Below are 52617 nucleotides of genomic sequence, written 5' to 3' on the forward strand. Positions count from 1 at the left end.
TTCACGTAAGCATTAAAGCGTTCGCGCCCCTTTACCTGCACCGTTCCATAAAAGAGAGGGTGCTGACCGCAAACGGCAGGATCGACAACCCTTTTCCCCGTAAGAAACAGACCAAGATCAATTTGACTTGGAACTCGTTTTTTTTGCTCTTCTTGGGTGGACATTACCACTCTGTTCCTTCAGGTGCTCTTTGTTTGCCCCATGCTTGAGCATAGAGAGGAGGTCGTCCGGATTCTCGTCGTTTTCAGAGGCTCTGAACGCTGCGTCAACCAAGCCCGTGAGATGTTTGGAAAGGCTGGATGGCTTAGATTCTGCTATTTCGTCACGCAATCGCAGGAGGGTCGAAACCTGTGGCTTGGTGAGTGCTCCTGATGCTGCGCCAGCCGCTATCACTGATATCGCTAGCGCAACATCTCGGAGTTGGTCGCCATCTATCGAACGCTGTTCATTCGTTGAAGAATTTTCGCCAGGCCCCGTATCAGCCGGTACGGATGCAGCCAGCGACTTTATATCCGCTGCAAGTCGTTGACTGTATTCGGATACCGGTATTCCCGTAATCGCGTAGACCTTCGCTGCAATCTCGACGCTGAGAGGACGCTTTCCGTTCAGGTGGCCATTCAGGTTGCCTTGAGCCATGCCTAACTCGCCGGCAAGCCTCTCCTGCGTGAGGCGATCACTCTTTGGCAACGGGGCGTTATAGCGGGCAAGCGCAAGCTTGAGCGCCGCGCACTCATCCTTCTCCCAATCTTCCAGTTCGCGTCGGTCAGTAGTCATCTGGCCAATCCTATTGCCAATGGGGATAGTTTGCTATTTCCATTGGGCTTGATAAAAATATCCCATGGATATAATCTCCGCACATGTATGCCAACGGAGATATGGCCATGAGCCGAATCACTCTTAGTGAATTTGCCCTGAGCAAGGGCCAGACCAAGGCAGCTCAGCTGCTTGGAATGAGCCAGGGCGCCCTGAACAAAGCTTTGCGCGTGGGTCGTGACATCTACGTAACGGAGTCGTCTGACGGCGCCTTCGTGGCTGAGGAAGTGCGCCCGTTCCCGAGCCAGAGCCAGATTAAAAAATCCGCCGCTTAACCAATTCATCAGCCACCAAGGAGCCCATCAATGGCCTATGACGATCCATCCCACAAACGCAGTGAAGTAATCAAATCCCGGTTCAAGCCGGAAGACGTCCGCTATTTGCGGATGGAGGCAAAGCGCGCAGGCATGCAGCTCGCGACGTACGTGCATGAGCTCTCGATGGTTGCGCGCCGCCTCGGAGCGGCAGAGCTCATCCGGGAAATGAACCTTGGTTCCAATGATAAGACGGCCTAAAGGCCCTATGGAGGGCCAATGCCTGAAAGAACCTTCGACATGCTGGAGAAGGGGGCTCAGGACGAGGTTCGGCAGTTAAGTGCTGAGCTTGGATGGAGTCTCGAATACGCGACGCATGAATACCTGGAAGCAGGTCGTTCGCTCGCTTTCCAGACCCAGTTGAAGCAGATGAAGCGCAAAGCGCCGCTGCTTTCACTGGCGGAACACAAAAAGGGCCTCGATAGGGGCTGACCAAATTTTAGGCAATAAAAAGCCGGGGTAGTGACCCGGCCTTTTGAACAACGTGATAGGCGGATTATATGCAAATCGAATCACAAAGCAATACCGCTGGAATTAATGCGCCACGTTTTATGCAATCGCAAAACGTGGCGCGGACAATGTCGAGCATTGAACTGCGAGACGTGATCAACGAAGCGCGACTTTCAGCCGGAGAGCCAAAGGTGCGCAACGATCACTTCCTTGCCCGCATTGAGGATGAACTGGGCGATGAATTGGAGGGGGTGAAAAAATATTACACCCCCGTCCATGGCAACCAGGTAGCCACGTACAGCCTCACTCTTGACCAGTGCATGCTGGTTGGGATGCGTGAGTCGAAAGCTGTTCGCCGCTCTGTTCTGAAAAAGCTTAAGGCACTGGAAGCCCCTCGCGTAATCGCAACTCTTCCTGACTTTTCCAATCCAGCCGCTGCCGCCCGTGCCTGGGCAGAACAGTTTGAGCTCCAGCAGCAGGCCAATCATGCCCTGGCCATCGCCGCGCCCAAAGTCGAGTTCGTTGACAAGTACGTCGAGTCCACCGGGCTGAAGGGATTTCGCCAGACAGCCAAGCTGCTGGGAGCTAATGAGGCCCGCTTTCGTGAGTTCCTGCTCGACAAGAAGATCATGTACCGCATGGGCGGGGAGTGGCAGGCCTACAGCGGCCACATCGATGCTGGACGCTTCGACGTGAAGACTGGAACCAGCGATAGCGGGCACGCATTCAACCAAACCAAATTCACTCCGAAGGGCGTCACCTGGGTGGCCGGCCTGTGGGCTCAGTACAAACTGGAGGCCGAATGATGGCTGCGCTCCCTTACATGCAGTTCTACGTCGCCGACTACCTGGCCGACACCACTCACCTGACTGCTGAGGAGCACGGCGCCTACATGCTGCTGCTGTTCAGCTACTGGCAGACGGGAAAGCCTCTTCGAATTGATCGCCTGGCTACTGTTGCGCGAATTCCCAACGACCGCTGGCCTTCCGTTGCCGAGACGTTGAGCGAGTTCTTCCACGTCACCGAAACGCACTGGGTGCAGTTCCGTGTTGAAGCTGATTTGGAGGCGGTGAACAGCAAAGTGGTTACCGCTTCGAACGCTGGGAAGGCATCGGCGCGTGCAAAGGCCCTCAAAAAGCAACAGGAACTCAACGACCGTTCAACGAACGTTGACGATCCGTTGCAACTAAACGCCAACCATATAGATACAGATACATATACAGATAAGAACACTAAAAGCTCTTCGCCTACGGCTGACGATCTGTTCCCGAAGTTCTGGAAGCTGTACCCGAACAAGAAGGGCAAGGCAGCCGCCGAGAAGGCCTGGAAGAAACTCAAGGTCACTGACGACCTGTTCAACCAGATTGCCCAGGGCCTGGCCAAGCAGTGCGCCTCTCAAGCCTGGACGAAGGACGGCGGCCAATTCATCCCGCACCCTGCGACGTGGTTGAACGGCAAGCGCTGGGAGGACGAGGTGAAGTCCGCGAGCAACGTTCACCAGTTCCCACAATCGCGCCACACCGGTTTCGCTGACCGCGACTACACCGCAGGCCTGATTCAGCGTGAGGACGGTTCCTATGCGCTCTGAGAAGGTTATGGCGCTTCCAGAAGGCGCACCGCCGATCCGTACCCAGCCGGCGGAATGCGACAAGCACGGCGGTTTCGACCAGAAGGTCACTGTGCTGCTGGGTCGCGAGTTGAAGGGCGGTTGCCCCGAATGCATGCGCGCCATCGCAGAAGAGCGTGAAGCCAGCGAGAAGGCGAACAAGGCCTACGAGTTGAGGATTGCCCTGGCTCGCAAGCTGGGCGATGCGTTGATCCCGAAACGCTTCCTCACTCGCACGCTGGATAACTACCAGGTCGAGCATGACCAGCAGCGCAAGGCGTTGAGGTTCTGCCGCCACTACGTCGCCACGTTCGACCAGATCCGCGAAGTAGGGCGATGCATGGTGCTGATCGGCAAGCCTGGCACTGGCAAGACCCATCTTGGCGTGGCCATCGCGAACGAACTTCTGCACAAGACTTCTCGGTCGGCGGTGTATCGCACGGTTGGGGCAGTCCTGCAGGCCATCCGTGGCACGTACGACCGACACAGCGAGCGGACCGAAGGCGACATCCTGGCCAGCCTGATCAATCCCGACCTGCTGGTGCTGGACGAGATCGGCGTGAGTAAGGAGCAGCCGAGCGACTTCGAGCTGACCACCCTGTTCGCGATCATCAACGGCCGGTACGAGCGCGAGGCACCGACGGTGATCATTTCCAACCTGGAAGCGAGTGACCTGGGCCGAGCCATGGGCGACCGCTGCGTCGACCGGTTGCGGGAGGGCGGTCTGATCGTCGTTCCGTTCGAATGGGAATCGCAGCGCGGCAAGGAGGGGTTCTGACATGAGCGGACCAAACAGTTTTGAGCCTGACTTCGCGGCCGAAAGCGAGAAATTCCGCAAGGATGCCGCCAAAAAAGGGATGTGCTTAGAAACGCTTCCGGGTGGGTTCTACGTCGAGCAACGCACCCAGCATGCTTGGGCCGAATGGATCCGCAGGGTCGTCAGGGAGCAGCAATCATGAAGATATCCAAGGCCCTTCAGCGCTTCGCCTACTGCGCGCTCCTTGCCCTTCTCTCATCCGTTCTCATCGGCCTGGTTCTGGCGGTGTGGGTGGCGATCTATGCGGGGGTTACGCGATGACCAGCCTCCAGATCCGCAACGAATCAGACCGCGTCAAGGCCATGGGTTACATCGCTGGCTTGAACCTGGAAAAGCCCAAGAAGCTGGCCATCACCGAAGTGGACCGCAGCGGGGAGCAGAACAAGGCCCTGCACGCGGCCCTGGCCGACATCGCCGCCCAGGTGGAGCACGCCGGGAAGAAGTGGGATGTCTTGATCTGGAAGCGCCTGCTGACCGCCGCCTGGCTGCGTGAGTCGGGCGATCAACCACAGATGATCCCAGCGGTAGACGGGAACGGCTTCGACGTCATCTATGAACGCACAAGCAAGCTCACCGTGAAGCAGTGCGGCGAGTTGATCGAGTGGGTTCATTGCTTCGGCGCCGAGCACCAGGTGCGCTGGACGCAAAAAGATCACTGGGGTGGCCGCTATGACTAACAACTTCAAGCCGGGCGATATGGCTCTTGTCATCTCGGGCGGGTATTTGGGCGAGACCGCAGAACTGGTGCGATTCGTAATGCCTGGCGACCTGATCGTGTCGCCCACCACGGGCAAGGTTTACGAGTTCAGGCCGGCTGCCGGGGTTGGCGGATGGCTGTGCAAGTTCAGATACATGCACGCGGTAAAGCACGAAAAGAACCTGATGCCCTTGCGCGGAGACTTCACCCATGAGCAGCACAAAGCCAAGGAGGCTGTATGACCATCGAACGGAAGCCGGCCAAGCCGAAGAAATGCCGCATTGCTACGTGTGGGGCCTCATTCGTGCCTTCGCGGATGGGCCAGGCGGTGTGCAGTCCAGCGTGCGCCCTGATCGATGGGCCGCGTCATGCGCCGAAAGCCCGCAAGGCCCTGGCCGACATCGAGCGCAAGGACATCAAGGTCCGAAAGGAGAAGCTGAAGAGTAGGGCGGATCATGCCAAGGACACTCAGCAGGCCTTCAACGAATGGGTGCGCCTACGTGACGCCGATCTGCCTTGCGTGAGCTGTGGTCGCCACCATGACGGCCAATATCACGCTGGGCACTATCGGACTGTTGCGGCAAACCCAGCCATAAGATTCGAGCCGCTGAATGTCCACAAGCAATGCGCTCCATGCAACAACCACAAGTCGGGCGACATCGTGAATTACCGCATTGAGCTGGTGAAGCGTATCGGCGCCGAGGCTGTCGAGTGGCTGGAAGGGCCGCACGAACCCAAGAAATACACCGTCGAGCAATTGAAGGCGATGACCGCCGAATACCGGGCAAAGACCAGAGAACTCAAGAAGGGGCAGGCAGCATGAAGATCAACTCAGCGCGCCAGGCTTGGCATGACTGCAAGTACAACCCGGCCCCCGGCCAGACATCAGACGTAGTGCAATTGGGCGTGGTGGTGCAGAACACCGAACGTGGGCCTACGGCGAGCCACGCTGTGCATAGCACCCTGGCTGGTCAGATCCAGTCAGCGATAGCCCGACTTCACTATCAGCTCCGCGCCTTCGGAAATGCCATGTACGCCGCAGAGCCGACTGATGACGATCGTGATGAAGCAGAGGAGGCCGTCTTCAATCTGGCTTGCTCGCGAGTCGAGCGTATGACCACCAGCAAGCGCTACCGAGCCATGTACGTGGCCAAGGGTGTATTCCGGCGCTACCGCTACATGCATCAGGGTGGGCAGTCCTCGAATCCTGATCCTCTCGTCAAGCCTGAAGTGTTCCGCGCCTGGATGGTTGCCGAGTATGGCGTCAAGCTTCCATCCGCTGCCTGGGGGCGCGATTGGGAGCCTTTCGTTCAGCTCTGTTTTGACGCCTGCTACGACATTGACGCCAAGGCTTTAAGTCCAATTGGAGGGGTAATTTACAAGATGCAGGAGGCCGCTTGACTTCCCGCACGGCTGAGGGCATCATTTCGCCATAGTTAGTATTTTGCCTTCGGCAACTTACTCTTGATCCAAGGAAACCCGGCCACCGCGCCGGGTTTTTTATTGCCTAAGTTTCCCAAAGCCCTCAGAGCCTCTGACTTTTCACGCTGATGAGGGACCTATTCAGGGCCTCTGCACATGCAGGGGTTTTTTCTTCTTCGGCTCCACCACACCCATTGCTCCGAGCTGGGAGTGCTGTGTGAGCCGATTCAATTCCCAAACATGCCCCACGGAGTAGAGCGCATGGAGTATCTACAGCGCCTGCTCGACAAGATCGACAGGTTCGAATTGTTGATTGCGGGCCTGATTGGGGCTGTTGTTGCGAGCTGGTGGCACAAGGACGACTTGTCCGACTGGCGTGCCTGGATGGTGTTCTTGGTCACTGGGGTGGCCTGCTCTCTGTACCTGACGAGCATGGTCAGCGCCTACCTGAATGTCACCGATCCGAAGATCGTCGCGGGGATTGGTTTTCTCCTGGGCACGTTCGGCGGCTCGCTTCTGGCAGCAATCAACCGAGCCATCAAAGCCGCTGACCTCTGGGCGCTTATTCGCCAGCGGTTCGGGGGAGGCAGTTAACCATGAATCTTGAACTGATCAACTCCATCGCCTGCGGCCTGGTAGCACTGTGGGCCACCTGGTGCGTACTGAGCGGGAAGGTGAGGGACGGCATCCTGGGTAAGCTGATCTATTCGGCCATCGCCATCAGCGGGTTCGTCGTGATGACGCGCAGCCAGAACATTTTCTTCGGTCCGACCACTGCCGGCCTGACATTTCACGTTGCTCTCTGCATGGCTGGGGTGCGTCACATGTTCATGGTTATGTACTGGCAGCCGGTTAAAGCATGGCTGTGCCGAACGCTGAGCTGTGAGCACTGCATGGGATGCCCGAAGGCACCGGAAGGCATCGATCGCCGGAAGCAGTAATCCGCGCCACGTTTTCGAATGCGCCAAATCGTGGCGCGAGGCAGGTCACATGAAAGTAATCGTAACCAAGCTCCTGGGATCGGCTGAAGTCGAGTTCCTGCGTGAAGGTGTGGTCGTTCATCGTGAGCGATTCACCGGAAAGACCAACTCCCGGTACGAGCGCACCATTGCTACCCGGGAAGAGTTCGACGCTCACCGATGCCGGTTTGTGACGGCCATGCCTGCTGATCGGGCGTTCCAGTATGAGGTTTCACCGTGACTCCAACCAGATGCGTCGCTTGCACTCGGTGCGGCGTGTCGCTGATCACGGATCAACGCATTCCAATGTGCGGTGGGTGCCAGGCGGTTAAGCCTCCCGAGCCACCTCCCATGCGCCAACCAATGGCATCGATGGCCCCAAGCATTGGCTCGCTGCTGGTCGTTCTGGTGTTCGTCGCCGGTATGGCGGTAGGGGCCAAGATGGTCGGCGGGTGGTAAGGCCAAACCCAATTGAATGATCATTGAATGACGTTCGAATGCATTGAATGAATCGTTCTGCGAAAACCAACCCCATGAATGAGGCTGACTATGGCCCTATGCGGCGCATCCAAGCGCGGCAACGGGGAACCATGCAAGCGTCACGCGATACCGGGTTCCTCTCGCTGCAAGCTACACGGCGGCAAGAGTTCAGGCCCCAAGGAACAGAGGGGCAACAAGAACGCTGCAAAGCCCGGCTCGATCTACAGCCGATTCCTGACTGACGAAGAGAACGACATGCTTGCCAGCATAGAGCTGGGGCGCGTGGATGATGAGTTGCGGCTGACTCGAGTGCGATTAATGCGTGCGCTGGCCAGGGAGAGCGAATTCGGCAACACCCTTGAGGTGGAGTCGGAGAAGGAAGAGCCGATCCTTGTCAGCGGCAAGGAGACCTCACTCACCTCGATCACGACTACGAGCAAGGTTCGCGACTACTCCAGCCTGATCGACCGGCTTACTGCTCGTGTCGAGAGCCTGGAGCGGACAAAGGAAGACCTGGAAACGCGCCGCCTTACCAACGAGAAACTGCGCCGCGAACTGGAAGACCCGAATAAGGGCCTGCCCGAGCCCAAGCAAGTAATCATCGGGGTGGAAGATGCAAGCTGTCCTGATGCTGAATAAGCCACAGTTCGAGTTCATCAAAAGCCACAAGAAGTTCATGGCGTTCGTTGGTGGGTACCGGAGTGGCAAGACATTTGTAGGTTGCGTGCGCATGTGCGTAAACGCGCTGGAGTTTCCAGGCATACCCCAGGGTTACTTCGCGCCGACCTACCCGCAGATCGCCGACATCTTCTACGACACTATGCCGGTGGTTGCTGAGGCTTTCGGCCTGTTCGCTGACATCGTGCCGAGCAAGAAGCGCGTGTACCTGCGTGACAACCGCGGCCGCTGCCTATCGACGATCGTCTGCAAGAGCATGGAGCACCCGCACCGCATTGTCGGCTTCAACATTGCCCATGCACTGGTCGATGAGATCGACTGTATGCCAATCAAGAAGGCCGACAGTGCCTGGAAGAAGATCATTGCGCGGATGTCCACGGTGTGGCCTGGCCGCGACATGAACACCATCGACGTCACCACGACGCCGGAGGGCTTCAACTGGGTGTATCGCAAGTTCGTCAAGGAGCTGGCATCAAACCCGAGCCAGCGCCCGCTGTACGGCATCGTGCACGCCTCTACGCGCCAGAACGCCAAGAACCTTCCGAAGGACTACATCAAGTCGCTGCGCGAGTCCTACCCGGCGAACCTGGTGGATGCTTATATCGACGGCCTGTTCGTCAACCTGACCTCTGGCAGCGTCTACCCAAACTTCTGCCGCAAGCAGAACCACACCGATGCAACAATTCGCCCGGGCGAGCAGTTGCACGTCGGCATGGACTTCAACATCAGCCGGATGGCCGCGACGGTGCATGTCATTCGTGACGGTCTCCCGCTGCTACTCGAGGAAGCCACGCACCTTTTCGACACGCCGGCGATGATCGTCGAGCTGAAGCGCCGCTTCCCTGGGCACAGCATCACGGTCTATCCGGACGCCAGCGGCAAGAACCGCAAGAGCGTGAACGGCAGCGAGTCAGATCACAGTCTGCTTCGTGCTGCCGGCTTCATGGTGATGGTGAACCCGTCGAACCCAGCGGTTAGGGACCGGGTACTGGCCGTGAACGCCATGTTCCTGAATATCGACCATAAGCGCCGCTACCTGGTGAACACCGACAACTGTCCAGTAACCACCCAGGTGCTGGAGCAGCAGGCATACACCGAAAACGGCGAACCCAACAAGGACGGCACTGAAGACCCGGTCGACGCACTCGGTTACTTCATTGTCCAGCGCTTCCCGATTGCGGGCAGCTACACACTCGCAAACGTGAGCAACTCATGAGCGCATTCAGCTACCTGAAAGACAGCCTGCAGAACCTGGTCGCAGGACTGGGTACTGCACGCGACAAGGCATCTCACTCGCACTATGCCATCCCGGAGATGGACGACCAGCAGCTGCTGAACGCCTTCCGTGGTTCGTGGACGGCGCAGAAGGGCGTGACCATCCCCGCGGTGGACGCGTGCCGTAACTGGCGCAGCTGGCAGGCCGACAAGGGCCAGATCGAACTGATCGAGGCCGAAGAAGACCGCCTGAACGTCAAGGGCAAGGTGCTTGAGGCCCTATTGAAGGCCCGTCTGTTTGGTGGTGCTGCTGTATTCATCGGCACCGGTGAGCGTGATACGGCATCCGAGTTGAACCCTGAGCGCGTCAAGCAGGGAGGCGTGAAGTACCTCACTGTCATGACCCGCCGGCAACTCAGCGCGACCGAGATTGAACAAGACCCGCAGAGCCCGCGCTTTGGCAAGCCCAAGGCTTACCGGTTGCCGGGCAGCCAGGTTGAGATCCACCCGTCGCGACTGGTGATCTTCATTGGCACGCCACACCCTGACCCTGAGCTTGCTGTCGGTTGCGGCTTCGGCTGGGGTGACTCGGTGCTGCTGGCAGCCATGCCGGCTGTACGTCACTACGACGAGACGGTCGCCAACGTGGTGAGCCTCGTCTACGAGGCCAAGATCGACGTCATCAACATCCCCAACCTGATGTCGAGCATGCAGGACAAGAACTACGAGCGCCTGCTGCTGGAGCGCTTGCGTCTTGCCGCCACGGCAAAGGGTATCAACGGAACGCTGATCCTCGACGGACAGGAGACGCACAGCTCCAAATCGGCGAGCTTCGGCAACCTGCCTGAAGTGATCGCCAAGACCGAGCAGGGCGTCGCCGGCGCGTTCGATATCCCCGGCACCCGCATGTTCGGACAGTCCTCGACGGGGCTCGGCGCCAATGGCGAAGAGAACACTCGCAACTACTACGACAACGTCGCGTCACGCCAGAAGCTGGAGATCAAGCCAGCCATGAGCGTGCTGGATGAGGGTTTGATCCGCTCCGCTCTCGGCAGTCGCCCGAAAGAGGTGCACTACACCTGGGCGCCACTCTGGCAGGCCACGGCGAAAGAGCGGGCCGATATCGGCAAGACCACAGCGGACACCATCAAGGCGCTGAAAGACTCCGGACTGTTCCCTGAGGATGCGCTCTCGACCGCTGCGGTGAACCTCCTGGTCGAGCTGAGCGTTATGCCAGGGCTGGAAGCGGCGATCGAGAAGTTCGGCGCCGAACTGCCCGATGACGATGATGACGACTCTGACCTCCCGGGTACCGCCGCGGATCAGCCGGCGAAGAAATCGATCACTGACGCCGCGCCTCGCTCGCTGTATGTGTCCCGCAAGGTCATCAACGGCGCCGAGATCATTGCGTGGGCCAAGTCGCAGGGCTTCGAATCAACCGTCCCGGCTGCTGATTTGCACGTCACCGTCGCCTACAGCCGTAACCCGGTGGATTGGATGAAGGTCGGCGAGTCGTGGTCGGGCGATGGCAAGGGCCAGCTCAAGATTGCACCAGGTGGCGCACGGCTGATCGACAAGTTCGGCGAGGGCGCGGTGGTGCTGCTTTTCAACAGCTCCGAACTGGCTTGGCGGCACGTCTCCATCGTTGAGGCTGGCGCCTCATGGGATTGGCCGGAGTACCAGCCACATATCACCTTCACCTATGAGCCCGGCAGCGTTGACCTGAGCAAGGTCGAGCCATACCGGGGCGCCATCGAGTTTGGCCCGGAGATATTCGAAGAGGTCAACAACGAGTGGAAATCCACTATTCAGGAGGTATGACATGGAAACCTTTACTCAGCCAAAAATCACGGGTTATCGCCAGCTCAGCGAGGAAGACGCTGCGCTCATGAACGAGATCAAGGCGCACGGCGTAGAGCTGGGCAAGCTGGTCGACAAGCTCAGTTCTCTGTCCCATCTGAACCAGCGTTGGCTGGATATCGGTACAACCGATCTGCAGACGGGACTCATGGCCCTTACCCGCGCCGTCGCCAAGCCAACGAGTTTCTGACCGAGCCCATACATGATGAGCGACGACGAAAGGAAAGTCCTCGATGCGCTTATTGCCGCTTGGAACCTGTTCACGGCTCTTCCCGTCGAGCACGCCGACGACAGCAGCGACTTCAGACACCACCTACACATCCTTCAGCGGCAAATCATGAGCCGCCCGTCCCGGCGCGAACTCAACGGCACCCAGCCGAGGTAACAAATGATCCTTCACGACTCTGTAACTGTCTCGGGCGTTCGGCGCACCGAGGACGGCTATCTGGTGGCAGAGGCCTTCGTCGCACGCACCGGTATTCAGGATTACCTCGGCTCCGAGATTGACCCGAACAACGAGCACGGCCTGCGGGATGTTCCCATCGTCAAGGTGTACCGGCCAGAGAGCTCGGTGTTCCACAAGGACGCGATGAACTCCTATGCCTATCGGCCCATGACCAACGACCACCCGGGCGGCGACGGTGTCAACTCCCAGAACTGGAAGGACGTGGCTGTCGGTAACACGGGCGGCGAGGTTATCCGTGATGGTCAGCGGGTGAAGGTGCCCCTGGTCCTCATGGATGCCACCGCCATCTCGGACTTCGAAGCAGGAAAACGACAACTTTCCATGGGCTATGGCGCTGAGATCATCTTCCAAGATGGCGTAACGCCAGAGGGCGATCCTTATCACGTCAGTCTTGGCCCAATGAAAATGAATCACCTCAGCCTGGTGCACAGCGCGCGGGCTGGCGAAGAGTTTCGTATCGGTGATAGCAAACCAAATACCCCAACAGGAGGCCATGACATGGCTGATGCACTGCGAAAACTCCTTGTCGATGGCATCTCCATTGATGTCACCGAGCAAGGCGCCCAGGCCATCGAGAAGCTGAATACCAAGCTTGCCGATGCTGCCACTGCCACCAAGACCCTGACTGACGCGCATGCTACTGCAATCGCGCTGAAGGACGGCGAACTGGCCAAGAAAGACGCCGAGATCGACGGCCTGAAAGCCAAGCTGCTGAGCGATGCCGACATCGACAAGCGCGTCACTGCCCGTGCCGACCTGCTCACCAAGGCCAAAACCATCGCCGACGCCGACTACACCGGCAAGACCGACGCCGAGATCCGCAAGGCCGTGGTCATCGCCAAGCTGGGTGATGCGGCCGTAACGGGCAAGGCTGACGCCTACATCGATGCCCGCTTCGAGATCCTGGTGGAAGACGCTGCCAAGAACCCGGCCAATGACCCATTCCGTCAGCACATGATCCACCAGGACAGCGCTGCCGGTGGTGATGATTCGGAAAAAGCACGACTGAAGATGATTTCGGACATGCAAACCGCCCACCTGCCGAAAGCATAAGGAGCACACCATGGCTACTTACCAAACCACGTACACCAACGCTCCAGCCAAGGGCGTGCCCGGCCTGGTCGCCAACGAAGAAAAGTGCAACAAGATCAGTCGCACCGTCTCGAACGCAGAGGGCATTGTCTTCGGCGCGCCTGGCTTCCGTGTGGCTGGTGCTGGCAACGATCACAAGATCGCAGCCACTGGCACCCTGTTCCTGGGCCTGGCTGTGCTGAGCGCAGCCGTACCGCCTGTGGCGACCGGTTCCACTCTGATCGACGGATACCCGCGAGACTTCACCGGCGCATTCATGACCGATGGCCAGATGTATGTAACCGCCGGCGCAGCTGTAGTGCCTGGTGATGACGTGTACTACGTCGCCGCGACCAATCGCTACGTCACGACCGCCGCTGAAGGCGCGGTGTTGATCCCTGGCGCCTTCTTCGACACCACTGGTGCGAACGGCGACATCGTCGAAATCTCCCTCAAACATCGGAGCGCTTAACATGCCTCAAGCTTTCGAAGACGCTCAGTCGGCGTTCCCGTTCGTTCTGGCCCAGGGCCGGAACATCGAAACGCGCATCTACACCCGCCGCTACCCGACGTTTAACTACGCCGCGAGCATTCCAGTGGTTACTGAAGGCGCTCCATGGGCCATCGGCACCACGTTCTTCACCGTCGATACCGCTGGTGAGGCCAAGTTCTTGTCGGGCTCGGGCACTGACATGCCGTTCAACTCGGCAACGCACGACCAGGCATCGCACGACTTCGCCATGATCGGCTCCGGCTGGGAATGGAACCTGGAAGAAGTGAACCAGGCTCAGCTGTACGGCATCAACCTGAGCGGCACCAAGGCTGATTCGGCCGCCGATAAGGTTGAGCGCCTGCTTAACAGCATTGCCTTCACCGGCAGTGTTGAAAAGCGCTGGACCGGCCTGTTGAACGACAGCAACGTTTCGCGTGTTGACGCCGCTGCGTCCGGCACTGCTGGTTCGACCTATTGGTCCGCAAAGGACGTAGACCTGATCATGGCCGACGTTAACGGCCTGTTGGGTGGCATTCGCACCAACTCCGGCGAAGTCGAGTGGGCAGATACCCTGCGCATGCCGCCTGACGCATTCCGCGCCGTGGCAACCAAGCGCATGGGCGCTGGCGATGGCTTCATGACGGTGCTGGAATACATGCGCCGCAACAACATCTACACCGCCGAAACCGGGCTGCCGCTGGACATCGCGCCACTGCGCGAAGCCCGTAACGCTTCGCAGGATGGTGGTGGTCGCCTGGTTGCGTACCGCAAGGATCCGGAAGTGGTTCGCTTCCACCTGCCAATGCCGCGCCGCGTCCTGGCCCCGCGCCAGAAGTCCATCATGGGCTTCGAAACCGGGATCATCGCCCGCACCGGCGGTACCGAGATTCGTCTGCCGGGCGCCGTAGCGTACCTCGACGAAATCACCCCGCCAGTATCCTGATAGGAGGTCGACATGAAAGTGACCAATAACTCGAAGGCGCTGCAGGGCGTGCATACCACTGACGGTGTCGTCTATGTCCTGCCTGGCGAAACCAAGGAAGTCGATCTGACGCCAGAAGGCCATAAGGGCGCGTCTCGCCTTGCTTTTCTGAGCGTGGAAGGCAAAGCGCCTGCCGGTGATGGCGACGAGCGCACCGAGCTCTTCGCCAAGCTGAAAGTTCTGGGCATCGATGCCGCCGGCAACAGCAGGACCGAAACCCTGCAGAAGAAGCTGGACGAAGCCCTGGCCGCTGCTGAAAAGCAGAAGGTCATCGACGAGCTGACCGCGCTGAATGTCGAGTTCGACAAGGAAGCGAACCTGGAAGCCCTGCTGGCCGCACTCGCTGCCGCCAAGGCGTAACACCCTGCAAAACCCGGAGCGCAAGGCGCTCCACCTATTCGAGATATCCCGATGCCAGACTTTTACGGAACCGTCGCAGCTGCCGACGCCTATCACGCTGCGCGCGCGACTACCGCCTGGGCCGGCGATGAATTGGCGAAGCAGGCCGCGCTGATCCGGGCATCGGTCTACATCGACGGCCGCTACCGGAAGCTGCTGGCCTCTGGCGCGTGGCAGTCATTGTTCCCCGGCGTGAAGACCGAGGGTAGAGGGCAAGCCAGGGAATGGCCGCGGACCGGTGCCTATGACTATGAGGGAAACCCGATTCCCACTGACCAGGTGCCCGTCGAGGTTGAGCAGGCAACGTACGAAGCGGCATGGCGTGAGATCGTCGAGCCTGGAAGCCTCAGCCCTGACTTCGTGTCCGCCTCCATGGTGAAGCGCGAGAAGGTCGGCCCGCTGGAAACTGAGTTCGCCGTATCGGTGGGTGCAGACGCTGCCGGATCTGTCCGTCCAGTGATCAGCATCATCGACGAGATGATTGCCCCGGTGCTGGTGGCTCGCTACACGCTGCCTGCGGTTTTTACGGTATGACCCCGGCGCAGATCATCCAGGCCATCGAGGGAATGGAGCCTGCGATGCAGCAGGCCTATCTGAAGCAGGTCAAGACGGTGGTCGGCTCGGCAACGGTTGCAGAAGTTGAGCGCCTGATCGCTGAAGAGGATGAGGATGGCTTGGTTGCGCTGCTCAGCCTGGGCGCACTGTCCGTGTTCCTTGAGTTGGCCAGGTCGGTATTTATCGCCGGCGCCAAGTTCGAAGTGAAGGCGATCGTGATTCCTCGCGACATCGGGCGCTTCGAGTTCGATGCCCGCGCGCCAGTCGCAGAAAAGTGGGTTTCTGCCAAGGCTGAAGAGATCCGAGCGAACTCAGCTATTGACGTGCGAGCAGCTATTCGCGAAGTGATGGGCAGTCGCCGCCGCATTGTAGGCTGGCCAAGTGCACAGCCTGCTGCTTTACAGGTCGAAGTCAGCGCTACGCCGATGGTGAGCACCCCTCGCCAAGCAGCGCTGGACCTGATCGGCCGCAAGAGCGCACAGACCGGGGCGCGCTCTGGTGGCGTTATCGGTCTTCCCGGCAACTATGCGCAGTTTGTGCTGAATGCCCGCTCGCAGCTGCTTGGCGGCAACCCAGATGAGATGCGCAAGTATTTGCAGCGCACGCGCAGAGATCGCCGTTTCGACGGGATCGTGAACAGAGCAATCAAGGCCGGCACGCCAGTCGCCCAGGCTGACGTGGACAAGATCGCTGGACGCTATGCCGATCGCCTCATGAAGACCTATGCCGAGATGCTGGCCAAGGCAGAGGCGCTTGAGTCGTTCGGCGCCGGCCGTGACCAAGTGTATGAGCAGTTGATCGCTCAGGGCCTGGATCGAGATTCGGTTACCAAGACCTGGCGCGACCGAGGCGACAAGAAGGTCCGCCACACGCATTCGGTTATGGGCGGCCAAGAGGTGCAGAAGGATCAGCCATTTCAGAGTCCCACCGGTGCGCTGCTTCGATATCCGGGCGATACCAGCCTGGGGGCGGGGTGGAGTGAGCGCGCCAACTGCCGATGTACGGCCATCTACAAAATAAGGCGCAAGTGATGCCAGATATCTATGACCGCGCCAAGGCCCTGTCCACCCGGATGCTTGCGCCGCGCAGCAAAGGCGGGAAGGGACTGGAATTGGTCCTGCGCCGCGAGACCCTGGGCGAATACGACCCGGATGCGCCGCCGGCGCCCGGCGAACTGGTCGTGAACGGCTCCGGCTTCCGCGAGGAATACGACAACAAGTACATCGATGGCACGCTGATCGTGCGAGGCGACGTCAAGCTGCTGGTATCACCGGTGCAGCTTACTGGGGCAGATATGCCGACCCCGTTGAGCAATGACCGTATCCAGTTCGACGGCACCACCTACACCGTGATTGCCGTCGGGCCTTGGAACTACGCCGGCCTGGCGGTTGGCTTCGAACTTCAGGTGCGCAAGTAATGGCCAACCACATGACCAGCCGCTACGGCGGACAGCAAGGGAGCTTTGCTGAGAGCCTGGCGGCATTCGCTGAGCAGACCAAGGAGGCTATCGACGATGTGTTCCGCGAGGTGGTGATCGAGATCGGCACTTCGGTTATCCGGCTGTCACCGGTGGACACTGGGCGATTCAAAGGCAACTGGCAGTTCACTGTGGGTGCGCCTTCGAACCAGAGCATCGACACCTTCGACAAGGCAGGGCACGAAACCATTGCGACTCTGGTGGCCGAGGTAAGCAAGTTGGAGGCAGGGCAGGTGGCGTACATCGTGAACAATCTGGTGTACGGCGTTCCGCTTGAGTATGGGCATTCCGACCAGGCACCCGCCGGCATGGTGCAAATAACGCTGGCTCGCTTCCAGCAGATCGTCGAAGAAGCCACCAGGAATAACCAGGTATGAGCCACAACATCATTGCTGAGGCTTTCGAGTCGCGGCTGCTGGCCTGGGCAAAGGCTCGATCAAAGCCACTGAAGGTGGTGGTTGAGAACGAGACCTATACCCCGGCGTCCGGCGAGACATACCTGCGGGCCTTCACTCTGCCGGCGGTGACAGCCAGCAACACGCTGGGCGGTGACCACCACCTGTACGTCGGCGTGTTCCAGGTAAACGTCGTTGCACCATCCGGTAAGTACCGGACAGAGGCCAGCGGCATTGTTGACGAGCTAGCCGCTCTGTTCCCGGTGAACCTGCGCATCCAGCGCGCCGGCCTGGTCGCCATCGTGCTGACTCCGGTCGGGCCAGGCCCAGGCATTGCTGACGGCAGTACATACACCGTGCCGGCCTCGTTCCAGTACCGCGCTGACACGCCGTGATAGCTGTGTTTGCATATAGTAGAAGTGGTAAAATGACCGGGCCTGGAACTGCCAACAAAGCAGTCCGTACCCAACCACGCCAGACTTGAAGGAGTGCTGGAATGGATCAAAATACCCTAACTGCTGACCGGGTACGCGAGTTGCTTAGCTACTGCCCTGAGACTGGGATATTTACCCGAAAGATCAGGACTGCCCAGCGCCATAAAGCTGGCAGCCGCGCCGACTTCCTCGCCACCTCTGGCTCATCTCCCGGTTATCACCGGGTATCGGTTGACTCCAAGCGATATCAAGCTCACCGAGTTGCGTGGCTTTACGTGCACGGCGTCTGGCCCGCCGAGCAAATTGACCACATCAACGGGGTAAGGTCCGATAACCGGATTGCGAACCTGCGGGTGGCCGATTACACACTGAACATGGAAAACCAGCGGTCAGCCTACCGGAACAACCGAAGCGGATTGCTTGGCGCCATATGGGATCAGCAGTCCTCGAAATGGCGCGGACAGATCGTAGTAGAGAAAAAGAAAATTCATCTAGGTTCGTTTAGTACGGCCCAAGACGCTCACGCGGCCTACCTGGAAGCGAAAAGAACCCTGCATAAGGGATGCACGATTTAACGAACAACCCGCCATTGAGCGGGTTTTTTTATGCCCGAAGAATCTATATGCGCCGCCAAGAAGCGGCATAGGAGTTGAAATTGTCTTTCAGATTACCCAACGGCGCGACCCTGCAAATCGCTGCAACCTATGGCACTGCGATTCCGGTGACCGAGCTGAGCAACGCCAATCCGGCTGTAGCGACCGCCGCGGCCCACGGCCTGAGCGATGGCGGCATCATCGCCGTGACCTCCGGCTGGACCCGCCTTAATGACCGCGCCGCACGCGTAGCGGACAGCCTGACCGGCACCTTCGCCCTGGAAAACATCAACACCACCAACCTTCAACCATACCCGGCCGGATCTGGCGTTGGTTCGGTGCGCGAAGTAACCGGTTTCGTTGAGATCTCGCAGATCACCGACGTTGCTACCAGCGGTGGCGACCAGCAGTTCCTCACATTCGGCTTCCTGGCTGACGATGACGACCGCCAGATCCCGACCACCAAGAACCCGATCAGCATGTCGTTCACCGTAGCGGATGACCCATCCCTGGCTTACGTGCCGGTGGTTGAAACCGCCGACGAGGACAAGGTCACCCGTGTACTGCGCCTGAACCTGCCGAACGGCGACAGCATCCTCTACAACGCCTACGTGACCATCACGTCTACCCCGGCGCTGTCCCGTAACAACCTGATGACCCGTGTCATCACGCTGTCCCTGGCTGGCCGCCCAACCCGTTACTCGGCCGTGGTGGTGTAACCCATGGCCAAGATCAAGATCGCGCCAAACCCAACGTTCAAGGCCAAAGTGCAGATCCCCCGTGTGGGCGGCGAAGCAGTGGCTGTGGACTTCGAGTTCAAGTACCTGGACCGCATTGCGCTGTCATCGCTGTTCGACCGCTGGAACGCCGCCCGTGACGCTCATGCCACCAAGGTGCAAGACGAGGGTATGTCCTGGCAGGACGCCACGGTCTCGGAAATCGCGCTGCAGGTCGAACAGCTCAAGGACATTGTCAGCGGCTGGGGCTTCGACGAGAAGCTGTCGGACGAAGCCATGACTGCGCTGGTCACCACCTGCGTGGGTGCGCCCCAGGCTGTGCTGGCCGCATACCAAGCCGCGTATCAGCCGGCACGCCTGGGAAACTAACCGGCGTCGCACGAATCCTGTACGAGCAAGGGCCGTCAGAAGCTGACCTGGCGGCCTTCGGCATGACCAAGGCCGACATCCCCGATGAAGAGTACGAAGTCTGGCCAGACAACTGGCCAGCCTTCCTGCTGTTCGAAGCGATGTCCACGCAGTGGCGTGTGGGTATGGGCGGCGCCGTGGGCCTGGACTACAGCGCCATCAAGCCGGTGGCGAGCATGATCGGCCTCAAGCGTGCCGAGCTGAGGCAGGCTTTCCCTGATTTACGGATGATGGAAGCTGAGGCGCTGCTGGTGATGAGCGAGAGCAGGACGTAGACAACCAACATGACGCGGCACTGCCGCAGGAGATACGTATGGATAAGCCTTTTTCCATTGTTGACGGGCAGCTTTACATCAACGAAGCCATGATCGGCGACAGCACCGTTGGGATGGTTCGCATCAGCGATGATCGAGTTCAGATTCTGTCTCAATCGCTGTCGGCCCTGAGTGTTCAAGTGTCCAGTGAAGCGGGTGCGATGGCCGCCACAGATGCGGCACTCGCAGCGCGTATTGATTCGCTTCAGGCTTCGATCAAACCTGGTGCGTGAGATGTTTGGCGGCCTCTAGACCAAGCTTCGTCATTTCCTTGAGCGAGAACTCGTCGACCGGTTTGCCTTCAAGTTTTATGTTGACAATTACTGAGCACCCATCCGAATCCCCAAGATTTATTAGGGCTGTTGTGGGTGTGGTATGTCTGGAAAGCTGCAGATTGTTGATCGTCAGAGCCACATTGACCTCCAGGTCATAAACGCGCCGATATTGGCGCTGTCCCAGTCCTTGGGCTTGCAGGCGAAGGACTGGGAAATCCTTACTTGGCTGTTAATTCAGAAACTCGAAGCTTGCCCGGTGGCGTCAGAGGGCCGTTGATAATTCTGAGCTTGTAACGGCCGGTTATCATCCTCGTTGCTTGGATGCCTGATAGTCCTTGGTCCTTAAGGATGATGGCAGCCTCGATATCGATATCGTTTTGAAGGTCTACCCAGCTGATTTTTTCCTCAGCAAACTGGCCAATTTTGAGTAGCGTTTCGTCAAGGCGCTTCTGATCCATGTGCTATTGCTCGTATCCGTAGGTAGACGGATGACGATAGCAAAGCGATATCGTGAGTGATACTTGGGCATCCATACAGCATTTCTGGTGATACAGTCGGCACTTTCAGGATGAGGATCGGTTATGCGGATTTTGATAGCGGCGGTGGTGTTGGCGATGCTGGCCGGGTGTGCGACTTCGCCAGTTCCGTCCGACAAGGCGCGCCTAGCGCCGTCAGAGCGGGTAAGCGGTTACCAAAAGCCAGCACCCGGCGGTAGTTCGCTAATTGTCACGCGGGACACTGGGTTTACCGGCGGCGGCTGCTTTGCGACCGTCTTTCTAAACGGTGCGCCCGTGGCGAAGCTGGATACTGGAGAAAAGGCAGTATTCCAAGTTCCGCCAGGGGAGTGGTTGCTCGGTGCCGCACTCGACGGCTCGGGACTCTGCGCAACGAACCCTGAGAGGATGGAAATCTCAGTAGTTCTTAGTCCGAGTCAGCAAAAGAAATTCCGAGTTTTTCTACCCGCTGGCGGCGGATCCATCTCCGTTCAACCGAGCAGCTTCTAAACATTTCAAGGATGGAAAGGCATGAAACTATTAGTAGCGGGTATGGTTTTCGTAGCGTTGGCGGGGTGTGGAAATAGCGACGTTCAGAAAGCTCGTGATGAGGTGCAACGAAACCTTAACGACTCGGCATCAGCTGAGTTCAGGGATGAGAAGGTCTATCGCCTTCCCGACAATACGGTTGTATGTGGAGAAGTAAACGCCAAGAACAGCTATGGTGGATATGCGGGGTTCTCCAAGTACGTAGTCGAGGGGGTAGGAGCCAGGCCGGTGGCCAAGTTTGGGGAAGACATGCAAACCGACATAAGCATTACCTGCCAGTTTGCGGAAACGAATTCGAAGTTGAATAAATAGATCAAGTGAACCCAATAGCCCGCCATCGAGCGGGTTTTTTTATGCCTGGAGAAAAGTATGACGTCGATTGCTGAGCTCGGCATAAAGGTCGATTCGACGGATGCTGCGCAGGCAAGCTCCGACCTCGACAAGCTCACGGCGGCAGGTGCAAGGGCAGAGAAAGCGGCTGATGGCGTAGCGCGCGGCGCTGACAAGGCGACTGCTTCGATGAAGAAGCAGAAGGATGAGCTATCAGACCTGCTGGGCGAGATTGACCCAACAGTAAAGGCCCTGGGCCGTCTCGACGACCTTGAAACGAAACTGGCCAAGCAAAAAAAGCTTGGCGCGCTGGATGCCTCAACGTTCAGCGAGTACCAGGGCAAGATCGACCAGTCGCGGGCTAACCTGGGCAGATTCGACGACAGCCTTACTCGCACCGGAAACACGGCAAAGCAGACGGCTGCAGCGCTGCGAGGCGTTCCTGCTCAGTTCACTGACATCGCCGTCTCTCTCCAGGGTGGACAGGCTCCGCTTACGGTTCTGTTACAGCAGGGCGGCCAGCTGAAAGATATGTTCGGCGGCATTGCGCCGGCGGCGAAGGCGCTGGGCGGTTACGTTCTAGGGCTGATAAACCCATTTACGCTGGCGGCTGCAGCTGTCGCCGCTTTGGGGCTAGCCTATTACAAGGGTAGTGAAGAGGCCGATGCCTACAATGAGGCGCTGATCCTCAGCGGCAATGTGGCTGGTACGAGTGCAAGTCAGCTCAGTGATATGGCGCGGCAGGTCAGCGCAACAGTGGGGACGACTGGCGCTGCAGCTGAGGTGCTGGCCAAGCTCGCCGGTAACGGAAAGATCGCCAGCGAAAGTTTCGGGCAAATCACCGAAGCCGCCCTGCAGATGGAGAAGGCTACAGGTCGGGCTATTGATGAGACGATCGCAGAGTTCGCGAAAATTGCGAAAGATCCTGTCGCCGCCGCAAAAGAACTCAATGATCAATATCACTTTTTAACAGCGTCGGTTTACTCGCAGATCGTTGCCCTTAAAGAACAGGGCGACACAGTGGGTGCGGCTAAATTACTGACGGATACATACGCCAGTACGATCGAAACTCGCACCGGAGAGATCACGCAGAATCTGGGAATCATAGAGCGCGGCTGGAATGCAGTAAGGGACGCAGCGAAAGGCGCTCTGGACGCCACCAAGGAGATCGGACGCACTCAAACCCTGGAGCAGCAAGCCGAAGTAATACGCCAAAGGCTGAAAACTGGGCAGGGCCGTGGCGGCCGCGCTGCTGCTATGGGTATCGAAACGCGCGATACAGCTAAAGACACCAAGGATTTGGCGTTTCTTGACCTCCAGATAGAGGCAGAGAAGACGCGCACTAAATACCTGGGCGACCGCCAGAAGATCCAGGACAAGGGCATCGAGGCCGAGCAGGATCTTGAGCGCATTCGCGTTGCGTCCTACAGCAACAAGCAGAAGCGCGACAAGGAAGAGGAAGCGTACCTGCGCAAGATCGCTGCTCTGCGCGAGGCGAACCCTGACAGCCCGCTGCTCGCCCAGAAGAACATTGATCGCGACCTGAAAAACATCCGCGACAAGTACAAGGACCCGAAAGGCGCGACCACAGCGGTCGACCTAACCTCGTTCAACGACTCGAAGAACCAGCTCAACGCTGTGCTCAGCTACTACAAGAGCGCCGACAAGGAGCTGGAAGCCGCGCAGAAGGCCGGGATCATCTCACAGGAGAGTTACACGGCTCAGCGCGTGGCATTGCTCCAGCAGCAGGCGTCCGAGGTCAAATCCTCCTATGAGGCCGAGATCGCGGCGCTTGAGGGTGCCAAGGGCAAGGCTGGCACTTCGGCAGCTCAGCGCATCCAGCTGGACCAGAAGATCGCCGACGCCCGGGCCAACATGGTCAAGGCTCAGCAGGAGTCGGATAGCGAGCTATCAGTAATTGCGACCAATGAGCAGGGAAGGCTCAAGAAGCAGGAGCTGGCCATCAAGTCGTACACCGATGCGCTGGATCAGCAGAACGCTGCATTGCAGCGCGCCGGCAGCCGGGCGGCTCAAGGTGTCGGCCAGAGCGACCGCCAGAACGCCATCAACGGCGACCTGAACGGAATATCGGATCGGGCCAACCAGCAGCGCCTGGACCTGGCACGCGACAAGGCCGACGCTTCGCGCAACATGAGCGCCGAGGAATACCAGGCCAAGCTTGAGGCGATCAATCGTAGCGAGCGCGACCTGACGCAGACCACGCTCAGCAACTATGAGCAGATGTCTGTGGCCCAGAGTGATTGGCGCAATGGGGCGACCTCGGCTTTCAGTAACTACCTGGACTCGGCGCGGGATGTCGCTGGGCAAACCCGCAGCCTGTTCACCAACGCCTTCAGCTCTATGGAGGACGCGGTGGCCAGCTTCGCCACCAACGGCAAGTTCTCGTTCTCCGACTTCGCCAAGTCGATCATCGCCGACATGGCGCGTATCGCAGCTCGGCAGGCGGCCTCCGGATTGCTGTCGAGCCTTGCCGGTAGCGCGCTTGGCGCGTACTTCGGTGGCGGTGCGGCGGCGGGTGCGGGTGCTGGCAGTTTCGGCTCCAGCATCGGCAGCGCTCTGGTAGAGGGCAGGGCGTCAGGTGGGCCTGTCGATCCGAACACGCTCTATGAGGTAAACGAAAAGGGGCCCGAGCTGTTCAATCAGGGTGGCCGGTCGTACCTCATGACTGGTGCTCAGGGTGGCAGCGTCACGCCATTAATGACGGGCGGCAGTTCGATCATGGCGGCGGCGGGCGGTGGCGGCGGAAACACCTACAACTTTCCCGTTTCGGTATCCGTGCAAACGGCTGGCACCGGCGGCAATGCAACGCAGGAAGATACCACTCAGGCCGGCAGAAACATCCAGCAGGTCACAAAAGCGGAAGCTGAAGCAGCGATAGCCCGAGGCGTGCAGCCAGGCGGTGCTATTTGGCGAGCAATCAATGGGAGAGGGTAATGGCGTTCGAATATGATCGAGACGAGCTTTTGATGTCGCTCACTGGGGCGCTTTCCGAGTTCTTTTTCAAAGGCGTCGGGGATGCCACTACTGCCGGAGAGATCAGAGAAAGATCGAAGGCGATGGGCGTGGCCATTGGTAGAATTCAGGCTGTGATCATGGAGTCTGGTGAGGTTGGTCCGAGCATCGTTGCGGAGGTCCATCGCCTGGAGAGACTGATCAGCGATTCGATCACCGAAGGGATGGGCAAAAGGATTCGGCCTGGCGGCGATCTTTGGAAGATATTGCAGGAGCGCGTCGATGACGATTGAGACGTTCACCTGGGCCACTCAGAACGGGGAGGCGCCCGATATTACCTATCGGGTGCGCACCTCGCAGTTCGGGGACGGCTACAAGCAAGAGGTCGGGGACGGGATCAACAACAAAGTCGATTCCTACCCGGTCACCCACACGGGCAACACGGCCAGAGCGCTGGAAATTATGGCGTTCTTCGACCGCCACAAAGGTGCCAAGGCTTTCTTGTGGACCACACCGCTAGGCCAGCTTGGCCTGTTCACCTGCAAGAACCCAACCCCTACGCCCATGGGCGGGGGCGTATTCAAAGTGACGGCGACGTTCGAGCGCGCCTTCCACCCGTAAAGGTCAATCCATGTCGCTGATCAACGCTATCCAGACTCTTGAGCCTGGCAACGAAGTCATGCTGTTCGAGCTGGACGGCAGCGACTACGGCGCCGATGTCCTGCGTTTCCATGGTCATGCGATACCGCACACGCCTGCAGAACTGATCGCCGCCGGCGGCAACGCTGACCAACTGCCAGCCAAGTCGATTTGGTGGAAAGGCGAAGAGTACGGTGCCTGGCCCATGCAATACGAGGGCAGCGAGGCGAATGGCGACGGCACCGCTGTACGGCCCAAGCTGTCGGTCGGCAACGTCAACGGGCGAATCACCGCCCTCTGCCTGGCCTTCGAGGATCTGCTTGAGTTCAAGCTGACCATTCGAAACACGCTGGCCGAGTACTTGGACGCCGTGAACTTCGAAGGCGGCAATCCCATGGCGGATCCTACTCAGGAATCGATTGAGGTCTGGTATGTCGACCAGAAGACTAACGAGGACGGCGAGACGGTCAGCTGGGACCTGGCCAGCCCGGGCGACGTCGGCGGCGAAACCATCGGCCGGCAGATGACCACTCTGTGCCACTGGTGCCTCACCGGCGGCTACCGAGGCCCGAACTGCGGATACACCGGCCCCTACGTTACAAAGGATGGGGTTGTCACTGACGACCCTGAGCTCGATGAATGCGACGGAACCCTTGGTAAGGGCTGCGACCCGCGCTTCGGCACGGATAACCCATTGCCATTCGGCGGCTTCCCCGCTGTGTCCTTGATCGCCCGGAGCTGACCATGCGCAAACACATCCTTGCTGCCATCCAGGCGCATGCGGTCGCCGAGTACCCGAAAGAGTGCTGCGGGCTGGTACTGGCCGTGGGCAGGGCGCAGAAATACTTCCCGTGCCGGAACATCGCCACCGAGCCAAACGAAGAGTTCCGGCTCGAGCCGGAGGACTACGCCGCGGCGGAAGATGAGGGCCAGGTGATCGGCATCGTGCACTCGCATCCGGACGCCACCAGCAGGCCGTCGTCGCGAGACCTGGCGATGTGTGAGGCCACGGCCTTGCCTTGGCACATTCTGTCCTGGCCTGAGGGCGACCTGCGCACGATCACGCCGACCGGCAGCACGGCGCTGCTCAAGCGCCCGTTCGTACACGGCGCCTGGGACTGCTGGCAGGTCTGCGCGGATTGGTACCAGCGCGAGTGGGGCCTTGAGTTCGAGTCCTTCCAGCGGGCTGATGGCTGGTGGGAGAGCGCAGACAGCACAAGCTTGTACGAGGCGAACTACGCCGCCGCCGGCTTCGAGCAGGTCGACACCCCGCAGCGCGGCGACATGATCGTGATGGAGGTCGGCCGCACGGCCCACCCAAACCACGCAGGGATATACCTGGGGACAGAGCCGGAGCTGCCTGGCGAAGATTCTGGCGTGTTCGGCCCCGGCCCCTTTGTGCTGCACCACCTGTATGGCCGGCCGTCCGAGGTAATCGTCTACGGCGGCCCGTGGCTCCAGCGCACCCGCTTAATTCTTCGACACAAGGAGGCTAGATGAGCGCCATCGTTTATTCGCCGATGACCACTATCAAGTTGTCCGGCTCGCTGGCCCAGAAGTTCGGCAGGCTGCACCGGCGCCAGGTTGGCTCGGGCGATACCTGGGAGGTGTTCAGGGCGCTGAAGGCAACCATTGACGGGTTCGAAGCAGAGATCCGGCGACTTGACCGGCTCGGCCTGCGCTTCGCCATCTTCCGCAACCGGAAGAACGCCGGGCAGGATCAATTCGGCATGGGTGGGACCAAGGAAGTTCGGATTGTGCCGGTGGTAGAGGGCGCAAAGCGCGCCGGCCTGCTCCAAACAATCATCGGCGTTGTACTGATCGCCGCGTCTTATTTTACCGGAGGTGCGACCCTCAGTACTGGCATCGCATTACTCGCCGGCGGTGTGATTCAGATGCTTAGTCCCCAGGCGTCCGGACTCAAGCAAAGCGCCTCACCGGAAAACATGCCCAGCTACGCGTTCGGCTCGGCCAAGAACACCACGGCTAGCGGCAACCCTGTTCCCATTTGCATCGGTGAGCGCCGGTGGGGCGGAGCAATTATCTCGGCATCGATTTACGCCGAGGACAAGACATAGACACGACGATGCGAACAAGCCGCCCAAGAGGCGGTTTTTTATTGCCTGGAGGAAAGCATGGGCGCAGCACAGAAGCTGGACATACACGGGTCAAAAGGTGGCGAGAGTAAGCCTAAGTCGCCGGTAGAGGCGCCCGACAGCCTGCGCTCAACCAACCTTGCGAAGATCCTGATCGCCATAGGCGAGGGCGAATTTGACGGAACCCCGACGGCGCGCGACATCTTCCTCGATAACACTCCTATCCAGGATGCGAGCGGCAACTTCAACTTCACCAATGTGAAGTGGGATTGGCGTCCCGGCTCCGTAGATCAGACCTACATTCCAGGTATTCCGTCTGTAGACAATGAAACGTCGCTGAATATTGAGTTACGTAGCGGTACCCCTTGGGTTCAGTCGCTGACCAACCTGCAGCTTTCGGCGGCGCGCATCCGTCTGGCAACGCCACGACTGGCGAGCCAGGATAGCGAAGGCAATATCAACGGCTATCGCATTGAATACGCAGTCGACGTGGCAACGGATGGCGGTGCCTATCAGGAGGTGCTGGTCGGCGCATTGGCGGGAAAGACCACTACTCGATATGAGAGGTCCCTGCGCATTGATCTGCCTCCTGCAACAAGTGGCTGGCTGATCCGTGTTCGTCGCATTACGCCAAACCAGAACACCGACAAGATTGCGGACAGCCTGTTCATTGCCGGTTACACGCAGGTGATCGACGCGAAGCTCCGCTACCCGAACACTGCGCTTTTGTTCATCGAGTTCGACGCCGAGCAGTTCACCAATATTCCGGCCGTCACCGTGAAGTGCAAGGCCCGCCGCTGGCAGGTACCTAGCAACTATGATCCAGTGGCCCGCACGTACTCTGGCGCCTGGGACGGTACGATGAAGGAGGCCTGGACCAACAACCCGGCCTGGATCACTTACGGCATCTGCACCCAGGACCGTTTCGGCCTTGGCCGCCGCATCAAGCCGTGGATGGTGGACAAGTGGGAGCTGTACCGCATTGCGCAGTACTGCGACCAGTTGGTGCCGAATGGTGCTGACGGCGTTGAGCCACGCTTTTTGTGCGACATGAACCTGCAGGGCAAGGCCGATGCCTGGTCACTGCTGCGCGACATCGCCGGCATCTATCGCGGCATGACCTATTGGGCCCAGGGACAGCTGGTTATGCAGGCTGATATGCCTCGATCCCAGGACATCGACTACGTTTTCACCCGATCCAATGTTATCGACGGCAAGATCTCCTACGGCAGTGCGTCGGCCAAAACACGCTTCACTCGGTGCCTGGTCAGCTATGACAACCCGCTGAACAACTACGACACCGACGTCACGGTCTATTCCGACCTTCCACTCCAGCGCCGCCTGGGCGACAAGCCTACGGAGATCAGCGCCATCGGCTGCACTCGCGCATCTGAGGCCCAGCGCCGCGCTAAATGGCTGGTGCTGAGCAACAACCAGGACCGCACCATCAGTTTCAGGACTGGCATGGAAGGCCGTATCCCGCTGCCTGGGTTCATTATCCCAGTTGCTGACTCGCTGCTGGCGGGCCGGGAGATTGGCGGGCGTATTGCAGCGGCGGCCGGGAAGGTCATCACTTTGGACCGCGACACCCTGGCCAAGGCCGGTGACCGGCTGATGATCAACCTCCCTGGTGGGAGGGCAGAAGGGCGTACCGTGGAAAGCGTGAGCGGACGCAACGTAACAGTCGCTGTTGCGTATAGCGAGGCTCCGGCTGTACAACTTCAGTGGGCAATTGATGCGGAAGACTTAGCAATTCCGCTTTACAGGGTCACTAGGACAGCGCGGACGCCGGAAGGCGACTACGAGATCAGCGCCCTGCAATACGAGCCAAGCAAATACGCAAACATTGATACTGGCGCGCGCCTTGAGGAGCGACCAATTAGCGTCATTCCTATCACAGTTGTTCCCCCACCAGAGAGCGTGGCCGTCTCGTCGGACGTGTCCATCGACCAGGGCATTGCCATCAGCACCATGAACATTTCCTGGCCCGCTGTCGCCGGAGCCGTCGCTTATGACGTGGAGTGGCGCAAGGACAACGGCAACTGGATCAAGGTGCAGCGTACTGGCTCAACGAGCGTGGACGTAACAGGCATTTACTCCGGGGCCTACCTGGCTCGGGTTCGCGCAGTGAGCGCCTTCGAAATCTCGTCGATCTGGAAAAGCTCCAGCCTGACCAACCTTGAAGGCAAGACGGGCTTGCCGCCGGCGGTGTCGTTCCTGACCACCACCAGCGAACTGTTCGGGATCAGCATCAAGTGGGCTTTCCCAGCTGGTGCCGAGGATACCCAACGAACCGAACTGTGGTATGGCCCAGCGAACAATCTCGCAGCGGCAACCAAGCTGGCCGACCTGGCATATCCGCAGGCTGACTACCGCATGCAGTCGCTCCTGGCTGGTGCAACGCTGTTCTTCTGGGCGCGCCTGGTGGACCGTACCGGCAACATCGGTCCGTTCTATCCGGTGGTGAATGGGGTGATGGGCCAGGCCAGCTCGGATGCTGGGCCGATCCTTGAGCAGATCAAAGGGCAAATTGACGAGACGTCCTTGGGGCAACTGCTCAACGAACGCATCAACCTTATCGACGGCAACGGCCCGGGATCGGTCAATGGGCGCATCGAAGCGGCCAAGGATGAGCTGGAAGGTTTGATTGACCAGATCGTCGACGCGCTGGAGTACGACCCTGCGAAGGCGTACGCGCTTAACGATATCGTGCGCATGGGGCAGCACCTGTATCAGGCCAACGGCCCGGTACCGGCGAACAGCCCGCCACCGAACGCCACCTACTGGACCGACATCGGCACGGTAACGCAGACGGTGAATGCCCTGGTGACGCAGGTTCAGCAGAACTCGGCGTCGATTAATCAGCATGGCCAGGACATCACCGCCCAGGCGCAACAGCTCAACGCGGTGAAGGTCACGGTCAACGACCCAGTCACCGGCGTGAACGCCACGGCCAGCGGGTTGAGCACCCTCAAGGCCACGGTAACCACGCTCGACGGCAAGGTCACCACCACGGCGCAGCGGGTTGACGGCATCTACTTGCAGGTCAATCCACCGCTTCAGGGTGATGACGCGGCGCTGATCGGTTCGGAGGAGAGCTACGTTGGCGTCTGGTCTGTTCAGTCCGCCCTGATCGAGGGTGACCTGGTGCAGGGGCAGCGAACCGACACAGTGGAAGTGAAGGTGGCCGACAACGCCGCCGCGGTGGTTGCTGAGCAAACCGCCAGAACCAATGCCGACGGCGTGTTGTCGTCCAGCATCGAAACGGTCAAGAACTCGGTCAGCGGCAACACCCTGGCCATCCAGACCAACACCACGGCCATTCAAACGGTCGATGGCAAGGTTACGGCGAACTGGTCGGTGCGGATGCAGTACGAAACCGCCACCGGCCTCTACAAGTACGCTGGCATCGGGCTTGGGCTGGAGAATGGCCCTGGTGGATTGCAGTCGCTGTTCATCATCGATGCGGACAGATTCGCCATTGGCCAGGCCGGATCGGTGCCGTTCGCAGTCCAGGGTGGGCAGACCTTCATTAAGGCCGCGTTCATCCAGGACGGCACGATCACCAACGCCAAGATCGGCAACTTCATCCAGTCGAACAACTATGACCCAGGCAAGGCTGGCTGGAAGCTGTTTTTCGACGGGACTTTTGAGATCAACGGTGCATTCGGAGGAGACGCCCGGCAAGTTATCAATAATCGCGGCGGGAAAGTGTTTGATGAAAACAACGTCAAACGATTCCAGTGGGGGGATTTATCGGCATGAGCTACGGGATTAGGGTGTGGGGGGCGACTGGTGCATTAGAGCTTGATGAAACCTCGTTTACAGTGAGGATCATACACTCGTCACTAATCACAAGATCGCCTCCTAATAACTCAGGACCAAGGAACACGTTTATAGCGTTGCCTGGAGTAGAGCCGAGCACCCACTCGGCTATATGTATTCCAGCAGGCGCATATCCAAAAGACCCTAACGCCCAGGACTCCTATGCGGTTCAATTTGATACCCAGGTCGTTTCAGGCGGTGTTTATGTCTGGTTTGCAAATCGGTCCCACCCTACTGCGACTATGGCGTTAGGAACTCAAAGATTGTTGGTTATGAGGTACAGGTGAATGGCATACGGCATGGAGTTCAAAAATGGGGCTGATGTAGTTACATTGGATTCTGAATATTCGAGGCTTTCCATTTTACAAAAGGGTAGATACTCAGGCGGGGCTACGTTTTCTCCTGCTATCACTACTCAGGAGCCCCCTTTAGTTTTCGTTCGTCCGGATGCTACAAGCACATTCAGCTACGTAACTATTCTTGGAACACCTGGCAACTGGACAGGATTTTCTTTTCTCGTAGACGGTGCTGGAGGCTTTTTCGTGGCCGCTTTTCAAGCCCGAGCGGTCGCGTCATATGGGTTCAGGGTGTGGGGGCCATCTGCCAATCTGTTAATTGATAGCGGTACTCCCTGCGCCCAATTCACCAGGACGATAACCGATTGGACCTACCTTGGATCTTCATCAACTGGACAGGGGACAACTAAGTCGAGCTGGACTGCCACATCGCCATTGAATACTGGCGATTACATGCTGGTTAACAACATAGGCATGGATGTTGGGGGGGCATCTACCCGATTCTGCAAGCTTTATTGTACTTGGGATTATCAGAATAATAGAATCGTGCCTTTTGTTGAGGGGGTAGCAAACTCCATATATTTATATATCTCAGTTACTTTTGCTAAGCCGATCACGTGAGCCAGCTTTTTATAAAGTTCTCGAGTTTTAATGTGTAAATAATCCAGGAGGCTTAAATGCCAAGGCAAGAAATAAACATAGGCGTAGCCCCGACGGGTGCCGGCGGCGATACAAATCGCAGTGGTGCGGTAAAAATTAATGCAATGACCGCAGAGCTTTATGCTCGGGATGCACAGCTTGGTACTGCCTCTAATGCAAACCTAACAACTAGCGCGGATGATGCAACAGTGGGCCGCGTTTTGAAGGTTGGCGACCGCGGCATCGGAGCTCCTTTGTCAGGTCGCGCCACGACTGACCCGGTAAGCAGGGTTTATCTTGGAGGCTTTGACTTTTGTTTGCTTGCGGGAAACGCGCCTTCTGGCTCGGTTGATGGCCCAATGCTCACCATGAGCTACGGCATTCCGGTGTTCGCCACCCAGATATTCTCAGACTGGCGCCAAAACGTTTTAAAGATGCGTAGCGTGATCAACTCTGACGTGTTCGGCCCTTGGCAAACAATCTACTCAACCCAAAACACCACTCGTGCCGCTGACGGCACGCTGAAGGCGATTTAATCATGGCAAGAGCAGCAATCAACGTGTTGGGCGCTACGGGCGCAACCTATGACTTCGTAACCCAGGGTAATACCGTCGTCACGTCAGCTCGATTATCCAAGGGCGTTTATCAAATCACTGGCTGCCAGGGTATGGTTCCATTTCCCCCCATTGACGACGGATGGGGCTACACGGTGAACCAGGTGGACAGCCGTGCTGATGTGGAAACCGATTTCGCTGACGGCCTATTGACCGTGACAGTTACGAAGGACGGTCAGCCGTACGACCTAAAACACATGATCACTCTGCACATCCTGGTGCCAGATGCGCCGGTGGTGGAGATGCCGGCGGAAGCGCCGACTGCGCCGGAGAGTGCGCCCCCTGAAGTCTGATCGGCACTTAACACCATGACCGCCTCGAGCGGTTTTTTTACGCCTGGAGAAAAGCATGAACGCAACCGAGAAAGACCGGGACATCCTGGCGCGCACGCTGTGGGGCGAGGCCCGCGGCGAAGGGTTGGATGGCCAGATCGCCGTGGCCTGGACCATCCGCAACCGTGTGTTCGACGGCAAGGCCAAGTCGTGGTGGGGGGAGGGCTACGCCGGTGTGTGCCTGAAACCCTGGCAGTTCAGCTGCTGGAACCAGAACGACCCGAACTACACCTATCTGAGCGGTGCCAAGCAGATCCCGGCCGCGCAGTTTGCCCAGGCCCAGCGCGCAGCTGACCAGGTGATGTCGGGTGCGTTACCGGATCCAACCGGCGGCGCCACGCATTACTACGCGACCACGATGCCCAAGGCCCCGGCCTGGGCGGCGAAGGCCACGCAGACCCTGCGCCTGGGTCACCATGTGTTCTTCAAGGATGTGCCGTGATGACGCCTTTACAGAGACTGGCTGGCGCTGGGCTTGCGGCTGTCCTTCTGCTGGTGTTGGGCGCTGGCGGCGGTGTGTGGCTGGCTGCCCTGCATTACCGTCCGTTACTCGACGCCGCGAACACCAACCTAGTCAGCGCTCAGTCGGCACGCAACAACCTGGAAGCGCTGGCGGGCGAGCAAGGCATGAAGCTGGGCGAGCTTGTCCAGGCCGGCGACCTGCGGGAGCGAACTGCCACCCTGGCCCAGGCAAAAGCAGCGCAAGAGGCCCAGCCCGACTACGCCGCTGCCAATCAGTTGCTGCGGGAGCGAACCGGTGGAGACCCTGCCCACGCTGCGGCGGCCATCATCGATCAGGAGTTGGGGTTATGAGACCTTTTCTGGTGCTGTTAGCGCTGGCGCTGACTGGCTGTGCGGGTAGGGAGCCAGAGGTGCGCACTGTGCGCGCGGAGGTGCCGGTGCTGGTTCCGTGCAAAACAAAGGAGGTCGCGGTGCCGCCGTGGGCATCTGCTGGACTGAAGAAGTCCGACAGCCTTGAAGTAAAGGTTCGGGCATTGTTGGCCGAGCGTCGGCAGCGGATCGGTTACGAGCGGCAGCTGGTCGCTGCGGCACAGGCTTGCCAGTAGGCCTGGTGGTATCACGCCCTGATCGGCTGGATGAGCTCAGACCCTTTGTTTCGCACGTTGCCCACAGCCGTGTCGACCTTGAACCACTCGAACACCTCGGACGGCTCGCCCTGGTGTAGCACCATCTGCTCGGCGCGCTCCTTGGGCGTGGCCGGGTCCAACCATTCCCGCGCCAAGTCTGGCGTCAGCACCACGGGCCGCCGGTCGTGAATGTCCACCATGCCGCCGGCGCTGTCGGCGGTGATGATCACGAAGCCATCATGCTCGCCTGGGCCTTCATCAGCGTCAGGTAGCTGGCCAATGGCAGCGCAGAGTATCGGTGCGCCATCCCTTCGGCGGATGAGGTAGGGCTGCTTCTTGGCCCCGCCTTCATCTACCCACTCAAACCAGTTGTCGATAGGCGTGATTGCTCGGTGAGGCCAGATCGCCCGGAAGAACGGGCCATGGGCTACCTTCTCCACTCGGGCATTTATCGGCGCTGCCCGGTCTTTCGCCCAATGCGGCCGCCATCCCCAGCGAACTGGATCGGCGTGGAGCAAGTCGCCCTGCAGGTGCAGCAGCGCAACCGCGGTTGTCGGTGCGACGTTGTACCGCTCAATCGGCTGATCGCCTACTGAGTTCGCCAGAGCATTGGGCATGCTCAGCGCTGCAACGAAGTCGTGGATTCCCCGGTACTGCGAAAGTCTCCCGCACATAAGCATCTCCGCTCGTCGGCGCCGATGAACAGCTGGTCCCCGGCCAATCTCTACACTGTAGACACTGGCTCGAGGTATTCGTCATGGCGATCAACATTGATCAGGTGAACGCAATGGAGGCGTGGTTTGCGCTGCGTAACGATCCAACCTTCATATCGGCCACACCGGAGGAGCGCTACGAAACGCGACTGGCCCTGGCTGACGACCTCAAGCAACAGGGGCTGATCAACGAAGGTGAGTGGCGTGAGCTGACTGAGGAGGCAGTTGCGGCCTATGCTGACGAGCTAGGCTAATGGCTGCTTGTAAACGCTAAGCTCGAGCAGCAATCGCTGGTTCTCTCTGCGGAGGTGTTCGTTCTGGTTTGAGATCATCTTCAGGCTCATGATCTCTTTGCCTCTTTCCGAGTATTCGACATTTAAGCGGCTGAGCTCGGTCTCAGCGTAACGGAGCTTTTCTTCTGCGTCGGCTTTGCCTGTCATCAGCAAATCATTCATCTGCACCAGGCCGGCAATATTCGCCCGCGCTCGGCGCAGCATGCGCTCGGTCTGCACCAGTTCATCCACAAGGATCGAGCATTGGTGCTGGTACATCTCCAGCGGAGTGGGGCAGCCGAGCCAATCGTCGGTGTCCATGTCTACGTTCATAGCGTGAATCTCAAATACTGTATGTGCGTACAGTAATCGAGGTGGTGCAGGTTTGGGGAGTGGTGTTCGTCGGCAGAACGCCGGGGCGGGTGCGTGACATTTGCGTGAATCTCTCACGCGCTTGTAAGCTCTTGTGGGCAGTCGATTGCAGCGAGCGCCAATAAAAACAGCTACTTAACAAGGTCTTACAGGTGTACTGCGTGCATGGGGTGCTAGGGGTCGAGTGTTCGAATCACTCCGTCCCGACCATTTATTCCTGAGTAAAATCAGACATTTAAGCCGATCAGCTAGATCGGCTTTTTTGTGCCTGCGCAAAACCCGCGAAAAACTACCTGGTGATTTCACTGATATTCAGGTCCGGAACTGCCTCGGACCAGATGATTTCCTCATGGTCTCGCTGGTAGTTTTTGGTCATGCCCTCGCTCGCATGACCCGCAGATCTTCTGCCCCTCGAAACGCATGCCTAGGATGTCGGTCCGCCGCTGAGCGGTGATAAGCGCCAGGCCGATTGGCGTTCTGTAGCCAGGCAGGCGACTTTTTCCCTGATAGCCTTCAGGCCCTCAACGGTGTGCCGCTTGCGCTGCTTCTTCTCGACTCGTTTGATGGTGCTGGCCGCTGGGTTGTCCGGGCACAGGCCCTTGGCTGCGGCGTGGTTGAAAAAGTCGACCAACGGCGCGCGGCATTGGTTGGCTGAGCGCGGGGTGAACCATGATCCCAACATGCTCGACGCTGATTACCGGGATGGGGCTGACGAAGCTGGAAGCTCTGTGGCGGGAGCGGGACGCAGACCTGCTGGCTTAGCAGGTAGCAATGACGATAGCCCGGCCCAGCGCCGGGCTATTGTTTCGCCTCAAGGCAACCCGACTGGTAGGTAATCCATAGCCTTTACCGGGCGGGGCTGCTTTCGGCTCCGGGTTCAGACGGATGGGCGTGCAGATCGGCATCAACTCTGTTCTCAGCGCGGCCTTTTCCGTTGAAATCGCCCAGTCGACGACCGAGACCAGCAGAGGTGTCCGCTTGCATGGGGCGCCAGGGGGCGGGTGTTCGAGTCACTCCGTCCCGACCATATTATTCAATGAATTAGCCCAATCGGTGACGGTTGGGCTTTTTCAGGGAAGAAATGCCCTTCCCAGCATCCGTCGCCATTTTTCATAATCACCACACACCAAGGAAATTTCCCACATCCAACGCAGGTACCCCGTTGTTAGGCTCCCACTCTTTGACCTAACTTCAAGGAGTTACCTGATGACAAAACGTCTAGCCGCCGAGTTCTTCGGCACATTCTGGCTGGTACTGGGCGGTTGCGGCAGTGCCGTTCTGGCTGCCGCCTTCCCTGAGCTGGGCATCGGCTTTGTCGGCGTGGCCTTGGCATTTGGCTTAACCGTATTAACCATGGCCTACGCCGTCGGCCATATTTCCGGCGGGCATTTCAATCCCGCGGTCACCCTGGGTTTGCTCGCCGCCGGGCGGATTGACGGCAAGGACGTGGCGCCCTACATCCTCACTCAGGTCCTGGGCGCGATTGCAGCTGCCGGGGTGTTGTACCTGATCGCCAGCGGCAAGGCCGGGTTTGATGTGTCGGCGGGGTTTGCCACCAATGGTTATGGTGAGCACTCTCCAGGTGGCTTCTCGTTTCTGTCAGTAGTGGTCACCGAGTTTGTACTCACGGCGTTTTTCCTGCTGATTATCCTGGGTGTTACCGATAAAAAGGCGCCGGCCGGTTTTGCGCCGCTGGCCATCGGGTTCGCCCTGGTCTTGATTCACCTGATCAGCATTCCGGTGAGCAATACATCGGTTAACCCGGCGCGTAGTACGGGCGTGGCACTGTTTCAAGGCGATTGGGCGATAGCCCAGTTGTGGGTGTTCTGGGTGGTGCCTTTGCTCGGTGGCGTGTGTGGTGGGCTGGTGCACAGGTTCGTGTTGGCGACAAAACAGTAATCGCTCAGGCCACCTTTGCTCGGCGAGCTGGCCGTGTTCTTCATGATCGAGCCGCCTTGTAACGGTTGCCCGGGCGCGCCAAACCAAGGTTTTCGCGCAGTGTGGTGCCGGTGTATTCGCGACGAAACAAGCCGCGTCGCTGTAATTCGGGAATGACCAGGCGGGCAAAATCCTCCAGCCCGCCCGGCAGGTGCGGTACCAGAATATTGAAGCCATCCGCCGCATCTTCTTCGAACCAGCGCTGCAGTTCATCGGCGATCTGAATCGGCGTGCCGATCACGCTGTAATGACCGCGGCCACCGGCAATGCGTCGGCCCAGTTGCGCCAATGTCAGCTGTTCGCGCTGGGCCAGTTCACTCAGCAGTTGCTGGCGGCTGCGTTGACCGCTGTCGGTCAAGGGTAACTCGGGCAGCGGCCCATCGAGGGGGTAGCCGGACAGGTCGAAATTACCCAGCATGCGCCCCAGCAACGCCACCCCCACCTCGGGTTCGACCAGCGCCTGGAACGCTTCGAATTTGGCCTGGGCCAAGGCTTCGGTTTGGCCCACCACCACAAACACGCCCGGCATGATTTTCAGCGAGTCGGCCTCGCGCCCGTATTGGCCCAGGCGAGCTTTGAGGTCGCTATAGAAGGCCTGCGCGTCGGCCAATGAGGTCTGCGCGGTAAACACCACTTCGGCGGTCTGCGCGGCCAGTTCACGACCGGTTTCCGAGGAACCAGCCTGCACGATCACAGGCTGGCCCTGGGGCGAGCGCGCCACGTTCAGGGGGCCTTTGACTCGGAAGTGTTCGCCCACATGGTCCAGCACATGGCGTTTACTTGGCTCGTAATAGCGTCCGCTGGCCTTGTCGCGCACGAAGGCGTCGTCGTCCCAGCTGTCCCACAGCCCCGTCACCACCTGATGAAATTCCCGTGCGCGGCTGTAGCGTTCGGCATGCCCCAGGTGCTCGTCGCGACCGAAATTCAGCGCCTCGGCCGCGTTATCCGAGGTCACCAGGTTCCAGCCTGCGCGACCGCCGGAGAGGTGATCCAGCGAGGCGAATTTACGCGCCACGTGGTACGGCTCGTTATAGCTGGTGGTAGCGGTGGCGATCAGGCCGATATGTTCGGTCACGGCACTGAGGGCCGAGAGCAGAGTGAGCGGCTCGAAATGATCCGAACGCGCCATTTGGCTGGCGACCTCACCGGTGGCGGCGGCGATGCTGTCGGCCACGAACAGTGCGTCGAATTTCGCCGCTTCCGCCACCCGTGCCAAATGCTTGTAGTGGGCGAAATCCAGGCCAGCGTTCGCCGGTACGTCGGGGTGGCGCCAGGCGGCCACGTGGTGCCCGGTAGCCATCAGGAAGGCGCCGAGTTTGAGTTGACGGCCCATGCTAGAAATCCTTGCGCAGTTGCACGCCGAAGTAACGCTCATCGTCACGAGGCACGGCGCGGTAGATGTAGTTGCCGCCGCTGGCCAGCAGCGGTGAGTAGGATTTGTCAGCGAGGTTCTTCGCCAACAGCGCCACGCGCCAGCCATTGGTATAGTCGGCCAGGGCCACGCTGGCGTTCCAGAGGCCGTAGGCGCCTTGTTTGGTGTCGAGGTTCTGGCTGATGTCGTACTGCACTTCGCTCTGCCAGCTGTAGTCAGTGCCCAGTTCGATATCCAGGCCGTTCTCCAGGGGGATGCTGTAGTCGGCGCGCACGTAGCTTTTCCAGTCCGGGCTGAACGGCAGTGGTTTGCCATTGACGTTGCAGGTTGCCGCTGCGCCTGGCGGGCACGCGAACTGATCGATGCGCGCTCGGGTATAGGCCAGGGCGCCGGAGAGCTTGAGTTGCTGAGTGGCTTGCAGGGCGTAATCGAGCTCGACGCCTTCGGTGCTGACGCTGCCGGCGTTGATCAGGCGCGTCACGACTTGGCCGGCGACGGTGTCGAAAAAGTTGGCCTGGTAGTTGTCGTAGTCACTGTGGAACACCGCCAGGTTGGTGGTCAGGCGGTTGTTCCAGGCCGTGGCCTTGATTCCGGCTTCCCAAGTATTGGAGGTTTCTGGCTTGAGCGCGTCGGTGTCGCGCGGCTGCATGTTGAAAAACACGTTGTAGGCCGGGCCTTTGTAGCCACGTGAGTAGGTGAGGTAGCTGGTGATGTTGTCGCTGAGGTCGTACTGCACGCCCAGCCGACCGGACCAACCATCCTCGTCTACCGAACCGGAACTCGACGTCGCCGGTTGAATGCCGCTGACGGTAGTGGCAGAGGTGGACACGCGGCGATGGTCGTACTGCAAGTCGTCATGGGTGTAACGCAACCCGGCGATGCCGCGAAAGCGCGAGGTGAAGTTGAGCGTGGTCTCGCCGAACACCGCGTAGCTGTCGCTGGTGGTGCTGTAGTCGGCAATGCCTCTATCGACCCGCGTCGTGGTGGTGAGGGTGCGCTGATAGGTCTCCTCATCCTTGCCATGCATGTAGAACAGGCCGCCGACGTACTCCAGGAACTCGCCTTTGGGCGAGGCCAGGCGCAGCTCCTGGGAGTATTGGTCGAACGCCAGGTCGCCCTTGTCAGCGGTGCCGGGGAACGCGGCGGTGACCGTGCCCAGACGGTCGCCATCCTGATATTGAGTGTTGTCCCAGCCGCGCCAGGCGGTGATTGACGTGAGGGTGTAGTCACCCAGATTCCAATCCAACTGCGCCGACAAGCCCTTGTTGGTGTCTTCCACATGGCTGCGGGTATCGGTGTTGATATCGCGGTTGTCACTTGAGGCGCGCACCGGTCTCAAGGCATTGCTGAACGCCGGGCTGAGGGACTTGCTGACCACGCCATTGGGCGCGTCGTCGTGGGATTGCATGTAGTCGGCGATCAGGGTCAGTTTCACGGCGTCGTTGGGCGTGAATTCCAGCTTGCCGCGAATGCCCTTGTGGTTGTAACCGTTGACCTCCTGGCCGTTGTGGCGGTTGTCGACGTTACCGTCGTAGCTGCCGAACAAAGTACTGATCGAGCCCTTGAGCACCTCCGGCACCAGGCTGCCACCGATGCCAAAGCGCGTGCGGCTTTCATGGCCGCTGTAGAACGACTGGTCGATAAAACCGTGGGTCTGGGCAGTCGGCGCCTTACTGGTGATATTCAGCACACCGGCCGACGCGTTCTTGCCGAACAGCGTGCCTTGCGGGCCACGCAGCACTTCGATGCGCTCCAAATCCAACAGGTCGAGTGTGGCCTGGCCGGGGCGTGCATAGACCACGCCATCGATCACCGTAGCCACCGTTGGCTCAACGCCCGGCGAGGTTGAAATGGTGCCCACGCCGCGCACGAACAACGAGGTGTCCTTGTTCGAGGCGCCGGTGCGAAAGTTCAGCGACGGCACTTGCTGCGCGATGCTCGCCACCCCGTTGCGATTGTCACGCTCCAGTTGCTCGCCATCGAGCACCGAGACGGCCACCGGGACTTTTTGCAGCGATTCTTCGCGGCGGGTAGCGGTGACTGTCACGGATTGGAGCGTGGGTTCCTGTTCGTCAGCCGCTACAGCGCCGCAGACGGGCAAGGCGCAGAGGCCTGCCAGAAGCAACAAATGGGTGTGCCGTGGAAAGTTATGCATGCTGTGCCCGCTCGAAAAAATACCCTGGTCCGCTGCGGTTCTGCGACCTTCAGCGCCTGAAAATGTCTTGGGCATTCGCTCGAGCGAGTAGCAGACAGTGCGCTTTGTTAGCGCTAACATCGGCATTATTGAAGGCGTCGGTTTAGAGCGTCAAATACTAAAAAATTAGTTTTATATTCCTTTTTGAGGTTTTTGCCGTGAACGAACACAAACCGCGCAAGCGCCGGGGCGCCGGCCGCGTCACCCTCAATACCGTGGCGCGCCAGGCCGGGGTGTCGGCCATTACGGTGTCGCGTTACTTCAACCAACCTGAACAGGTGTCACCCGAGCGCCGTGAACGTATCGCCCAGGTAGTCGCGCAGTTGGGGTATGTGCCGAACCTGGTGGCCGGCGGGTTGGCCTCCGCGCGCGGCAAAATCGTTGCGATGGTGACTCCGAATATCTCGGGGCCGATTTTTGCCAATACGCTGCAGGGCTTCAGCGACACCCTCAGTCGTCACGGCTACCAGCTGTTGCTGGCCTCCAGCTATTTCAGCATCGAGCAGGAGGAAAGTGCGGTGCGCGCTTTTCTCGGTTGGTCGCCGGCAGCGCTGGTGCTGACCAGCCGCTTTCACAGCCCTGGCACCGAGAAGATGATCGCCGAGGCAGATATACCGATCGTCGAAACCTGGGACTACGTGCCGGAACGCGCGCCGTTGCAAGTGGGGTTTTCTCATTATGAAGTGGGCGTCACCGCCGCGCGCTACTTGCATGGCAAAGGCTATCGACGCATCGCCTTCGTACAAAACAGTGCAGTGGGCGACTTCAGCGCATTGGAGCGGCGCGATGGATTTACCGCGACCCTCTCCGAGTTGGGTGTGCACCCGTGGGTCTTTGTGCCGGACGCCGACCGTGCGCCCTTCGAAGCCGGCAAGCAAGCCATGGAAGCGCTGATGGGGCAGGCGATCACGCCCGACGCGATTTTCTTCGCCAATGACAACCTCGCCGCGGGCGGTTTGCTGGCCGGTCAACGCGCCGGGCTGAGCATCCCCCAGGACTGCGCCGTATTGGGTTTTGGCGATTACCCGTTTGCCCACATGTTGTTGCCCAGCCTCAGCACCCTCCAGCCACCCGCGTTGGAGATCGGTGTGCTCGCCGCCACACGCGTCCTGCAAAGTCTGGGTGTATTAGCCACCGATGAGGAAGTTGAGCGCTTGAATCTTTTGCACTGTCAGTTAATTGAACGAGAGAGCACCTGAACAACTTCATTATGGCTAAGTGCAACTAGTGGCTATTGGCTGCCAACGCTCTAAATCAGTGCATTTGGCAATGTTTTGTATTTAATTACCCCCTCGTCCGGAACTAGGGCTATAACTTCCAGTCGATACACCCGGCTAACGCCTGCCTGGGCTATGGCGAACTAATGGCATTGTTCGGTAGTTCTAAATAGCCATACTTTTCGCAACGTTAGATATTCCTCAATGATGTCGTCAGCGCCCATCGATGCTTGCAAAATGCAGATCCCGCATACCGACCAGGTGTGCGCGTGGCTGATGCAGCACGCCGGGCTCAAAATCGCTGATCTGGAACGCGCCCAGCGTTTATCCACTGAGCCTGGCGACCTGCTCGGTTTACTCACGCGCCTGGGCCTGGTGTCCGAGGTCGAACTGGCTCGCGCCTGGGCCGATTTGCTGAATGCGCCACTGCTGCTGGCCGACGCGGCGCCGCCGTTGCTCGACCCGCTTCCCGTGCTCACCGAGCGCTTTATGCGTCATTACCAGGTCGTGCCGATGGGTTGGCATCAGGGCGGGTTGCGCGTAATGGCCGCCAACCCGGCGCAGTGGTATCCGTTCCAGGCCCTGGCGTATGCCTGTGAGGTGCCGGTCTGGCTGGCCATCGGTTCGCGTAATGAAGTCGACACACTGATCGAGCGCTATTACGGCCAGGGCCGTTCCGCCATGGGCAGCCTGATCGAAAACCTCGATGAGCAGGGCGGCGTGCTGGAAGACATCGAACACCTCAAGGACATGGCCTCCGAAGCGCCAGTGATTCGCCTGGTCAATCTGATCCTGCAGCGCGCCGTGGAACAGCGCGCCTCGGATATCCATATCGAACCCTTCGAAAACCAACTCAAGGTGCGCTACCGCATCGACGGCGTGCTGCACGACGCCGAAGCACCGCCTGCCAGTTCGTCGGCGGCGGTGATCTCGCGGGTGAAGATAATGGCGCGCCTGGACATCGCCGAACGACGCCTGCCCCAGGACGGGCGCATCATGCTGCGCATCCAGGGCAAGGCGCTGGATCTGCGGGTGTCCACGGTGCCCACCAGCTTCGGCGAGTCGGTGGTGATGCGCCTGTTGGACCGGCAAACCGTGCAATTCGATTTCCCCAGCCTGGGCTTTGATGGCCCGCGCCTGGCGGCCTTCCAGGATCTATTGGCGCGGCCCCACGGCATCCTGTTGGTCACCGGGCCTACGGGCTCGGGCAAAACCACCACGCTCTATACCGCGTTGTCGCAGCTCAATACCGCTGAGCGCAAGATCATCACCGTGGAAGACCCGGTGGAATATCAGCTTGAAGGGATTAACCAGATCCAGGTCAAGCCGGCCATCGGCCTGGACTTTGCCGGAGCGCTGCGCGCCATCGTGCGCCAGGACCCGGACGTGATCATGATCGGCGAAATCCGCGACCTGGAAACCTGCCGCATTGCCGTCCAATCGTCACTCACTGGCCATCTGGTCCTCTCGACCCTGCACACCAACAGCGCTGCGGCGAGTATCACGCGCTTGCTGGACATGGGCGTGGAAAGCTACCTGATTGCCTCCACGGTCAGCGGTATTCTCGCCCAGCGCCTGGTGCGGCGCCTGGACCCGGCCACGCGAGTAGCCTTCCAGGCCCCAGCGGAATTGATCAAGGAGCATGGCCTGGATCGCCTGACCGAGCAGCGTCCGATCCTGCTTTACCGCGGTGACTATCACGGCCGCAGCGCCCTCACTGAATTGTTGGTGATGAACGATGAGTTGCGTGGCTTGCTGATGGGCCACGCCGACGCCGCCAGCCTCGAGCACGCCGCCCGCCGCGCCGGTTTGCGCACCTTGTATGAAGACGGTTTGCGCCAGGCCCTGGCCGGTGTCACCTCCCTGGAAGAAGTGCTGCGCGTCACCCGCGGAGATGACGCGTGAGCCTGTTCAAGTTCCGCGCCCTGGACAGCCAGGGCGTGGCCCAGAGCGGCACGTTGCAGGCCATTGACCAAGCGGCCGCTGTCGCCGTCTTGCATCAGCGCGGGTGGTTGTTGCTGCACATCGAAACGGCCAGCGGCCCCTTGTTGCGCCAGGCACGTGGGCAGTTGAAGGGCGTAGCGCTGGTGAGTTTCACCCAGCAATTGGCCACGCTACTGGGCGCCGGCCAGCCCCTCGAACGCGCTTTAAACCTGTTGCTCAAGCAAGCCCGCCATCCTCAGGTGCAGGCCTTGATCGAGCGCATTCGCGACCAGGTCAAGGCCGGCAAACCGCTGTCGGCGGCGCTGGAGGAGGAGGGCGGCACGTTTTCCCCGCTGTACCTGAGCATGGTGCGCGCCGGTGAGGCCGGCGGGGCGCTGGAGGGCACCTTGCGCCAGCTCAGCGACTACCTGGAGCGCAGCCAGTTACTGCGCGGCGAGGTGATCAATGCGCTGATCTACCCGGCGTTCCTGGTGGTGGGTGTACTGGGTTCCCTGGCGCTGTTGCTGGCCTATGTGGTGCCGCAATTCGTGCCGATTTTTCAGGACCTTGGCGTGCCGATTCCACTGATCACCCAGGTGATCCTGGCGCTCGGCGAGTTCCTCGGTGCCTATGGCCTGGTGGTGCTGGCCGGGTTGTCGATCAGTGGGTGGATCCTGGCGGCGCGCCTGCGCGACCCCCTGCGCCGTGAGCGTTACGACCGTCACGTGCTGGGCATCCGCGTGATCGGCCCGCTGTTGCAACGGGTGCAAGCCGCCCGCCTGACCCGCACCCTCGGCACGTTGCTCAGCAATGGCGTGGCGCTGCTGCCCGCGCTGGTGATCGCCCGGCAAGTCTGCAGCAACCGTGCGCTCCAGGCGCAAGTGGCGCTGGCAGCGCAACGGGTCAAGGGCGGCGGTACGCTGGCCGATGCGTTCGGTCGCCAGCCGCTGCTACCGGAGCTGGCGCTGCACATGATCGAAGTCGGTGAACAGGCCGGCGAACTGGACAGCATGCTGCTCAAGGTTGCCGACATCTTCGACGTCGAGGCCAAGCGCGCCATCGAACGCTTGCTCGCGGCAATGGTGCCGACCCTGACCGTGGTCATGGCGGTGCTGGTGGCAGTGATCATGCTGGCGATCATGCTGCCGCTGATGAGCCTCACCAGCCATATATGAACTTTCAAGGAGCAGAACCGATGAAAACCCGACACCGCCAAGGCGGCTTCACCCTTTTGGAAATGCTGGCGGTGATCGTGCTGCTGGGCATTGTCGCGACCATTGTGGTGCGCCAGGTCGGTGGCAATGTGGACAAGGGCAAGTACGGCGCGGGCAAGGCGCAACTGGCCAGTTTGAGCATGAAGATCGACAGCTACGCCCTGGACGTGGGCGCGCCGCCCAACAACCTGCAACAGCTGCTCGACAAGCCGGCCAGTGCTTCCAACTGGGCCGGCCCCTACGCCAAGCCTTCGGAGCTGAAAGACCCGTTCGGCCACGGGTTTGGCTATCGCTTCCCCGGTGAGCACGGCGCCTTCGACCTGATCTTCTACGGCCAGGACGGCCAACCCGGCGGCGAGGGCTACAGTGCCGACCTGGGCAACTGGGAATAACCCGCCCGTGGCCCAGCGAGGCTTTACCCTGCTGGAGATGCTGGTGGTCATCCTATTGATCGGCATTGCGGCGGGTTTGTTGGGGCTGGGTGTACGGCAAGGGCTGCAGGTGGCCAAGGAGCGGCGGGTGGTCGCGCAGATGGTCGAGGCGCTGCGCGCCACGCGCGCGAGCGCCATCGTCAGCGGCCAGGCGACGCACACTCGGTTTGACCTCCAGGGCCGCACATTCCAGGCTTCAGGGCGTGCGTCACAGCAGTGGCCAGCGCAGGTGCAAGTGACCTTGCACAGTGCCGAGCAGGCAGGGTCCGCCGTGGTGTTCTATCCCGACGGCAGTTCTACCGGCGGCAACCTGCTGCTGGCCAACGGCAGCCGGCGTTGGCGCATCGATATTGGCTGGCTCACCGGCAGTGTGCAATCCAAGGCGCTGCCATGAAGCACCAGGCCGGCTTCACCTTACTGGAAATGCTCGCCGCCCTGACGTTGATGGCGGTGTGCAGCAGCGTGTTGCTGGTTGCCTTCGGCCAGAGCGCGCGCGCCTTGTCCCAGGTGGCCCGCAGTGACCGCCTTACCCATGCCGCGCTCACGCTGCTGGACCAGGAAGCTGCCGGCCCGCTGATTGAAGGAACCCGCCAAGGCCAACTCGACGGCATCCATTGGCAACTGACCAGCACCCGCCAACAGCCGCACCTGTTTCGTCTTGACCTGAACGTGCGTGAAGGCGCGCATCAGGCGCACTTCAGCACTTTGAAGGCGCGCCTGTGAAGCGCCGTGAGCAGGGTTTCACCCTGCTGGAAGTGCTCGTGGTGCTCAGCTTGCTGTCGGTGTTGTTGCTGCTGGTGAGCGCAGCGTTGCTGGGGGCCAATCGGGCGGTGGCCAAGGCCCAGGCCTACACCGTCAGCCTGGATGAAATGCGCGCCGCCCAACAGTTTTTGCGCACCTCGATCAGCGAGGCGCTGCCGCTAAAGCTCACTGACGATGACAGCCAGGCCGAAGGTTTTTTTATCGGCACGCCTGAGCGTCTGCAATTTGTGGCGACCTTGCCCGGTGTATTGGGCGGGGGGATCCAGCGCTTTACCCTCCAACGGGTCGGGCAGGATTTGCAGGTGGCTTTTTCGCAGAGGGCATCGCAGGCCAACGCGCAGCGCGATGAGCCGCAGGTGCTTTTGCACAACGTCGAGGCGCTGCAGTTCAGCTATCGCGGTGTCTCGCCACTGGGCCAGCCCACCGACTGGTTGAGCCCGTGGCCCTGGCCCCGGCGCTTGCCCACAGCGGTGCGCATCGACGCCACCGTCGACGGGCCGGTGCCGTGGGTCACCCAGGTGGTTGCGCTGCGCCTGAACCTGTCCAGCGCGAGCAGCGAAGAATGAAGCGCCAACGCGGTGCGGCCCTGTTGCTGGTGTTGTGGGTGCTGGCCTTGCTCAGCGTATTGCTGGGTGGCCTGGCCGGGTGGGTGCAGCTGCAAAGTCGCCAGGCGCTGTGGCTGCGCCAGCACACCCAGACACTATTGGCCGCCCAGGCCGGTATCGCACAGGTCATGGCGCAAGGGCAGTGGGTGGCGGACGGGCGTTCTATGGCGCTGACCTTCGACGACGCCCGCTTGCAGGTCAGTCTGCGCAGTGAGCGCGGCAAGTTGTACCTGGTCAACGCTGCCCCCCAAGACCTCACGCGCCTGGCCCTGGCCTGCGGCGCCACACCGGTTCAGGCCCAGCAGTTGGCCAAGGCCCTTGAGACTCGCCGCCATCAGGGCCTGGCGCCGTTTCGGGTGCTGGAGGAGGTACGTCAACTTCCCGGCATGACCCCGGCGCTCTACAGCCAACTACTGCCGCACATCACCTTGTGGAGCGACCTCGACCGGCCCGCTCCGGCATTCGCCAGCCCCCTGATGCGCAAGGCGTTGAACCTGCCACGCCAGGACGCCGAGGGCGTCGACCCCGGCCAGGTCGTGGAAATCGACAGCCGCGCCGAGCGCCCCGGCGGCTATCAGGCACGCCTGCGACTGACCCTTTTATTAAGCCCTGCGGAGGACAGCGCACAGCCCTATCGGGTGGTGCGGTGGCAAGAATGATTCAACTCGAACCAATTGCCCGCTATTGGCGCGGCAGCCTGCTGCAACAAGGCTGGCGCCTGTGGCTCACAGAGTTACGCGGCTGTGTGCCGAAGTGGCTGGCGTTCCAGGACCCGCCCGAGCACGTTCATCACTGGCCGCTCACGGCACCGGTGGTGCCAGGCAATGCGCGCCAGGTGCTGATGCTTGCTCCTGATGCTGTGTTGCAGCAAAGCGTGCAACTGCCTCTGGCTGCCGCGCGCAACCTCGTGGAGGTGGTTGGCTATGAACTGGACCGCTATACCCCGTTCAACGCCGACCAGCTCTACTTTGTCGCCCGCCTGGAGCGGCGCACGCCCAGCCACCTGGAGGTGAGGGTGGTGGCGATCCTGCGCGAGCGCCTGGACCAGGTCCTCACTGACTGTGCCGCCCTCGGCCTGTACCCACACCGTGTGGACGCGGCGGGCCTGGGTATCGACCTGCTGCCCGCGCCGTTGCGCCCGCGTTCACGTTCTGCCGGCAAGCAATTGCAGCGCAGCCTGCCGTGGTTGTGCGGCGCGTTGCTGATTGCGGCGATGCTGTTGTGGCTCAACGATCGCCAGCGGGTACTCGACAGCATGCACGCCACTGTTCAACAGCAAAAAGCCGAGGTCGCGCAGGTGCACGCCCTGCGCCAGCAACTGCTCAACACCCGTGGTGCGGCGCAGTACCTGTCCCAGCGCAAACGGGCGCAACCCCCCCTGGCCGGCCTACTGAATGACTTGACCAGCTGCCTGCCCGCCGACACCTGGCTCGACCAATTGGACGTCAAGGACGGCGAGGTGAGCTTTTCCGGCCAGAGCGCCAAGGCCAGTGGCCTGATCAGCCGCATCAAAGGCTGCCAGCGCTTGGACAACGCGCAGTTCGAAGGGGTGATCCAACCCGACGCACGCACCGGCAAGGACCAGTTTGCCTTGCGTGCCCACTTACGCCAGGAGGCCGCCGATGCGCCGACCCCTCACACGCCGTGAACGCCGCGGCGCCGCCTTGTTGACCCTGGCGTTGGTGCTCGGCGCGGCCTATTGGCTGTTGATCGACAGCTGGTTCGCCGGGCCGCTGCGGGCCATGGGTGAACAGGCCGAACAGTTGCGTGAACAGCAGCAGCGCTATGCCAGCGTCATACGCCAGGGCGATGCCTTGCGCGAACAGCTGGCGCAGGCACAGCAAGACCCGGCCAGCAGCGCCAGCCTGTTGCCGGGGGACGACCCGGACGTGGTCGCCGCCGACCTGATGCAGCGTCTTGCCGACCTGATCAACAGCCACGCCAACCTCGGCGGCGGCTGCAACCTCACCCAGCGCAAGCCGATCACGCCTGAACAAAACGACAGCGAGCCCTATCGTCAGGTCAAGGTCAGCCTCACGCTCAATTGCGCGATCGAACCGCTGACCGCGATCCTGCATGGGCTGGAATATCAGCCGCCTTTTCTGTTCGTCGATGAGCTGCATATTCGTCGCGACAAACAGGCGCCAGCCAGTGGTGGGGCAGGCAAGCTGGCGGTGCAACTGCTGGTGCGCGGCTACCTGCAACCGGCGCGGGTGGCACCATGATCGGCCCATTGCGTCCTCTTGAATGGGGCTGGCTCGGCGTGGCCGGGCTCTTGGGATTGTTGATGGCGATGATCCTCAGCAGCATCGGCGATGCCCCCCGGTGGTTACCCGATGCGCCGGTGCACGCGCCACCCTCTTTCCAGGTGCAGGCCGCTCCCACGCCGGCGTTGCGAGACCTTGCCGGTACCTGGCAAGCGCCGCTGTTCAGCCCGGATCGCCGCCCGGACCGGGAGGTGGGTAAAACCCAGGTGGCGAGCCTGGCCAACCTGACCCTCAGCGGCATCATGATCACCGGCAACCTGCAAATGGCCATGCTCAAGCAAGCCGGTGGCCCAACGCTCACGGTGCGCTTGGGCCAGGCGTTGCCCAACGGCTGGCGCCTGGAACACCTGACCCCGCAATACGCTCGTTTTGCCCTGGACGGGCGCACCCAGACCCTGAGCCTCTACGGTAAGCGGTTACCCCTGATCTCACATCCCCGCGAGTCTCTCCCTTGATTGATATGCGCACTTCGCTGTTTTGCCTGGCTACCGCCGTCTCCCTGGGCGGCTGTGGCTCTTTGCCCGACACCCTCGACCCGGACGACGACCTGCTGCACGAGGCCCTGCAGGGCACCGGCACACAACGCCCGGCGCTTCAGGCGCCTGTGGCCGAAAGCCCTCCACCTGCCACCCAGGCTCCGCCGCAGCGCCAGCTGATTCGTGGCAATCAAGCGTTTGTGCGCCAGCCCGCAGCGCCGGCAAACGTGCCGCAGCAGGGGGGCGACATCGTGTTCAACTTCGCCGACCAGCCCATCGAGGCCGTGATCAACAGCGTGATGGGCGACCTGTTGCACGAGAACTACAGCATCGCCGAGGGCGTGAAGGGCACGGTCAGCTTCTCCACCTCCAAACCCGTGGACAAACAGCAGGCGCTATCGATTCTCGAAACCCTGCTGTCCTGGACCGACAACGCCATGATCAAGCAGGGCAACCGCTATGTGATCCTGCCGGCCAACCAGGCAGTGGCGGGCAAGCTGGTGCCGCAGATGCGCGTGGCGCAACCGGCCAGCGGCCTCTCGGCACGTCTGTTTTCACTGCGCTATATCTCGGCCACCGAGATGCAGAAACTGCTCAAACCCTTCGCCCGTGAAAACGCTTTTTTGTTGGTGGACCCGGCGCGCAATGTCCTGAGCCTGGCCGGCACGCCCGACGAACTGGCCAACTACCAGGACACCATCGACACCTTCGACGTGGACTGGCTCAAGGGCATGTCGGTGGCGGTGTTCGGCCTGCAACGCGCCTCGGTGGCCGAGCTGATGCCCGAGCTGCAAGCCATGTTCGGCGCGGACAGTGGCACACCCCTGGCCGGCATGCTGCGGTTCTTGCCGGTCGAGCGCACCAACTCGGTGGTGGCGATTTCTTCCCAGCCCCAGTACCTCAGCGAAGTGGGCGACTGGATCCGCACCATCGACGAGGGCGGCGGTAACGAGCCGCAGATGTATGTGTACGACGTGCGCAATATGAATGCCGCCGACCTCGCCAAGTACCTGCGGCAGATCTACGGCAATGGCGCGATCAAGGATGACGCCCCGGCGAAGGTAGCACCGGGCTTGCGTACCACCACCCTGTCCTCGTCCACCAGTGCCGGTTTGCAGGCGAGCGCCCCGGTGCCCGCAGCCGAAGAACCTGAATCCGAGCCTGCCGAAAACACCCAGGCATCGCCCACCAGCGACCTCGAAGCGGGCACGCGCATCACCGCGCAAAAGAGCAGCAACCAACTGCTGGTACGCACCCGCCCGGCGCAATGGAAAGAGATCGAAGCGGCGATCAAACGCCTCGACAACCCACCGCTGCAAGTGCAGATCGAGACGCGCATCCTGGAGGTCAAGCTCACCGGCGAACTGGACCTGGGGGTGCAGTGGTACCTGGGCCGCCTGGCCGGCAATTCCACCAGCACCACGGTGGCCAATGCTTCCGGCAGCCAAGGCGCCTTGGGCGGTGGCGGGGCAGGGCTGGGGGCGGCGGACTCGTTGTTCTACTCCTTCGTCAGTTCCAACCTGCAAGTGGCCCTGCACGCCCTGGAGACCAACGGCCGCACCCAGGTGCTATCGGCGCCATCGCTGGTGGTGATGAACAACCAGCCGGCGCAGATCCAGGTGGGGGACAACATTCCCATCAGCCAGACCACCGTCAATACCGGGGACGCCGACACCACCTTGAGCAGTGTGGAATATGTGCAGACGGGGGTGATTCTGGATGTGGTGCCGCGCATCAATCCGGGTGGGCTGGTGTACATGGATATCCAGCAACAGGTCAGTGATGCCCAGAACCCGACGGGGAACAGTGAGACGCCGGTGAACCCGCGTATCTCCACGCGCTCGGTGTCCACCCAGGTGGCGGTGCAGAGTGGCCAGACGGTATTGCTCGGCGGATTGATCAAGCAGGACAACGCTGAGAGCGTCAGTGCCGTGCCTTACCTGGCGAAGATTCCGGGGTTGCGCTGGTTGTTTGGCAATACCGGCAAGTCCAAGGACCGCACGGAGCTGATTGTGCTGATTACGCCGAGGGTGATTACCAGCAGCAGCCAGGCGCGGCAGGTGACGGATGATTATCGCCAGCAGATGCAGTTGTTGCGACCCGCCCAATAAGCCCTCTCCTACATTGATCGTTCCCACGCTCTGCGTGGGAATGCCGCCCTGGACGCTCCGCGTCCCATCTGCACAACGTGACGCGGAGCGTCACAGGATGTATTCCCACGCAGAGCGTGGGAACGATCATCACGGCAGGGCGTCACCCTATTGCTGCAACAGCAACGCCTGCTGCTTGAACCTGCGTTTCTGCGCAAACGGCAAGCTCTCATCATCCCCATACGGCGCGCTGTACCAGTTGCCGTAGCTGGGGTTGGGCAGCAGGAACCAACGCTGGCCTAGCCAATTCACATAGGGTTCGACGGCCTTGCGCTGTGCATCCAGGGTGTTGTGCTCGGCCTGCACGAAATCGCCCAGGGAGTCTCCGGCCATCAACAGCACGCGGGCATGCCTGGCGACCCACTGACGGCGGCACTGCTTGCCGTAGCCCGCGCTTTCGCAGTGGCCGGTGGGGGTGCTGGCCGCCAGGATCTGTGCGTCGCTCTCAATCGGAAATCCGCGCAAACGCAGGTTTTTGGCCGTGGCCGCGACCTGGCTGTGTTCTCGGTTGGTGAGGTAGTAAACCTGGATGCCTTTTTGCCGGGCCGCCTGCAGGAACGCCACCGAGCCTGGCAGTGCCTGGGCCTTGGCCTGGTCGACCCAGGTGTTCCAGCGATCATAGGAATAGACCTGATTATTGATGATGTCGCGGGCGTTGAGGGGCACGTTGTCCAACAGCGTTTCGTCGATGTCCACCACCACCGCCGGGGGCAGGCCGGCCAGGTTGCGTGGGGCAAAAGGCAGGGCGTCCCAGCTCGGGTCGGCGAGGGCAACATCCAGTTGGCGGGTGGCATTGGCGAAGAGCTGGCGGTAGATCAGTTCGTGCTCGATGGACGTCTGGGTCCAGAGCACGGCGTCGAGTTGGTCATTGGCCGGCGGGTGTTGCTGGCAGCCTGCGAGGGCGGTGGTGAGCAAGCAGAGGCTGG

Annotated in this window: 70 protein-coding genes and 2 pseudogenes (2 of these 72 running past the window's edge); 63 read left to right on the plus strand and 9 right to left on the minus strand. The window is 60.3% G+C overall.

Features of this window, described 5'->3' with window-relative positions; genetic code table 11:
* Positions 1-164: the beginning of a HipA family kinase gene (locus tag BOP96_RS12530; RefSeq protein WP_138726218.1), read on the minus strand. It extends 655 nt beyond the left edge of the window; only the first 164 of its 819 coding nucleotides appear in the window; the start codon lies at positions 162-164; the stop codon falls past the left edge of the window.
* On the minus strand, positions 118-774 hold the full coding sequence (locus tag BOP96_RS12535; protein WP_073452876.1) for a helix-turn-helix domain-containing protein: 657 nt from the start codon (positions 772-774) through the stop codon (positions 118-120). The genes BOP96_RS12530 and BOP96_RS12535 overlap by 47 nt, the downstream gene beginning before the upstream one ends.
* Positions 775-881: 107 nt before the next feature.
* Here BOP96_RS12535 and BOP96_RS12540 point away from each other — a divergent pair, with 107 nt between their 5' ends.
* The 35 genes and pseudogenes from BOP96_RS12540 (at position 882) to BOP96_RS12700 (ending at position 19868) form a co-directional block, all read left to right on the plus strand.
* Complete coding sequence (locus BOP96_RS12540) at positions 882-1088, plus strand: Cro/CI family transcriptional regulator (RefSeq protein WP_073453020.1); 207 nt, start codon at positions 882-884, stop codon at positions 1086-1088.
* 30 nt (positions 1089-1118) lie between these two features.
* A complete protein-coding gene (locus BOP96_RS12545; protein WP_032803313.1) occupies positions 1119-1328 on the plus strand; it encodes a hypothetical protein in 210 nt (69 codons plus the stop codon).
* A gap of 18 nt (positions 1329-1346) precedes the next feature.
* Positions 1347-1559 (plus strand): hypothetical protein, encoded by a 213-nt coding sequence (locus tag BOP96_RS12550; protein ID WP_073452878.1) that lies wholly within the window; start codon positions 1347-1349, stop codon positions 1557-1559.
* A 68-nt stretch (positions 1560-1627) separates the two neighbouring features.
* Complete coding sequence (locus BOP96_RS12555) at positions 1628-2383, plus strand: phage antirepressor KilAC domain-containing protein (RefSeq protein WP_073452880.1); 756 nt, start codon at positions 1628-1630, stop codon at positions 2381-2383.
* The gene (locus tag BOP96_RS12560; protein ID WP_238346838.1) at positions 2383-3165 is read left to right on the plus strand and encodes a YdaU family protein; all 783 of its coding nucleotides are present in this window, start codon (positions 2383-2385) and stop codon (positions 3163-3165) included. The genes BOP96_RS12555 and BOP96_RS12560 overlap by 1 nt, the downstream gene beginning before the upstream one ends.
* Positions 3155-3961 carry an ATP-binding protein gene (locus BOP96_RS12565; protein WP_073452882.1) on the plus strand — a complete coding sequence of 269 codons (807 nt, stop codon included), beginning with the start codon at positions 3155-3157 and terminating at the stop codon, positions 3959-3961. Before BOP96_RS12560 ends, BOP96_RS12565 begins: the two co-directional genes overlap by 11 nt.
* Position 3962: 1 nt before the next feature.
* Positions 3963-4142 carry a hypothetical protein gene (locus tag BOP96_RS12570; RefSeq protein WP_073452884.1) on the plus strand — a complete coding sequence of 60 codons (180 nt, stop codon included), beginning with the start codon at positions 3963-3965 and terminating at the stop codon, positions 4140-4142.
* Complete coding sequence (locus BOP96_RS30495; protein WP_256575399.1) at positions 4139-4261, plus strand: hypothetical protein; 123 nt, start codon at positions 4139-4141, stop codon at positions 4259-4261. The genes BOP96_RS12570 and BOP96_RS30495 overlap by 4 nt, the downstream gene beginning before the upstream one ends.
* Positions 4258-4677, plus strand: coding sequence for a recombination protein NinB (locus tag BOP96_RS12575; protein WP_073452886.1), 420 nt, complete (start codon positions 4258-4260; stop codon positions 4675-4677). The genes BOP96_RS30495 and BOP96_RS12575 overlap by 4 nt, the downstream gene beginning before the upstream one ends.
* Complete coding sequence (locus tag BOP96_RS12580; RefSeq protein ID WP_073452888.1) at positions 4670-4939, plus strand: hypothetical protein; 270 nt, start codon at positions 4670-4672, stop codon at positions 4937-4939. Before BOP96_RS12575 ends, BOP96_RS12580 begins: the two co-directional genes overlap by 8 nt.
* On the plus strand, positions 4936-5520 hold the full coding sequence (locus BOP96_RS12585; RefSeq protein WP_073452890.1) for a recombination protein NinG: 585 nt from the start codon (positions 4936-4938) through the stop codon (positions 5518-5520). Before BOP96_RS12580 ends, BOP96_RS12585 begins: the two co-directional genes overlap by 4 nt.
* The gene (locus tag BOP96_RS12590; RefSeq protein WP_056786135.1) at positions 5517-6098 is read left to right on the plus strand and encodes a hypothetical protein; all 582 of its coding nucleotides are present in this window, start codon (positions 5517-5519) and stop codon (positions 6096-6098) included. Before BOP96_RS12585 ends, BOP96_RS12590 begins: the two co-directional genes overlap by 4 nt.
* Positions 6099-6380: 282 nt before the next feature.
* Positions 6381-6713: a hypothetical protein gene (locus BOP96_RS12595; protein WP_056786959.1), complete on the plus strand. Its 333-nt coding sequence runs from the start codon at positions 6381-6383 to the stop codon at positions 6711-6713.
* 2 nt (positions 6714-6715) lie between these two features.
* A complete protein-coding gene (locus tag BOP96_RS12600; RefSeq protein ID WP_056786133.1) occupies positions 6716-7060 on the plus strand; it encodes a hypothetical protein in 345 nt (114 codons plus the stop codon).
* Positions 7061-7109: 49 nt separating this feature from the next.
* On the plus strand, positions 7110-7319 hold the full coding sequence (locus tag BOP96_RS12605) for a hypothetical protein (protein WP_046382692.1): 210 nt from the start codon (positions 7110-7112) through the stop codon (positions 7317-7319).
* Between the two features lie 308 nt (positions 7320-7627).
* A pseudogene (locus BOP96_RS30860) lies at positions 7628-7699 on the plus strand (HGGxSTG domain-containing protein); the annotation flags it as partial.
* 114 nt (positions 7700-7813) lie between these two features.
* Complete coding sequence (locus BOP96_RS12610) at positions 7814-8197, plus strand: hypothetical protein (RefSeq protein ID WP_230961994.1); 384 nt, start codon at positions 7814-7816, stop codon at positions 8195-8197.
* Entirely contained in the window at positions 8187-9452 is a 1266-nt protein-coding gene (locus BOP96_RS12615; protein ID WP_138726220.1) for a terminase large subunit domain-containing protein, read from the plus strand. Before BOP96_RS12610 ends, BOP96_RS12615 begins: the two co-directional genes overlap by 11 nt.
* Positions 9449-11272: an anti-CBASS protein Acb1 family protein gene (locus BOP96_RS12620; protein ID WP_073452894.1), complete on the plus strand. Its 1824-nt coding sequence runs from the start codon at positions 9449-9451 to the stop codon at positions 11270-11272. The genes BOP96_RS12615 and BOP96_RS12620 overlap by 4 nt, the downstream gene beginning before the upstream one ends.
* Position 11273: 1 nt before the next feature.
* The gene (locus BOP96_RS12625; RefSeq protein WP_073452897.1) at positions 11274-11501 is read left to right on the plus strand and encodes an Acb2/Tad1 domain-containing protein; all 228 of its coding nucleotides are present in this window, start codon (positions 11274-11276) and stop codon (positions 11499-11501) included.
* A 12-nt stretch (positions 11502-11513) separates the two neighbouring features.
* On the plus strand, positions 11514-11696 hold the full coding sequence (locus BOP96_RS12630) for a hypothetical protein (RefSeq protein ID WP_073452899.1): 183 nt from the start codon (positions 11514-11516) through the stop codon (positions 11694-11696).
* Positions 11697-11699: 3 nt separating this feature from the next.
* The gene (locus BOP96_RS12635) at positions 11700-12830 is read left to right on the plus strand and encodes a DUF2213 domain-containing protein (protein ID WP_073452901.1); all 1131 of its coding nucleotides are present in this window, start codon (positions 11700-11702) and stop codon (positions 12828-12830) included.
* Positions 12831-12840: 10 nt separating this feature from the next.
* On the plus strand, positions 12841-13320 hold the full coding sequence (locus BOP96_RS12640) for a structural cement protein Gp24 (RefSeq protein ID WP_073452904.1): 480 nt from the start codon (positions 12841-12843) through the stop codon (positions 13318-13320).
* Between the two features lies 1 nt (position 13321).
* Positions 13322-14284, plus strand: a complete 963-nt coding sequence (locus BOP96_RS12645; protein ID WP_073452906.1) for a DUF2184 domain-containing protein — start codon at positions 13322-13324, stop codon at positions 14282-14284.
* A 12-nt stretch (positions 14285-14296) separates the two neighbouring features.
* Positions 14297-14683: a hypothetical protein gene (locus BOP96_RS12650; protein WP_073452908.1), complete on the plus strand. Its 387-nt coding sequence runs from the start codon at positions 14297-14299 to the stop codon at positions 14681-14683.
* A 51-nt stretch (positions 14684-14734) separates the two neighbouring features.
* A complete protein-coding gene (locus BOP96_RS12655; protein ID WP_073452910.1) occupies positions 14735-15256 on the plus strand; it encodes a DnaT-like ssDNA-binding protein in 522 nt (173 codons plus the stop codon).
* Positions 15253-16308 (plus strand): hypothetical protein, encoded by a 1056-nt coding sequence (locus BOP96_RS12660; RefSeq protein WP_073452912.1) that lies wholly within the window; start codon positions 15253-15255, stop codon positions 16306-16308. The genes BOP96_RS12655 and BOP96_RS12660 overlap by 4 nt, the downstream gene beginning before the upstream one ends.
* Positions 16308-16694: a hypothetical protein gene (locus BOP96_RS12665; RefSeq protein ID WP_073452914.1), complete on the plus strand. Its 387-nt coding sequence runs from the start codon at positions 16308-16310 to the stop codon at positions 16692-16694. Before BOP96_RS12660 ends, BOP96_RS12665 begins: the two co-directional genes overlap by 1 nt.
* Positions 16694-17131, plus strand: coding sequence for an HK97 gp10 family phage protein (locus tag BOP96_RS12670; RefSeq protein WP_373420026.1), 438 nt, complete (start codon positions 16694-16696; stop codon positions 17129-17131). The genes BOP96_RS12665 and BOP96_RS12670 overlap by 1 nt, the downstream gene beginning before the upstream one ends.
* Positions 17128-17544, plus strand: a complete 417-nt coding sequence (locus BOP96_RS12675; protein ID WP_073452916.1) for a phage tail terminator-like protein — start codon at positions 17128-17130, stop codon at positions 17542-17544. The genes BOP96_RS12670 and BOP96_RS12675 overlap by 4 nt, the downstream gene beginning before the upstream one ends.
* Positions 17545-17645: 101 nt before the next feature.
* Positions 17646-18158: an HNH endonuclease gene (locus BOP96_RS12680; RefSeq protein WP_073452918.1), complete on the plus strand. Its 513-nt coding sequence runs from the start codon at positions 17646-17648 to the stop codon at positions 18156-18158.
* An 80-nt stretch (positions 18159-18238) separates the two neighbouring features.
* The gene (locus BOP96_RS12685) at positions 18239-18895 is read left to right on the plus strand and encodes a phage tail protein (protein WP_073452920.1); all 657 of its coding nucleotides are present in this window, start codon (positions 18239-18241) and stop codon (positions 18893-18895) included.
* A 3-nt stretch (positions 18896-18898) separates the two neighbouring features.
* The gene (locus BOP96_RS12690) at positions 18899-19282 is read left to right on the plus strand and encodes a phage tail assembly chaperone (RefSeq protein WP_073452922.1); all 384 of its coding nucleotides are present in this window, start codon (positions 18899-18901) and stop codon (positions 19280-19282) included.
* A gap of 62 nt (positions 19283-19344) precedes the next feature.
* The gene (locus tag BOP96_RS12695; RefSeq protein ID WP_073452924.1) at positions 19345-19596 is read left to right on the plus strand and encodes a DUF1799 domain-containing protein; all 252 of its coding nucleotides are present in this window, start codon (positions 19345-19347) and stop codon (positions 19594-19596) included.
* 38 nt (positions 19597-19634) lie between these two features.
* Positions 19635-19868, plus strand: a complete 234-nt coding sequence (locus BOP96_RS12700; RefSeq protein WP_073452926.1) for a phage tail tip fiber protein — start codon at positions 19635-19637, stop codon at positions 19866-19868.
* A gap of 260 nt (positions 19869-20128) precedes the next feature.
* Here BOP96_RS12700 and BOP96_RS12710 read toward each other — a convergent pair whose 3' ends face one another.
* A complete protein-coding gene (locus tag BOP96_RS12710) occupies positions 20129-20368 on the minus strand; it encodes a hypothetical protein (RefSeq protein ID WP_073452930.1) in 240 nt (79 codons plus the stop codon).
* 567 nt (positions 20369-20935) lie between these two features.
* Between BOP96_RS12710 and BOP96_RS12720 the strand changes: the two genes are divergently transcribed.
* The 14 genes from BOP96_RS12720 (at position 20936) to BOP96_RS12790 (ending at position 33764) form a co-directional block, all read left to right on the plus strand.
* Positions 20936-21265, plus strand: a complete 330-nt coding sequence (locus BOP96_RS12720; RefSeq protein ID WP_073452934.1) for a hypothetical protein — start codon at positions 20936-20938, stop codon at positions 21263-21265.
* 57 nt (positions 21266-21322) lie between these two features.
* Positions 21323-24238 (plus strand): phage tail tape measure protein, encoded by a 2916-nt coding sequence (locus BOP96_RS12725; RefSeq protein WP_073452936.1) that lies wholly within the window; start codon positions 21323-21325, stop codon positions 24236-24238.
* A complete protein-coding gene (locus BOP96_RS12730; protein ID WP_073452938.1) occupies positions 24238-24549 on the plus strand; it encodes a hypothetical protein in 312 nt (103 codons plus the stop codon). The genes BOP96_RS12725 and BOP96_RS12730 overlap by 1 nt, the downstream gene beginning before the upstream one ends.
* Positions 24539-24877: a phage tail protein gene (locus BOP96_RS12735; RefSeq protein ID WP_073452940.1), complete on the plus strand. Its 339-nt coding sequence runs from the start codon at positions 24539-24541 to the stop codon at positions 24875-24877. The genes BOP96_RS12730 and BOP96_RS12735 overlap by 11 nt, the downstream gene beginning before the upstream one ends.
* A gap of 10 nt (positions 24878-24887) precedes the next feature.
* Positions 24888-25637, plus strand: a complete 750-nt coding sequence (locus BOP96_RS12740) for a phage minor tail protein L (RefSeq protein WP_073452942.1) — start codon at positions 24888-24890, stop codon at positions 25635-25637.
* Between the two features lie 2 nt (positions 25638-25639).
* Complete coding sequence (locus BOP96_RS12745; protein WP_073452944.1) at positions 25640-26395, plus strand: C40 family peptidase; 756 nt, start codon at positions 25640-25642, stop codon at positions 26393-26395.
* On the plus strand, positions 26392-26973 hold the full coding sequence (locus tag BOP96_RS12750) for a tail assembly protein (protein ID WP_073452946.1): 582 nt from the start codon (positions 26392-26394) through the stop codon (positions 26971-26973). Before BOP96_RS12745 ends, BOP96_RS12750 begins: the two co-directional genes overlap by 4 nt.
* Positions 26974-27030: 57 nt before the next feature.
* Positions 27031-30756, plus strand: coding sequence for a TipJ family phage tail tip protein (gpJ, locus tag BOP96_RS12755; protein WP_073452948.1), 3726 nt, complete (start codon positions 27031-27033; stop codon positions 30754-30756).
* A 347-nt stretch (positions 30757-31103) separates the two neighbouring features.
* The gene (locus BOP96_RS12765; RefSeq protein ID WP_073452950.1) at positions 31104-31733 is read left to right on the plus strand and encodes a hypothetical protein; all 630 of its coding nucleotides are present in this window, start codon (positions 31104-31106) and stop codon (positions 31731-31733) included.
* Between the two features lie 56 nt (positions 31734-31789).
* Complete coding sequence (locus tag BOP96_RS12770; RefSeq protein ID WP_073452952.1) at positions 31790-32287, plus strand: hypothetical protein; 498 nt, start codon at positions 31790-31792, stop codon at positions 32285-32287.
* Positions 32288-32289: 2 nt separating this feature from the next.
* On the plus strand, positions 32290-32658 hold the full coding sequence (locus BOP96_RS12775; protein WP_073452953.1) for a hypothetical protein: 369 nt from the start codon (positions 32290-32292) through the stop codon (positions 32656-32658).
* 55 nt (positions 32659-32713) lie between these two features.
* Positions 32714-33139, plus strand: coding sequence for a cell wall hydrolase (locus tag BOP96_RS12780; protein WP_073452955.1), 426 nt, complete (start codon positions 32714-32716; stop codon positions 33137-33139).
* Positions 33139-33510, plus strand: a complete 372-nt coding sequence (locus BOP96_RS12785; protein ID WP_073452957.1) for a hypothetical protein — start codon at positions 33139-33141, stop codon at positions 33508-33510. The genes BOP96_RS12780 and BOP96_RS12785 overlap by 1 nt, the downstream gene beginning before the upstream one ends.
* On the plus strand, positions 33507-33764 hold the full coding sequence (locus BOP96_RS12790; protein WP_073452959.1) for a hypothetical protein: 258 nt from the start codon (positions 33507-33509) through the stop codon (positions 33762-33764). The genes BOP96_RS12785 and BOP96_RS12790 overlap by 4 nt, the downstream gene beginning before the upstream one ends.
* An 11-nt stretch (positions 33765-33775) precedes the next feature.
* Here BOP96_RS12790 and BOP96_RS12795 read toward each other — a convergent pair whose 3' ends face one another.
* On the minus strand, positions 33776-34459 hold the full coding sequence (locus BOP96_RS12795; RefSeq protein ID WP_073452962.1) for an SOS response-associated peptidase family protein: 684 nt from the start codon (positions 34457-34459) through the stop codon (positions 33776-33778).
* 83 nt (positions 34460-34542) lie between these two features.
* Here BOP96_RS12795 and BOP96_RS12800 point away from each other — a divergent pair, with 83 nt between their 5' ends.
* The gene (locus BOP96_RS12800) at positions 34543-34752 is read left to right on the plus strand and encodes a hypothetical protein (RefSeq protein ID WP_038449292.1); all 210 of its coding nucleotides are present in this window, start codon (positions 34543-34545) and stop codon (positions 34750-34752) included.
* Here the strand turns inward: BOP96_RS12800 and BOP96_RS12805 are convergent.
* Positions 34744-35103, minus strand: a complete 360-nt coding sequence (locus BOP96_RS12805) for a hypothetical protein (RefSeq protein ID WP_073452964.1) — start codon at positions 35101-35103, stop codon at positions 34744-34746. The genes BOP96_RS12800 and BOP96_RS12805 overlap by 9 nt on opposite strands.
* A gap of 328 nt (positions 35104-35431) precedes the next feature.
* A pseudogene (locus BOP96_RS29240) lies at positions 35432-35806 on the minus strand (integrase); the annotation flags it as partial.
* A 542-nt stretch (positions 35807-36348) separates the two neighbouring features.
* Between BOP96_RS29240 and aqpZ the strand changes: the two are divergent.
* Positions 36349-37041: an aquaporin Z gene (gene aqpZ / locus BOP96_RS12815; protein ID WP_014719121.1), complete on the plus strand. Its 693-nt coding sequence runs from the start codon at positions 36349-36351 to the stop codon at positions 37039-37041.
* Positions 37042-37081: 40 nt separating this feature from the next.
* Here aqpZ and BOP96_RS12820 read toward each other — a convergent pair whose 3' ends face one another.
* Together BOP96_RS12820 and BOP96_RS12825 are read right to left on the minus strand one after the other, a co-directional pair.
* A complete protein-coding gene (locus BOP96_RS12820) occupies positions 37082-38413 on the minus strand; it encodes an LLM class flavin-dependent oxidoreductase (RefSeq protein ID WP_073452968.1) in 1332 nt (443 codons plus the stop codon).
* 1 nt (position 38414) lies between these two features.
* Positions 38415-40607, minus strand: coding sequence for a TonB-dependent receptor (locus BOP96_RS12825; protein ID WP_073452970.1), 2193 nt, complete (start codon positions 40605-40607; stop codon positions 38415-38417).
* A gap of 197 nt (positions 40608-40804) precedes the next feature.
* Here BOP96_RS12825 and BOP96_RS12830 point away from each other — a divergent pair, with 197 nt between their 5' ends.
* The 12 genes from BOP96_RS12830 to gspD all read left to right on the plus strand — a co-directional run bounded on the left by BOP96_RS12830 (position 40805) and on the right by gspD (position 51652).
* The gene (locus BOP96_RS12830; RefSeq protein WP_073452972.1) at positions 40805-41845 is read left to right on the plus strand and encodes a LacI family DNA-binding transcriptional regulator; all 1041 of its coding nucleotides are present in this window, start codon (positions 40805-40807) and stop codon (positions 41843-41845) included.
* A 255-nt stretch (positions 41846-42100) separates the two neighbouring features.
* On the plus strand, positions 42101-43768 hold the full coding sequence (gspE, locus tag BOP96_RS12835) for a type II secretion system ATPase GspE (protein WP_230957573.1): 1668 nt from the start codon (positions 42101-42103) through the stop codon (positions 43766-43768).
* Positions 43765-44961 carry a type II secretion system inner membrane protein GspF gene (gene gspF / locus BOP96_RS12840; protein ID WP_073452974.1) on the plus strand — a complete coding sequence of 399 codons (1197 nt, stop codon included), beginning with the start codon at positions 43765-43767 and terminating at the stop codon, positions 44959-44961. The genes gspE and gspF overlap by 4 nt, the downstream gene beginning before the upstream one ends.
* Before the next feature lie 20 nt (positions 44962-44981).
* A complete protein-coding gene (gspG, locus tag BOP96_RS12845; RefSeq protein ID WP_019821138.1) occupies positions 44982-45392 on the plus strand; it encodes a type II secretion system major pseudopilin GspG in 411 nt (136 codons plus the stop codon).
* A gap of 7 nt (positions 45393-45399) precedes the next feature.
* Complete coding sequence (locus BOP96_RS12850) at positions 45400-45825, plus strand: GspH/FimT family pseudopilin (protein WP_072433812.1); 426 nt, start codon at positions 45400-45402, stop codon at positions 45823-45825.
* The gene (locus BOP96_RS12855) at positions 45822-46154 is read left to right on the plus strand and encodes a type II secretion system protein (protein ID WP_014719114.1); all 333 of its coding nucleotides are present in this window, start codon (positions 45822-45824) and stop codon (positions 46152-46154) included. The genes BOP96_RS12850 and BOP96_RS12855 overlap by 4 nt, the downstream gene beginning before the upstream one ends.
* Positions 46151-46759 (plus strand): prepilin-type N-terminal cleavage/methylation domain-containing protein, encoded by a 609-nt coding sequence (locus BOP96_RS12860; RefSeq protein WP_014719113.1) that lies wholly within the window; start codon positions 46151-46153, stop codon positions 46757-46759. Before BOP96_RS12855 ends, BOP96_RS12860 begins: the two co-directional genes overlap by 4 nt.
* Positions 46756-47457 carry a general secretion pathway protein GspK gene (locus BOP96_RS12865; protein ID WP_020300757.1) on the plus strand — a complete coding sequence of 234 codons (702 nt, stop codon included), beginning with the start codon at positions 46756-46758 and terminating at the stop codon, positions 47455-47457. Before BOP96_RS12860 ends, BOP96_RS12865 begins: the two co-directional genes overlap by 4 nt.
* Complete coding sequence (locus BOP96_RS12870; protein WP_073452976.1) at positions 47454-48446, plus strand: PilN domain-containing protein; 993 nt, start codon at positions 47454-47456, stop codon at positions 48444-48446. The genes BOP96_RS12865 and BOP96_RS12870 overlap by 4 nt, the downstream gene beginning before the upstream one ends.
* Positions 48421-49023: a type II secretion system protein GspM gene (gene gspM, locus BOP96_RS12875; RefSeq protein ID WP_032902001.1), complete on the plus strand. Its 603-nt coding sequence runs from the start codon at positions 48421-48423 to the stop codon at positions 49021-49023. The genes BOP96_RS12870 and gspM overlap by 26 nt, the downstream gene beginning before the upstream one ends.
* A complete protein-coding gene (locus tag BOP96_RS12880; RefSeq protein ID WP_072446239.1) occupies positions 49020-49520 on the plus strand; it encodes a general secretion pathway protein GspN in 501 nt (166 codons plus the stop codon). Before gspM ends, BOP96_RS12880 begins: the two co-directional genes overlap by 4 nt.
* Positions 49521-49525: 5 nt before the next feature.
* Positions 49526-51652 (plus strand): type II secretion system secretin GspD, encoded by a 2127-nt coding sequence (gene gspD / locus BOP96_RS12885; protein WP_073452978.1) that lies wholly within the window; start codon positions 49526-49528, stop codon positions 51650-51652.
* Between the two features lie 147 nt (positions 51653-51799).
* Here gspD and BOP96_RS12890 read toward each other — a convergent pair whose 3' ends face one another.
* Positions 51800-52617, minus strand: partial view of a 5'-nucleotidase, lipoprotein e(P4) family gene (locus BOP96_RS12890; protein WP_060767777.1) — the 3' portion only. The gene runs 19 nt beyond the window's last position; only the last 818 of its 837 coding nucleotides appear in the window; its start codon lies off the right edge, out of view — the gene reads right to left on this strand; the stop codon is at positions 51800-51802.

This window comes from Pseudomonas sp. FSL W5-0203 (assembly GCF_001896155.1).
Lineage (GTDB): Bacteria > Pseudomonadota > Gammaproteobacteria > Pseudomonadales > Pseudomonadaceae > Aquipseudomonas > Aquipseudomonas paracarnis.

Excerpts from the sequence above, each read along its gene's own strand:
- BOP96_RS12720 (WP_073452934.1), top strand. The coding sequence starts at position 20,936 with ATGAAACTATTAGTAGCGGGTATGGTTTTCGTAGCGTTGGCGGGGTGT.
- BOP96_RS12680 (WP_073452918.1), top strand. The coding sequence starts at position 17,646 with ATGGATCAAAATACCCTAACTGCTGACCGGGTACGCGAGTTGCTTAGC.
- BOP96_RS12740 (WP_073452942.1), top strand. The coding sequence starts at position 24,888 with ATGTCGCTGATCAACGCTATCCAGACTCTTGAGCCTGGCAACGAAGTC.
- BOP96_RS12570 (WP_073452884.1), top strand. The coding sequence starts at position 3,963 with ATGAGCGGACCAAACAGTTTTGAGCCTGACTTCGCGGCCGAAAGCGAG.
- BOP96_RS12615 (WP_138726220.1), top strand. The coding sequence starts at position 8,187 with ATGCTGAATAAGCCACAGTTCGAGTTCATCAAAAGCCACAAGAAGTTC.
- BOP96_RS30495 (WP_256575399.1), top strand. The coding sequence starts at position 4,139 with ATGAAGATATCCAAGGCCCTTCAGCGCTTCGCCTACTGCGCGCTCCTT.
- BOP96_RS12585 (WP_073452890.1), top strand. The coding sequence starts at position 4,936 with ATGACCATCGAACGGAAGCCGGCCAAGCCGAAGAAATGCCGCATTGCT.
- BOP96_RS12695 (WP_073452924.1), top strand. The coding sequence starts at position 19,345 with ATGACCAAGGCCGACATCCCCGATGAAGAGTACGAAGTCTGGCCAGAC.
- BOP96_RS12800 (WP_038449292.1), top strand. The coding sequence starts at position 34,543 with ATGGCGATCAACATTGATCAGGTGAACGCAATGGAGGCGTGGTTTGCG.
- BOP96_RS12580 (WP_073452888.1), top strand. The coding sequence starts at position 4,670 with ATGACTAACAACTTCAAGCCGGGCGATATGGCTCTTGTCATCTCGGGC.
- BOP96_RS12610 (WP_230961994.1), top strand. The coding sequence starts at position 7,814 with ATGCTTGCCAGCATAGAGCTGGGGCGCGTGGATGATGAGTTGCGGCTG.
- BOP96_RS12625 (WP_073452897.1), top strand. The coding sequence starts at position 11,274 with ATGGAAACCTTTACTCAGCCAAAAATCACGGGTTATCGCCAGCTCAGC.
- BOP96_RS12780 (WP_073452955.1), top strand. The coding sequence starts at position 32,714 with ATGAACGCAACCGAGAAAGACCGGGACATCCTGGCGCGCACGCTGTGG.
- gspG (WP_019821138.1), top strand. The coding sequence starts at position 44,982 with ATGAAAACCCGACACCGCCAAGGCGGCTTCACCCTTTTGGAAATGCTG.
- BOP96_RS12795 (WP_073452962.1), bottom strand. The coding sequence starts at position 34,459 with ATGTGCGGGAGACTTTCGCAGTACCGGGGAATCCACGACTTCGTTGCA.
- BOP96_RS12645 (WP_073452906.1), top strand. The coding sequence starts at position 13,322 with ATGCCTCAAGCTTTCGAAGACGCTCAGTCGGCGTTCCCGTTCGTTCTG.
- BOP96_RS12790 (WP_073452959.1), top strand. The coding sequence starts at position 33,507 with ATGAGACCTTTTCTGGTGCTGTTAGCGCTGGCGCTGACTGGCTGTGCG.
- BOP96_RS12690 (WP_073452922.1), top strand. The coding sequence starts at position 18,899 with ATGGCCAAGATCAAGATCGCGCCAAACCCAACGTTCAAGGCCAAAGTG.
- BOP96_RS12725 (WP_073452936.1), top strand. The coding sequence starts at position 21,323 with ATGACGTCGATTGCTGAGCTCGGCATAAAGGTCGATTCGACGGATGCT.
- BOP96_RS12620 (WP_073452894.1), top strand. The coding sequence starts at position 9,449 with ATGAGCGCATTCAGCTACCTGAAAGACAGCCTGCAGAACCTGGTCGCA.
- BOP96_RS12660 (WP_073452912.1), top strand. The coding sequence starts at position 15,253 with ATGACCCCGGCGCAGATCATCCAGGCCATCGAGGGAATGGAGCCTGCG.
- BOP96_RS12565 (WP_073452882.1), top strand. The coding sequence starts at position 3,155 with ATGCGCTCTGAGAAGGTTATGGCGCTTCCAGAAGGCGCACCGCCGATC.
- BOP96_RS12710 (WP_073452930.1), bottom strand. The coding sequence starts at position 20,368 with ATGGATCAGAAGCGCCTTGACGAAACGCTACTCAAAATTGGCCAGTTT.
- BOP96_RS12575 (WP_073452886.1), top strand. The coding sequence starts at position 4,258 with ATGACCAGCCTCCAGATCCGCAACGAATCAGACCGCGTCAAGGCCATG.
- BOP96_RS12785 (WP_073452957.1), top strand. The coding sequence starts at position 33,139 with ATGACGCCTTTACAGAGACTGGCTGGCGCTGGGCTTGCGGCTGTCCTT.
- BOP96_RS12545 (WP_032803313.1), top strand. The coding sequence starts at position 1,119 with ATGGCCTATGACGATCCATCCCACAAACGCAGTGAAGTAATCAAATCC.
- BOP96_RS12600 (WP_056786133.1), top strand. The coding sequence starts at position 6,716 with ATGAATCTTGAACTGATCAACTCCATCGCCTGCGGCCTGGTAGCACTG.
- BOP96_RS12650 (WP_073452908.1), top strand. The coding sequence starts at position 14,297 with ATGAAAGTGACCAATAACTCGAAGGCGCTGCAGGGCGTGCATACCACT.
- BOP96_RS12825 (WP_073452970.1), bottom strand. The coding sequence starts at position 40,607 with ATGCATAACTTTCCACGGCACACCCATTTGTTGCTTCTGGCAGGCCTC.
- BOP96_RS12630 (WP_073452899.1), top strand. The coding sequence starts at position 11,514 with ATGATGAGCGACGACGAAAGGAAAGTCCTCGATGCGCTTATTGCCGCT.
- BOP96_RS12770 (WP_073452952.1), top strand. The coding sequence starts at position 31,790 with ATGCCAAGGCAAGAAATAAACATAGGCGTAGCCCCGACGGGTGCCGGC.
- gspM (WP_032902001.1), top strand. The coding sequence starts at position 48,421 with ATGCGCCGACCCCTCACACGCCGTGAACGCCGCGGCGCCGCCTTGTTG.
- BOP96_RS12870 (WP_073452976.1), top strand. The coding sequence starts at position 47,454 with ATGATTCAACTCGAACCAATTGCCCGCTATTGGCGCGGCAGCCTGCTG.
- gspD (WP_073452978.1), top strand. The coding sequence starts at position 49,526 with ATGCGCACTTCGCTGTTTTGCCTGGCTACCGCCGTCTCCCTGGGCGGC.
- BOP96_RS12820 (WP_073452968.1), bottom strand. The coding sequence starts at position 38,413 with ATGGGCCGTCAACTCAAACTCGGCGCCTTCCTGATGGCTACCGGGCAC.
- BOP96_RS12730 (WP_073452938.1), top strand. The coding sequence starts at position 24,238 with ATGGCGTTCGAATATGATCGAGACGAGCTTTTGATGTCGCTCACTGGG.
- BOP96_RS12560 (WP_238346838.1), top strand. The coding sequence starts at position 2,383 with ATGGCTGCGCTCCCTTACATGCAGTTCTACGTCGCCGACTACCTGGCC.
- aqpZ (WP_014719121.1), top strand. The coding sequence starts at position 36,349 with ATGACAAAACGTCTAGCCGCCGAGTTCTTCGGCACATTCTGGCTGGTA.
- BOP96_RS12675 (WP_073452916.1), top strand. The coding sequence starts at position 17,128 with ATGAGCCACAACATCATTGCTGAGGCTTTCGAGTCGCGGCTGCTGGCC.
- gpJ (WP_073452948.1), top strand. The coding sequence starts at position 27,031 with ATGGGCGCAGCACAGAAGCTGGACATACACGGGTCAAAAGGTGGCGAG.
- BOP96_RS12750 (WP_073452946.1), top strand. The coding sequence starts at position 26,392 with ATGAGCGCCATCGTTTATTCGCCGATGACCACTATCAAGTTGTCCGGC.
- BOP96_RS12540 (WP_073453020.1), top strand. The coding sequence starts at position 882 with ATGAGCCGAATCACTCTTAGTGAATTTGCCCTGAGCAAGGGCCAGACC.
- BOP96_RS12605 (WP_046382692.1), top strand. The coding sequence starts at position 7,110 with ATGAAAGTAATCGTAACCAAGCTCCTGGGATCGGCTGAAGTCGAGTTC.
- BOP96_RS12805 (WP_073452964.1), bottom strand. The coding sequence starts at position 35,103 with ATGAACGTAGACATGGACACCGACGATTGGCTCGGCTGCCCCACTCCG.
- gspE (WP_230957573.1), top strand. The coding sequence starts at position 42,101 with ATGCAGATCCCGCATACCGACCAGGTGTGCGCGTGGCTGATGCAGCAC.
- BOP96_RS12670 (WP_373420026.1), top strand. The coding sequence starts at position 16,694 with ATGGCCAACCACATGACCAGCCGCTACGGCGGACAGCAAGGGAGCTTT.
- BOP96_RS12745 (WP_073452944.1), top strand. The coding sequence starts at position 25,640 with ATGCGCAAACACATCCTTGCTGCCATCCAGGCGCATGCGGTCGCCGAG.
- BOP96_RS12665 (WP_073452914.1), top strand. The coding sequence starts at position 16,308 with ATGCCAGATATCTATGACCGCGCCAAGGCCCTGTCCACCCGGATGCTT.
- BOP96_RS12640 (WP_073452904.1), top strand. The coding sequence starts at position 12,841 with ATGGCTACTTACCAAACCACGTACACCAACGCTCCAGCCAAGGGCGTG.
- BOP96_RS12855 (WP_014719114.1), top strand. The coding sequence starts at position 45,822 with ATGAAGCACCAGGCCGGCTTCACCTTACTGGAAATGCTCGCCGCCCTG.
- BOP96_RS12765 (WP_073452950.1), top strand. The coding sequence starts at position 31,104 with ATGGCATACGGCATGGAGTTCAAAAATGGGGCTGATGTAGTTACATTG.
- BOP96_RS12700 (WP_073452926.1), top strand. The coding sequence starts at position 19,635 with ATGGATAAGCCTTTTTCCATTGTTGACGGGCAGCTTTACATCAACGAA.
- BOP96_RS12550 (WP_073452878.1), top strand. The coding sequence starts at position 1,347 with ATGCCTGAAAGAACCTTCGACATGCTGGAGAAGGGGGCTCAGGACGAG.
- BOP96_RS12655 (WP_073452910.1), top strand. The coding sequence starts at position 14,735 with ATGCCAGACTTTTACGGAACCGTCGCAGCTGCCGACGCCTATCACGCT.
- BOP96_RS12535 (WP_073452876.1), bottom strand. The coding sequence starts at position 774 with ATGACTACTGACCGACGCGAACTGGAAGATTGGGAGAAGGATGAGTGC.
- BOP96_RS12635 (WP_073452901.1), top strand. The coding sequence starts at position 11,700 with ATGATCCTTCACGACTCTGTAACTGTCTCGGGCGTTCGGCGCACCGAG.
- BOP96_RS12590 (WP_056786135.1), top strand. The coding sequence starts at position 5,517 with ATGAAGATCAACTCAGCGCGCCAGGCTTGGCATGACTGCAAGTACAAC.
- BOP96_RS12595 (WP_056786959.1), top strand. The coding sequence starts at position 6,381 with ATGGAGTATCTACAGCGCCTGCTCGACAAGATCGACAGGTTCGAATTG.
- BOP96_RS12775 (WP_073452953.1), top strand. The coding sequence starts at position 32,290 with ATGGCAAGAGCAGCAATCAACGTGTTGGGCGCTACGGGCGCAACCTAT.
- BOP96_RS12865 (WP_020300757.1), top strand. The coding sequence starts at position 46,756 with ATGAAGCGCCAACGCGGTGCGGCCCTGTTGCTGGTGTTGTGGGTGCTG.
- BOP96_RS12555 (WP_073452880.1), top strand. The coding sequence starts at position 1,628 with ATGCAAATCGAATCACAAAGCAATACCGCTGGAATTAATGCGCCACGT.
- BOP96_RS12735 (WP_073452940.1), top strand. The coding sequence starts at position 24,539 with ATGACGATTGAGACGTTCACCTGGGCCACTCAGAACGGGGAGGCGCCC.
- BOP96_RS12880 (WP_072446239.1), top strand. The coding sequence starts at position 49,020 with ATGATCGGCCCATTGCGTCCTCTTGAATGGGGCTGGCTCGGCGTGGCC.